General features: G+C 70.8%; 53 protein-coding genes. 31 read left to right on the plus strand and 22 right to left on the minus strand.

Annotation, left to right across the window (positions count from 1 at the left end; all coding sequences use genetic code 11):
- Nucleotides 1–9: 9 nt before the first annotated feature.
- Both CSR00_RS16025 and CSR00_RS16030 read right to left on the minus strand, forming a co-directional pair.
- Entirely contained in the window at nucleotides 10–2,328 is a 2,319-nt protein-coding gene (locus CSR00_RS16025; RefSeq protein WP_245906121.1) for a trimethylamine N-oxide demethylase, read from the minus strand.
- A 96-nt stretch (nucleotides 2,329–2,424) separates the two neighbouring features.
- Nucleotides 2,425–2,799 carry a cupin domain-containing protein gene (locus CSR00_RS16030; protein WP_099023408.1) on the minus strand — a complete coding sequence of 125 codons (375 nt, stop codon included), beginning with the start codon at nucleotides 2,797–2,799 and terminating at the stop codon, nucleotides 2,425–2,427.
- A 240-nt stretch (nucleotides 2,800–3,039) separates the two neighbouring features.
- Here CSR00_RS16030 and CSR00_RS16035 point away from each other — a divergent pair, with 240 nt between their 5' ends.
- Complete coding sequence (locus tag CSR00_RS16035) at nucleotides 3,040–3,642, plus strand: YdcF family protein (RefSeq protein ID WP_099023409.1); 603 nt, start codon at nucleotides 3,040–3,042, stop codon at nucleotides 3,640–3,642.
- A gap of 57 nt (nucleotides 3,643–3,699) precedes the next feature.
- On the plus strand, nucleotides 3,700–5,316 hold the full coding sequence (locus tag CSR00_RS16040; RefSeq protein ID WP_176562088.1) for a class I adenylate-forming enzyme family protein: 1,617 nt from the start codon (nucleotides 3,700–3,702) through the stop codon (nucleotides 5,314–5,316).
- A 21-nt stretch (nucleotides 5,317–5,337) separates the two neighbouring features.
- On the opposite strand, the gene CSR00_RS16045 is transcribed toward CSR00_RS16040, so the two are convergent.
- The 6 genes from CSR00_RS16045 to CSR00_RS16070 all read right to left on the minus strand — a co-directional run bounded on the left by CSR00_RS16045 (nucleotide 5,338) and on the right by CSR00_RS16070 (nucleotide 12,436).
- The gene (locus CSR00_RS16045; RefSeq protein ID WP_141564375.1) at nucleotides 5,338–6,999 is read right to left on the minus strand and encodes a hypothetical protein; all 1,662 of its coding nucleotides are present in this window, start codon (nucleotides 6,997–6,999) and stop codon (nucleotides 5,338–5,340) included.
- 159 nt (nucleotides 7,000–7,158) lie between these two features.
- Nucleotides 7,159–9,078, minus strand: coding sequence for a fatty acyl-AMP ligase (locus CSR00_RS16050; RefSeq protein ID WP_099023412.1), 1,920 nt, complete (start codon nucleotides 9,076–9,078; stop codon nucleotides 7,159–7,161).
- Nucleotides 9,079–9,160: 82 nt separating this feature from the next.
- The gene (gene ripD / locus CSR00_RS16055) at nucleotides 9,161–9,799 is read right to left on the minus strand and encodes an NlpC/P60 family peptidoglycan-binding protein RipD (protein WP_099023413.1); all 639 of its coding nucleotides are present in this window, start codon (nucleotides 9,797–9,799) and stop codon (nucleotides 9,161–9,163) included.
- Nucleotides 9,800–10,148: 349 nt separating this feature from the next.
- On the minus strand, nucleotides 10,149–10,904 hold the full coding sequence (locus CSR00_RS16060; RefSeq protein WP_099023451.1) for a DUF899 domain-containing protein: 756 nt from the start codon (nucleotides 10,902–10,904) through the stop codon (nucleotides 10,149–10,151).
- A 164-nt stretch (nucleotides 10,905–11,068) separates the two neighbouring features.
- Nucleotides 11,069–11,566 carry a thiol peroxidase gene (gene tpx, locus CSR00_RS16065; protein WP_099023414.1) on the minus strand — a complete coding sequence of 166 codons (498 nt, stop codon included), beginning with the start codon at nucleotides 11,564–11,566 and terminating at the stop codon, nucleotides 11,069–11,071.
- Nucleotides 11,567–11,656: 90 nt separating this feature from the next.
- The gene (locus tag CSR00_RS16070) at nucleotides 11,657–12,436 is read right to left on the minus strand and encodes a hypothetical protein (RefSeq protein WP_099023452.1); all 780 of its coding nucleotides are present in this window, start codon (nucleotides 12,434–12,436) and stop codon (nucleotides 11,657–11,659) included.
- Between the two features lie 208 nt (nucleotides 12,437–12,644).
- On the opposite strand from CSR00_RS16070, the gene aceA reads away from it, so the two are divergent.
- On the plus strand, nucleotides 12,645–14,960 hold the full coding sequence (gene aceA / locus CSR00_RS16075; protein ID WP_099023415.1) for an isocitrate lyase ICL2: 2,316 nt from the start codon (nucleotides 12,645–12,647) through the stop codon (nucleotides 14,958–14,960).
- A 56-nt stretch (nucleotides 14,961–15,016) separates the two neighbouring features.
- Here the strand turns inward: aceA and CSR00_RS16080 are convergent, their stop codons facing one another.
- The gene (locus CSR00_RS16080; protein WP_099023416.1) at nucleotides 15,017–15,943 is read right to left on the minus strand and encodes a universal stress protein; all 927 of its coding nucleotides are present in this window, start codon (nucleotides 15,941–15,943) and stop codon (nucleotides 15,017–15,019) included.
- A 245-nt stretch (nucleotides 15,944–16,188) separates the two neighbouring features.
- On the opposite strand from CSR00_RS16080, the gene CSR00_RS16085 reads away from it, so the two are divergent.
- On the plus strand, nucleotides 16,189–16,713 hold the full coding sequence (locus CSR00_RS16085; RefSeq protein ID WP_245906123.1) for a DUF4333 domain-containing protein: 525 nt from the start codon (nucleotides 16,189–16,191) through the stop codon (nucleotides 16,711–16,713).
- Between the two features lie 54 nt (nucleotides 16,714–16,767).
- Nucleotides 16,768–19,428 (plus strand): helix-turn-helix transcriptional regulator, encoded by a 2,661-nt coding sequence (locus tag CSR00_RS16090; RefSeq protein WP_099023417.1) that lies wholly within the window; start codon nucleotides 16,768–16,770, stop codon nucleotides 19,426–19,428.
- 28 nt (nucleotides 19,429–19,456) lie between these two features.
- Here the strand turns inward: CSR00_RS16090 and CSR00_RS16095 are convergent, their stop codons facing one another.
- Complete coding sequence (locus CSR00_RS16095) at nucleotides 19,457–20,440, minus strand: o-succinylbenzoate synthase (RefSeq protein WP_099023418.1); 984 nt, start codon at nucleotides 20,438–20,440, stop codon at nucleotides 19,457–19,459.
- A 315-nt stretch (nucleotides 20,441–20,755) separates the two neighbouring features.
- Here CSR00_RS16095 and CSR00_RS16100 point away from each other — a divergent pair, with 315 nt between their 5' ends.
- From CSR00_RS16100 to CSR00_RS16115, 5 genes are all read left to right on the plus strand, one after another.
- Entirely contained in the window at nucleotides 20,756–21,211 is a 456-nt protein-coding gene (locus CSR00_RS16100) for a Fur family transcriptional regulator (RefSeq protein WP_141564376.1), read from the plus strand.
- A gap of 117 nt (nucleotides 21,212–21,328) precedes the next feature.
- Nucleotides 21,329–23,476 (plus strand): catalase/peroxidase HPI, encoded by a 2,148-nt coding sequence (gene katG / locus CSR00_RS16105; protein ID WP_176562089.1) that lies wholly within the window; start codon nucleotides 21,329–21,331, stop codon nucleotides 23,474–23,476.
- A 117-nt stretch (nucleotides 23,477–23,593) separates the two neighbouring features.
- Complete coding sequence (locus tag CSR00_RS31565) at nucleotides 23,594–23,725, plus strand: hypothetical protein (RefSeq protein ID WP_281259727.1); 132 nt, start codon at nucleotides 23,594–23,596, stop codon at nucleotides 23,723–23,725.
- Between the two features lie 128 nt (nucleotides 23,726–23,853).
- Complete coding sequence (locus CSR00_RS16110) at nucleotides 23,854–24,768, plus strand: DMT family transporter (RefSeq protein WP_099023421.1); 915 nt, start codon at nucleotides 23,854–23,856, stop codon at nucleotides 24,766–24,768.
- A gap of 86 nt (nucleotides 24,769–24,854) precedes the next feature.
- A complete protein-coding gene (locus CSR00_RS16115; RefSeq protein ID WP_099023422.1) occupies nucleotides 24,855–26,219 on the plus strand; it encodes a mechanosensitive ion channel family protein in 1,365 nt (454 codons plus the stop codon).
- A gap of 12 nt (nucleotides 26,220–26,231) precedes the next feature.
- Here the strand turns inward: CSR00_RS16115 and CSR00_RS16120 are convergent, their stop codons facing one another.
- Both CSR00_RS16120 and CSR00_RS16125 read right to left on the minus strand, forming a co-directional pair.
- Nucleotides 26,232–26,894 carry an Rv0518 family GDSL lipase gene (locus CSR00_RS16120; RefSeq protein WP_099023454.1) on the minus strand — a complete coding sequence of 221 codons (663 nt, stop codon included), beginning with the start codon at nucleotides 26,892–26,894 and terminating at the stop codon, nucleotides 26,232–26,234.
- 144 nt (nucleotides 26,895–27,038) lie between these two features.
- Complete coding sequence (locus CSR00_RS16125; protein WP_099023423.1) at nucleotides 27,039–28,301, minus strand: acyltransferase family protein; 1,263 nt, start codon at nucleotides 28,299–28,301, stop codon at nucleotides 27,039–27,041.
- A 261-nt stretch (nucleotides 28,302–28,562) separates the two neighbouring features.
- On the opposite strand from CSR00_RS16125, the gene CSR00_RS16130 reads away from it, so the two are divergent.
- The 8 genes from CSR00_RS16130 to CSR00_RS16165 all read left to right on the plus strand — a co-directional run bounded on the left by CSR00_RS16130 (nucleotide 28,563) and on the right by CSR00_RS16165 (nucleotide 35,514).
- A complete protein-coding gene (locus CSR00_RS16130; RefSeq protein ID WP_099023424.1) occupies nucleotides 28,563–29,780 on the plus strand; it encodes a PP2C family protein-serine/threonine phosphatase in 1,218 nt (405 codons plus the stop codon).
- 65 nt (nucleotides 29,781–29,845) lie between these two features.
- Nucleotides 29,846–31,387 (plus strand): sensor histidine kinase, encoded by a 1,542-nt coding sequence (locus tag CSR00_RS16135; RefSeq protein WP_099023455.1) that lies wholly within the window; start codon nucleotides 29,846–29,848, stop codon nucleotides 31,385–31,387.
- On the plus strand, nucleotides 31,384–31,824 hold the full coding sequence (locus tag CSR00_RS16140) for a response regulator (protein ID WP_099023425.1): 441 nt from the start codon (nucleotides 31,384–31,386) through the stop codon (nucleotides 31,822–31,824). Before CSR00_RS16135 ends, CSR00_RS16140 begins: the two co-directional genes overlap by 4 nt.
- A gap of 135 nt (nucleotides 31,825–31,959) precedes the next feature.
- Nucleotides 31,960–32,394: an STAS domain-containing protein gene (locus CSR00_RS16145; protein ID WP_099023426.1), complete on the plus strand. Its 435-nt coding sequence runs from the start codon at nucleotides 31,960–31,962 to the stop codon at nucleotides 32,392–32,394.
- A gap of 137 nt (nucleotides 32,395–32,531) precedes the next feature.
- On the plus strand, nucleotides 32,532–33,200 hold the full coding sequence (locus CSR00_RS16150) for an MOSC domain-containing protein (RefSeq protein WP_099023456.1): 669 nt from the start codon (nucleotides 32,532–32,534) through the stop codon (nucleotides 33,198–33,200).
- Between the two features lie 109 nt (nucleotides 33,201–33,309).
- A complete protein-coding gene (locus tag CSR00_RS16155; protein ID WP_099023457.1) occupies nucleotides 33,310–34,458 on the plus strand; it encodes an alkaline phosphatase family protein in 1,149 nt (382 codons plus the stop codon).
- Between the two features lie 47 nt (nucleotides 34,459–34,505).
- Complete coding sequence (locus CSR00_RS16160; protein WP_099023427.1) at nucleotides 34,506–35,096, plus strand: class I SAM-dependent methyltransferase; 591 nt, start codon at nucleotides 34,506–34,508, stop codon at nucleotides 35,094–35,096.
- 199 nt (nucleotides 35,097–35,295) lie between these two features.
- The gene (locus tag CSR00_RS16165; RefSeq protein ID WP_176562090.1) at nucleotides 35,296–35,514 is read left to right on the plus strand and encodes a hypothetical protein; all 219 of its coding nucleotides are present in this window, start codon (nucleotides 35,296–35,298) and stop codon (nucleotides 35,512–35,514) included.
- Between the two features lie 35 nt (nucleotides 35,515–35,549).
- Here CSR00_RS16165 and CSR00_RS16170 read toward each other — a convergent pair whose 3' ends face one another.
- On the minus strand, nucleotides 35,550–36,200 hold the full coding sequence (locus CSR00_RS16170; RefSeq protein ID WP_099023429.1) for a nitroreductase family protein: 651 nt from the start codon (nucleotides 36,198–36,200) through the stop codon (nucleotides 35,550–35,552).
- A gap of 81 nt (nucleotides 36,201–36,281) precedes the next feature.
- Here CSR00_RS16170 and yaaA point away from each other — a divergent pair, with 81 nt between their 5' ends.
- A complete protein-coding gene (yaaA, locus tag CSR00_RS16175) occupies nucleotides 36,282–37,028 on the plus strand; it encodes a peroxide stress protein YaaA (protein WP_099023430.1) in 747 nt (248 codons plus the stop codon).
- A gap of 40 nt (nucleotides 37,029–37,068) precedes the next feature.
- On the opposite strand, the gene CSR00_RS16180 is transcribed toward yaaA, so the two are convergent.
- Complete coding sequence (locus CSR00_RS16180) at nucleotides 37,069–38,340, minus strand: amidohydrolase family protein (RefSeq protein WP_099023431.1); 1,272 nt, start codon at nucleotides 38,338–38,340, stop codon at nucleotides 37,069–37,071.
- 103 nt (nucleotides 38,341–38,443) lie between these two features.
- Between CSR00_RS16180 and CSR00_RS16185 the strand changes: the two genes are divergently transcribed.
- The 5 genes from CSR00_RS16185 to CSR00_RS16205 all read left to right on the plus strand — a co-directional run bounded on the left by CSR00_RS16185 (nucleotide 38,444) and on the right by CSR00_RS16205 (nucleotide 42,596).
- On the plus strand, nucleotides 38,444–39,370 hold the full coding sequence (locus CSR00_RS16185; protein ID WP_176562091.1) for an AraC family transcriptional regulator: 927 nt from the start codon (nucleotides 38,444–38,446) through the stop codon (nucleotides 39,368–39,370).
- 11 nt (nucleotides 39,371–39,381) lie between these two features.
- Nucleotides 39,382–39,597 carry a hypothetical protein gene (locus CSR00_RS16190; RefSeq protein ID WP_099023432.1) on the plus strand — a complete coding sequence of 72 codons (216 nt, stop codon included), beginning with the start codon at nucleotides 39,382–39,384 and terminating at the stop codon, nucleotides 39,595–39,597.
- A gap of 50 nt (nucleotides 39,598–39,647) precedes the next feature.
- Complete coding sequence (locus tag CSR00_RS16195) at nucleotides 39,648–41,111, plus strand: amidase (protein ID WP_099023433.1); 1,464 nt, start codon at nucleotides 39,648–39,650, stop codon at nucleotides 41,109–41,111.
- A gap of 80 nt (nucleotides 41,112–41,191) precedes the next feature.
- On the plus strand, nucleotides 41,192–42,106 hold the full coding sequence (locus CSR00_RS16200; protein WP_099023434.1) for an alpha/beta fold hydrolase: 915 nt from the start codon (nucleotides 41,192–41,194) through the stop codon (nucleotides 42,104–42,106).
- Between the two features lie 61 nt (nucleotides 42,107–42,167).
- Nucleotides 42,168–42,596 carry a nitroreductase family deazaflavin-dependent oxidoreductase gene (locus CSR00_RS16205; RefSeq protein ID WP_099023435.1) on the plus strand — a complete coding sequence of 143 codons (429 nt, stop codon included), beginning with the start codon at nucleotides 42,168–42,170 and terminating at the stop codon, nucleotides 42,594–42,596.
- 100 nt (nucleotides 42,597–42,696) lie between these two features.
- On the opposite strand, the gene CSR00_RS16210 is transcribed toward CSR00_RS16205, so the two are convergent.
- Nucleotides 42,697–43,968, minus strand: a complete 1,272-nt coding sequence (locus CSR00_RS16210; protein ID WP_099023436.1) for a competence/damage-inducible protein A — start codon at nucleotides 43,966–43,968, stop codon at nucleotides 42,697–42,699.
- The gene (locus CSR00_RS16215) at nucleotides 43,965–44,630 is read right to left on the minus strand and encodes a GNAT family N-acetyltransferase (RefSeq protein ID WP_099023437.1); all 666 of its coding nucleotides are present in this window, start codon (nucleotides 44,628–44,630) and stop codon (nucleotides 43,965–43,967) included. The genes CSR00_RS16210 and CSR00_RS16215 overlap by 4 nt, the downstream gene beginning before the upstream one ends.
- A gap of 108 nt (nucleotides 44,631–44,738) precedes the next feature.
- Here CSR00_RS16215 and CSR00_RS16220 point away from each other — a divergent pair, with 108 nt between their 5' ends.
- A complete protein-coding gene (locus tag CSR00_RS16220; protein ID WP_245906132.1) occupies nucleotides 44,739–45,875 on the plus strand; it encodes an epoxide hydrolase family protein in 1,137 nt (378 codons plus the stop codon).
- 173 nt (nucleotides 45,876–46,048) lie between these two features.
- Complete coding sequence (locus CSR00_RS16225) at nucleotides 46,049–47,179, plus strand: nitronate monooxygenase (protein WP_099023439.1); 1,131 nt, start codon at nucleotides 46,049–46,051, stop codon at nucleotides 47,177–47,179.
- A gap of 65 nt (nucleotides 47,180–47,244) precedes the next feature.
- On the opposite strand, the gene CSR00_RS16230 is transcribed toward CSR00_RS16225, so the two are convergent.
- Nucleotides 47,245–47,637, minus strand: coding sequence for a hypothetical protein (locus CSR00_RS16230; RefSeq protein ID WP_407662459.1), 393 nt, complete (start codon nucleotides 47,635–47,637; stop codon nucleotides 47,245–47,247).
- Between the two features lie 227 nt (nucleotides 47,638–47,864).
- On the opposite strand from CSR00_RS16230, the gene CSR00_RS16235 reads away from it, so the two are divergent.
- Nucleotides 47,865–48,512, plus strand: coding sequence for a hypothetical protein (locus CSR00_RS16235; protein ID WP_099023441.1), 648 nt, complete (start codon nucleotides 47,865–47,867; stop codon nucleotides 48,510–48,512).
- Between the two features lie 3 nt (nucleotides 48,513–48,515).
- Here the strand turns inward: CSR00_RS16235 and CSR00_RS16240 are convergent, their stop codons facing one another.
- Nucleotides 48,516–48,989, minus strand: coding sequence for a hypothetical protein (locus CSR00_RS16240; protein WP_407662457.1), 474 nt, complete (start codon nucleotides 48,987–48,989; stop codon nucleotides 48,516–48,518).
- 64 nt (nucleotides 48,990–49,053) lie between these two features.
- Nucleotides 49,054–49,677, minus strand: a complete 624-nt coding sequence (locus CSR00_RS16245; protein WP_099023443.1) for a Pr6Pr family membrane protein — start codon at nucleotides 49,675–49,677, stop codon at nucleotides 49,054–49,056.
- Nucleotides 49,678–49,800: 123 nt separating this feature from the next.
- Between CSR00_RS16245 and CSR00_RS16250 the strand changes: the two genes are divergently transcribed.
- Nucleotides 49,801–51,063, plus strand: coding sequence for a cytochrome P450 (locus CSR00_RS16250; RefSeq protein WP_099023444.1), 1,263 nt, complete (start codon nucleotides 49,801–49,803; stop codon nucleotides 51,061–51,063).
- Nucleotides 51,064–51,099: 36 nt separating this feature from the next.
- Here the strand turns inward: CSR00_RS16250 and CSR00_RS16255 are convergent, their stop codons facing one another.
- The 3 genes from CSR00_RS16255 to CSR00_RS16265 form a co-directional block, all read right to left on the minus strand.
- Nucleotides 51,100–52,377 (minus strand): DUF7159 family protein, encoded by a 1,278-nt coding sequence (locus CSR00_RS16255; RefSeq protein ID WP_141564377.1) that lies wholly within the window; start codon nucleotides 52,375–52,377, stop codon nucleotides 51,100–51,102.
- Between the two features lie 206 nt (nucleotides 52,378–52,583).
- Nucleotides 52,584–52,934: a ferredoxin gene (gene fdxA, locus CSR00_RS16260; RefSeq protein WP_099023446.1), complete on the minus strand. Its 351-nt coding sequence runs from the start codon at nucleotides 52,932–52,934 to the stop codon at nucleotides 52,584–52,586.
- Between the two features lie 99 nt (nucleotides 52,935–53,033).
- Nucleotides 53,034–53,573, minus strand: a complete 540-nt coding sequence (locus CSR00_RS16265; RefSeq protein ID WP_407662458.1) for a hypothetical protein — start codon at nucleotides 53,571–53,573, stop codon at nucleotides 53,034–53,036.
- Nucleotides 53,574–53,759: 186 nt separating this feature from the next.
- On the opposite strand from CSR00_RS16265, the gene CSR00_RS16270 reads away from it, so the two are divergent.
- The 3 genes from CSR00_RS16270 to CSR00_RS16275 all read left to right on the plus strand — a co-directional run bounded on the left by CSR00_RS16270 (nucleotide 53,760) and on the right by CSR00_RS16275 (nucleotide 55,165).
- Nucleotides 53,760–54,209, plus strand: a complete 450-nt coding sequence (locus CSR00_RS16270; protein WP_099023448.1) for a transglycosylase family protein — start codon at nucleotides 53,760–53,762, stop codon at nucleotides 54,207–54,209.
- 280 nt (nucleotides 54,210–54,489) lie between these two features.
- Entirely contained in the window at nucleotides 54,490–54,639 is a 150-nt protein-coding gene (locus CSR00_RS30685; protein WP_176562092.1) for a hypothetical protein, read from the plus strand.
- A gap of 97 nt (nucleotides 54,640–54,736) precedes the next feature.
- Nucleotides 54,737–55,165 carry a class I SAM-dependent methyltransferase gene (locus tag CSR00_RS16275; RefSeq protein ID WP_099023449.1) on the plus strand — a complete coding sequence of 143 codons (429 nt, stop codon included), beginning with the start codon at nucleotides 54,737–54,739 and terminating at the stop codon, nucleotides 55,163–55,165.
- Nucleotides 55,166–55,252: the final 87 nt, after the last annotated feature.

Here is a 55,252-nt window from a genome sequence, read left to right on the forward strand (position 1 = left end):
TCGGCAGGGTCAGTTGGTGATAAGGGACAGGGACTTGTCGGGGTCGTAGAACGGGATGGAGACGACGGTGGCCGGGATCCGCTTGCGGTGACCGTCGAGTTTGCCCACCTCGACCTCGGTGCCGGGCTGGGCGTATTGGACCGCGATGCGGCACAACGCGATATTGGCGCGCAGCACGGGCGAGCGGGTGGCGCTGGTGACGACGCCGACCTGGGGCCTACCCACGTGCACGCAGTCACCGTGTGCGGCGGGCTCGTGACCATCGAGGCGCAGACCGACCAGCTTGCGCTGCGGATGAGCCCGGCGTTCCAGCAGCGCGTCGCGACCGACGAAGTCGTCGGCCTTGGTGCGCAGCGGGACGGTGAACCCGATCCCGGCTTCGAACGGGTCGGTCTGGTCGTCGAATTCGTGACCGGCGGCCACCAGCCCGGCCTCCACCCGCAGCATCTCCAGCGCCTCCAGCCCCAGCGGGCTGAGCCCGTGCGGCAGTCCGGCCTCCCACACCGCATCCCACAGCGCCTCCCCGTCGGACGGGTGCGCCCACAGCTCGTAGCCCAGCTCGCCGGTGTATCCGGTGCGCGAGACCACCACGGGTGCGCCGTCGGGTCCGCCGAGGCGACCGACGAGAAACCGGAACCAACCCAGGTCCCGCAACGTGGTTCGGCCCGGAGGCGTCCACACCAGGTCGGCGAGCAGGTCGCGGCTGGCCGGGCCCTGGACGGCGAGGTTGTGCAGCTGGTCGGTCGACTCCTTGATCCAGACCTGCTCGAGTCCCTGCCGCTGAGCCTGGCTGCGCAGCCACTCACCGTCGTTCGGGTCTCCCCCGACGAACCGGAAGTTGTCGTCGCCGAGCCGGAAGACGGTGCAGTCGTCGACGACTCCCCCGGTCGAGGTGCACATCGCCGAGTAGACGACCTGGCCCCGGGACAGCCGACGGATGTCTCGGGTCAGCGTTCCCTGCAGCAGCGTTTCGGCGTCGGGTCCCAGCACCTCGAACTTGCGCAGCGCCGAAAGGTCCATCACCGCGGCGCGTTCCCGGCAGGCCCAGTACTCCTGGTGCGGGCCCGCGTTGTCGAAACTGCCGGGCAGCCAGTAACCCTGATAGTCGACGAAGTCACGGGTCAGGGCGCCGGTACGCGATGCGAAGGCCGTCGTCTTGGTGAACACCGGTTCGGCGTCGGGGGTGTGCCGCCGGCCCATCGCCACGGAGAACCTCCTCGTCGAGTCGTACACGCGCACGTGAATATCGGTCGGCTGCCAGCCGTTGGCGGGATCGATGTCGTCGGGGCAGGCCGAGGAAGCGCACACCAGATCGGTGCCGGCGCGCAGGAGCACGTAGTCACCCGCCCGTGACCACGGCTCGTCCATGGTCAGTTGGTGCTGCGCGTCGAAGCCCGTGTTGTAGAACAGGTTCAGCGCCGGCCATCCCACGCGCGGGGCGACACCGTAGCGGGCCAGCCCGGCGTTGAAGTTGTCGGTGCAGTTGACGTGTCCCGGGTACCCCATGTCGGCGTAGTACTTGGCGGTGCAGGCCAGCGCGAAGGTGTCGTGACGACCCACGGTGTCGCGGACCACCTCCACCAGCGGCCGTGCGCGGGGATCGTAGAACTTCCCCGACAGCCCGGGCCGCGGGTAGGCGACGCCCAGCAGCGTCCGGGTGGTGGTGGCGTCGAGGCCGAACTCGGCACCGTCCTGCAGGGCCCGGCCGTCGAAGGCCAGAAAGTCCGAGCATTGCCTGCCCCGGACATCGATGATCTGAATGTACTGTCCCGCACGGACTTCGTAACCCGATGCGGTGCAGGCGTCGATCCGCAGATCCAGCAGCGGCTCGGCCAGCGGTTCGGGCGGCGCCGCGTCGGGGCCGGTGCGGTCCGCGCCGGCATGGGCGCGGTGGATCTCGACGAACAGATCCGACGGCGGATTCGGGTCGGCGCTGTCGGCCGGCATCGGTGCCGACGGCGCGGCCACCAGCACGACCGCGTCGTCGACGACGTCGAACCCGGCCCGCGCGCCCGGCCTGGAGGTGGGCCCGAACAACGCGGTGGCCCTGGCCTCGTCCTGCCCGATGCGGTGGGCCGCCAGCATGGAGAGGATGCGTCGTGCGGCGAAGCCGTGTTCATCGTCGCCGCACGCCAGCTTGCGCAGTACCGTCGCCGGAGCGTCGGGGCCGGCGGCGGTCAGGGCGCTCGGCGTCGCGGACAGCACCGTCAGCTCCGCGGACTGCCGGCCGAAGTGGTCGATGACCTCCAGCCGGTCGCCACCGTGCACCCGCACCGCCGTCACGGCCCCGGGATGGACCCGGTAGCGCTCGGGTGTCGCGGCCGTCACGGGCGGGACCCGCTGAACGCCAACGCAATCCCCGGTCCTTGCCCGGGCGGGCGGCGCTTCACCGGCGGCTCCGGGCCCGGCGCGGTGCCGGCGGTGTCACGGGGCGAACGTGCGGTGGCCGACGTAGAACGCCAGGGCGCGGTCGGGAGTCGAGAACAGGATCCTGGAGCCCTTCGGGAAGAAGATGGCGTCCTTGGCCCGGGCGATCATCACCTGGCCGGTGTCGGGGTTTTCCAGGCGGAACTCCCCCTCGAGCACGATCTTCATCTCGTCGTACTCGTAGTAGTAGTCCAGTGGGGCATCGGTGTGGTGCAGTTCGAAGTAGCCGGAGCACATCGGGGTGCCCTCCGGGTTGGCGTAGACATCGTCGATGTAGCCCTGGGTGCCCGGATACTGCTCCAACGGCATCTGCGGCAGCTGCTTCCAGAAGTCCGATGTCACCCGGAACATCGGTGTCGTGGTCTCCGTCATGGCCCTCCAAACGTGGTTACCTATGGTGAAACGATGTTAATTGGTGGGAACCAGTATTTGGTTTCCGTCGGATTAACCCCGGTAGCGAGCACGTATCGGATTGTGTGAGCACGGGATTCGCCGTCCGGCTGCGTGTCCGGCCGCGCGTCGGGTCTCGCCGCGGTAACAGCCGCCTCGTGCGAAACGACACACCACAAGTAACGTGGACATCATCAGCCTCAAAACGCGTGGAGGGCCTGCATGTCGAACCGATGGAAAGCCGCGGTCGTCTCCGCCGTCCTGGCCGTCGGTGTCGCCATGGGTGCGCTCTCGCCGACCGTCGCGCACGCGGCCCCGCCGAACGCACCCGCGGCCCCGCCCGCGGTGAAGGGCAAGGACTTCTCCAAGCCGGCCATCGTGATCCTCGGATACGGGCTCAAGCCCAACGGCACCATGCGACCGATCCTGCGTCGCCGTGTGCTCACCGGCCTGGCTGCCGCGCAGTTCTTCCCGGACTCGGTCATCATCGTCACCGGCGGTAACCCCCAGAACGGCAGGACCGAGGCGGGCCAGATGCAGAAGATGTTGCGGGTCCTGGGCTTCCCCGCCGACCGCATCCTCGTCGAGGACCACGCCAACAGCACGGTCCAGAACGCCCAGTTCTCGGTGCCGATGGCCGAGGCGGCCGATACCTCGGGCATCATCCTGGTGACCTCGACCACTCACCAGGGACGCGCCACCGACAACTTCGTCGACGCCGGGGCCAATCTGCTGTCCACGGTGAGCTACCCCGACGGCGACCCGAGCGTCAACGCCGCTCAGTTCGCCCGCGACGTCATCAGCCCGCTGGTGCAACTGAGCTGACATCCGCCGGGTGCGACCGCGCTCGCCGGTGCTCGTCAGGGATGATCGTCGTCAGGGATGATCACTGCTGTGACGCAACCGGCACTGACCGTCCCCGCCCTGCTGGAGCGCTGTGTGCGCGAGTTCGGCGGGCACACCTACGTGGTCAGCCCCACCGAGCGGCTCAGCTACGCGGAGGCCGACCGGCGCTCCGCGGCGCTGGCCCGCCGGCTGCTCGCGCACGGCGTCGGCAAGGGCACCCGCGTCGGGCTCTTCTTCGCCAACGGCGCCGAATGGGTGACCTGGTGGCTGGCGGTGACCAGGATCGGGGCCCTGGCCGTGCCGTTGAGCACGTTCTACACGGCGGCCGAGATCGCCAAGGTGACGCGGTTGGCCGATCTCGCGGTGCTGGCCGGCCCCGCCCGGGTGGTGGGCATCGACGTGGCCCAGCGGCTGGAGGCCGCGTTACCCGGCCTGGCGGGGCAGCGGGCTGGGCGTCTGGCACTGCCCGCCGCGCCGTATCTGCGATCCGTCGTGTTGACCGGAACCGTCGACCGCAGCTGGGCAGATCGTCTCGACGACACGACCGGCGCCGGGATGCCGCCGGAGATCCTGGCCGCCGCCGAGGCCGAGGTCTCCCCCGCCGATCTGGCGGTCATGGTGCACACCTCGGGGTCCACCGCCGACCCGAAGGGAGTACTGCACACCCACGGCACGCTGACCCGGCAGACCGCGGGATGGCCGAGCGCGATCCGGGCGGTCACCGGCGTGACCGGGCCACCCCGCGTTCTGTGTGCGATGCCGTTCTTCTGGATCGGCGGGCTGCTGGCGGTGATGGGCGCGCTGCACGAACCGATCACCCTGCTGGTGTTGCCGCGCCTCGACGCCGGCGCCGCCCTCGACCTGGCCGAGCGGGAACGGGCCACCGGCCTGGTGGGCTGGCCGGCATTCACCCGGCGGCTACGCGAACACCCGAGCTTCGAGGGCCGTGACCTGAGCAGTGCCCCCATGATGCGTCACGGTCCGCTCGACATCGCCATGACCGACGTTCCCGACGGATACCCCGTGCACCGCACCATGTCGGAGACCGCCGGCGGCTTCGGGCACACCGAACTGGCGATCGTCGATGCCGACGGTGAGCCGGTCCCGGCCGGCACCGTCGGCGAACTGTGGGTGCGCGGCATCGGCGTGATGGCCGGGTACAACAAGCGAGAACGGTGGGAGACCTTCGACCGCGACGGGTGGTATCACACCGGCGACCGGGTGTACCGCCGCGACGGCGACCCCCGACTGTTCTACGTCGGGCGCACCACCGAACTGATCAAGGCCGCCGGTGCCAACGTGTCACCGCTGGAGGTCGAGGCGGTCATCGAGGGGCTCGACGAGGTGGCCCAGTGTGTGGTGGTCGGGATCGAGGACCCGCATCGCGGCGAAGAGGTCTGCGCGGTGGTGGTGCCCGCCGGCAGGCACGCCGGCGGCAGCCATGTGAGCGGTGGCCATGTGAGCGACTTCGATGTGGAGGCGATCGCCGCGCGTACCCGCGAGCAGTTGTCCGGGTACAAGGTCCCGACCCGGTGGGTCGTCGTCACGGCCGAGCAGCTGCCGACCCTGTCCAGCGGCAAGTTCGACCGCAAGACCCTGCGCAGCCAGGTGGCCGAGGGCCGACTGCCCTCGGTGTCTGCCACCCGGCGCTGACCACCCGGGCGGCAGACACAGCTAGGCGACGCGGTCGATGATGCGCTCCGCCTCCGGGCGGGAGCGCCGCCGGGTCACGCGGGGGCCGAGCACGACGAGGGAATCCGACCTCACCACACCCAGCGGGCCCGGGCCGGCGAATCGGGCCAGCCCCGAGGTGCGCAGCGCCAGGCCGGCCTTGGCCTGGCGGTACCCGATCCGAACCCCGGCGGCACTGATGATCAGTAGGCCGCCCAGACCGGGAAGTGCCGCCGTGGCCAGCGTCCACAGCGACACCGGCAGCAGCAGGTCGTCGACGACCCGCTTGACCACACTCATCATCGACCCGGACGCGGGGTCGGCGGCCGGGATCAACGGAGCCTGCAGCCGCGGGGTCGACTGGCTCAGCCCGTAGGTCGCCAGTCCTCCGCCGGCGGCGAAGGTGGCGGCGTCGTCGGCCGCGGCCATCCGCGGCGCCGTCCACTCGGGCCCGGCCGTGGACACGGTGTCGGTCGCCGGGCCCGGCGCCAGGGCGGGGGGCAGGTGGGCCGGGGTGGCGGCGTTGGCGGCCACCGGGGTCGGAGGCGCGTCGCCGATGATCAGCGCGCCGCCGCCCAGGACGTAGAACACGTCGGCCGGTACCTGGGTGAGCTGCACGACGGAGTCCGACACGGAGGTCAGCACGTACTCCATCCCCGTGATGAAGTCGGTGATCGGTGTCTCCGAACCCGGCAGCGACAGCAGCAGCGGCGGGATCGACGCGACGGCGTTGCCGAGTGAGACGACTGCGCCGGTGAACTTCTCCAGCGGGTCGATGAGCGTGGCGTCGGTGTCGGCGTCACTGCCCGGGATGCTCGGGCCCGTCGCGGCCGTCTGCGGATCCGCCGCGCCGGCAGCGTCGGACACCGGCGCGATGCCCCCTGACGACCCCGGGTGGCCGGCATGCCCGGCCGCGGTCTCCGGGCGCGCCCAGTCGAGCCATGCCGGTCGGTGTGTCACCGCCTCGGTGGTCTCGCCGGCCGACACGGAGCCGGATTCCTCGCTGCTCTCCCCCGCCGGGTCCGCGGCGGCACCGGTCGCGCCGTCGAGTTCATCGCCGCTCGCCTCGTCGCCGGCACCGGCCGTGCCCTCGCCGGTGCCTGCGTCGGTGCCGGTGTCCTCGCCGTCGGCGGGCCCGCCCGCTCCGGTGGCCTCGTCGGTGCCGGATGCCTGCCCGGTTTCGCTGTCCGCGGCACCGGTCGCATCGGAGGCCTCGTCGGTATCGGCGTCGGAGGCCGAGTCGGTGTCGGTATCGGCGTCGGTGGCTGGGTCTGTCCCCGTGTCCGTCCCCGTGTCGGTGCCGGTCGTCGAGTCGGCGTCCTCGTCGGTGTCCTCGTCGCTGCCCGAGCGTGCGGTATCGGCCGTCTTGTCGCCGGTCTTCTCGCTCGCCTTCTCGGCGGCCCTCTCCCCGGCCTTTTCGCCGGCCCTCTCCCCGGCCTTTTCGATGGCACTGCGCACCGACCTCCGCAGCGAGTCCGAGAGGCCCGGTGACGAGCCGACCCGGCCGGTGGTCGATTTGGTGGTCGATGATCCCTGGCTCTGGCCGCCGGAACCGCTCGATCCGGTGCTGTCGGGGTCGGCCGCCGCGACACCCGCGCTGCCGACGAGCAGGCACGTCGAGAGCATGCAGGCACCAGCCGCGATGCGTGCGCGAGTCGTAGTCATCGTCTCCTCACCCGAGCTACGTGTCCCCGACGGTAGGACTGATTCTTGCACAGTCCGGAGGCCGGCAACCTGTATCCGAACCGCAGACCTCGGATCACGGATTCGGAGCAAACCCGTGGCACCGGGCAGGGGCGGTGGTCGCCGGGTCCTCGCCGCGCCTCAGGGCGCGGCCAGGCGTCCCTCGAGATACGCGGTGCGACCGGCCAGCCGCGCCAGCTTGCCGCTGGTGGTCCGGGGAATCGAACCCGCAGGTAGCAGTCGTACGTCGGCCACGGGCAGTCCGTGACGGGCGGACACCGCCGACCGGATCGCCTCGACCGCCGGCCGCGGGTCGGCACGCGCGGTTCCGGTCGCACGCTCGGCCAGGATCACCAGCTGCTCGGCGCTATCAGGAACCCCGTCCCCGGCGGGTCCGGTCGCCGGAACGGTGAACGCCGCGAGGTAGCCACGCCGCACCAGGGACGACGCCTCGGCCGCGGTGGTCTCGATGTCGTGCGGGTAGTGCAGCTCGCCGTCGACGACGATCAGGTCGGCCAGGCGGCCGGTGACATAGAGCTGCCCGGCCAGATAGACACCCAGGTCCCCGGTTCGCAGCCAGGCGGCCCCGGCGGGCACCCCGGTCCCGTGGCCGCCCCGCTCCAGCAGCGATGCCGGCCGCGCGCCGAAGGTCCGGCGGGTCTCCTCGGGGTGTCTCCAGTAGCCGCGGCCCACGTTGTTGCCGTGCAGCCAGATCTCACCCACCTCACCGTCGGGGATCTCACTATCGGTGTCGGGGTCGACGATGATCGCCCACTGGCTGCGCGCGACGTGCCCGCACGACACCTGGGCCACGGCACCGGGATCGTCGGCGTCGACTCGCACCGCCCGGCCCGCTGCCAGCGCCCGACGGTCCAGGTGCACAACCGAGGCCTCCGCGTCGGGATCGATGGTGGCGACGAACAGCGTCGCCTCGGCGATGCCGTAGGACGGCTTGATCGCGGTGCGCGCGAGGCCATGCGGTGCGAACGCGGCGTTGAATGCCTCGATGGCGGTGATGCTCACCGGTTCGGAACCGATGATCATCACCACGTTGGTCAGGTCGATGTGGGTCGGGTCGATACCCCGGTCGGCGGACGGGCGTCCACGCTGGGCGGCCCACTCGTAGGCGAAGTTGGGCGCCGCGGTCACCACCCGACCGTGGCGGGCCTCCGCCGAGAGCGCCTCGATCCAGCGTTGCGGGCGGCGGATGAAGGCGGTGGGAGCCATCAGCGTCGAATGTCCGCCGTAGACCGCCGGGAAGCCGATCATCGACAGCCCCATGTCGTGGTAGAGCGGTAGCCAACTGACGCCGTGGGTGTTTCGGTCCAGCAGGTCGATCGACAGGATCATCTGCAGCAGATTGGTGCCCACGGCGCGGTGGGTGATCTCGACACCGGCCGGGGGTCGGGTGGCGCCGGAGGTGTACTGCAGGTGGGAGATGTCGTCGACGTCGAGGGCCACCTCACTGAACTCCCTGCCGGCTTCGTCGGGGACCCGGTCGACGACGACGATCGGTGGGTGCCCGAGGTGGGGGTTCTTGTCGAGGAAGCCCTCGACGGCCGGCACGGCCGACTCTGTGCTGAGCAGGATCGATGGTTCGGCGTCGGCCAGTGCGGTCTCCAGCCGTTCGGCGTGACCGGGTAACTCGGGGGCGAACAGCGGCACCGCGATCATGCCCGCCTTGACCGCGGCGAAGAACCCGCAGACGTAGTCGAGGCCCTGCGGCGCCACGATCGCCACCCGTTCCCCGCGGGTGGCGATCCGCTGCAGGTGCGCACCGACGGCGCGCAGCCGCACGCCGAGCTGCTTCCAGGTCAGCTCGACGGAGTGCCCGTCGCCGGGACCGGTGAAGTCGAGGTAGCGGTAGGCCACCGTGTCGCCGACGGCGACCACATTGCGCTCGATCAGCGAGATCAGTGTGACGCCCGGAGGCAACACGATGCCGCCGTCGGCGTCCAGGCAGTCCTCGATCCGCAGTAAGCCCCTGGGGGCCAACAACTCCGGCTCGAGATCCGGCCTGGGATCCGGCTCGAGATCCGGCCTGGACGCACCGCCACCCATGGTGCCAAGTGTAGGCACCGACGCGGCCGTTGCGGTGACGCCGGGCCCGCCCCTGGCCCCGGTGTCGGGATCGGCCCCCGCCTCAGGCGATGATGCGCACCAGATACGGCGCCATGTTCTTGGTGCGCACCGGCGACACGGTGACCACCGGGTCGCCGGCCTCCAGCATCTGGCCGTTGCCCAGGAACATCGCCACGCTCTGGGTGCCCTCCGGGCCGAAGAAGATCAGGTCGCCGGGAAGTGCCTGCGACGGTAAGACTTTCTGGCCGACCTTGTACTGCTCGCCCGAGGACCGTGGCAGCTTCACCCCGGCGCCGGCGTAGGCGTAGACCATCAGCCCGGAGGCGTCGAACCCGACGACATCGGCTCCGGGGTCCTGAGCCGGCGACCCGACCTGCGCGGGCACCTGCGGGGCCGCGACCGGTGCGGGCACCTGCGGGGCGGGCACCAGCCCGGGGATGGTGGCGGCCTGGTCGAGCACCGGAAGTCCGTCCGCGGCGGGCTCGGGGGTGGTGGGCGGCTGCGGGATGCCGCGGGTCGGTCCCTCGGCATTGCCGCCGCCGTAGGTGAACGGCACACCGCGTTGGGACAGCCCGCGGGCGATCACCAGGTTGATGTACTGCTGGTTGGTCACCGGGCGGGTGAACATGTCGGCGTAGGCGAGCCCGGGGCTCACCAGCAGCAGCGCAAGACTCAGCGCGATAACACCGATGCGTCTCATGTGGGCTCTCCACCTTTCTCGGGACCGGGGCACGGCGGGCCGTGGCCGTCGGTGCGTCGTGCGCACGCCCGCGCGGCGGATCCATCCGGTGCCCGCCGGTGCCTGTTGCGCGGGCGCCGTCGTGGGGTGAGCCGGGCACACGCCGCCCGATTCACACCAGTCTCTGCTGTCACTTTTACACCACCGAAAGGACGCCGGCCGCCCGCGGAGACCCCGCGGGCGGCATTCTTTGTCGTACCGTGACCCAACGGTGATCGTGCTGCCCCCAGGGGCGCGAAGTGGCACCGTCCGCCGCCTTTCCGTCAGGGCCGCTTACGGTTTCGGCGGCGCGCCACGCGGTGCGGCGCGCTCAGGGGCGCGGCGGTCCGTAGCGTGCCGCGATGTCCGGCGAGTCCAGCCACCCCGAGTAGGTCGGCCGCGACGGCCACCCCGGTGGGGAGTCCAGCCACTCCTCCTGGCGTCCCCACGGCAGGATGTCGAGAAGCGCGAAGGAATAGCCCAGTTGCTCGGTGCCGCGGCCGTTGGTGTGCCAGGTGCGAAAGACCGCGTCGCCGTCGCGCAGGAACACGTTGACCGCGAAACCCCCACCGGGCGCGGCGTCCACGTCGGTGCCGAAGGCGCTTCCCGAACAGGAGTACCAGTCCATCCTGTTGCCGACCTTGTGGCGGTAGTCCAGCGCCTCCCCGATCGGGCCGTTGGTGACGATGACGAACCGGGCATCGTAGCTGTCCAGGAATCCCAGTCGGGTGAACTGCGAGGTGAATCCCGTGCAACCCCCGCACTGCCAGTCCGCGCCGTCGCTCCACATGTGGTGGTAGGTGATCAGCTGTGATCGGCCGGCGAACAGGTCGACCAACCGGAGCGGACCGTCCGGGCCGGTCAGGGTGTACTCGGGCATCCGCACCATCGGCAGGCGCCGGCGCTGCGCGGCGATCGCGTCGAGCTCGCGGGTGGCGGCCTTCTCCCGGCGCCGCAGATCGTCCAGGGCGTCGCGCCAGGTGTGCTCATCCACCACCGGGGGCAGAGCGGCCGGCTCCGGCGATGAGTCGGCGGCTGGGCGGATAGATGAGTGAGCAGGTGTGCGTTGCGGTGCGGGATCGGTCATGGCGGTCACTCCTTCGACGGGGCCCGGCTGGGTGTCGAAGGTACTGACCGCCGGCAGTTCCGAAAATCAGCGCCGAAAATCAGCGCCGAAGACCGAGCCCCGATCCCGGCGTGCGGCCCGCCGGTGGTGCACCCGGGCACCTCCGGCGGGCCGCACGTGTGCGCTCAGGACGACAGCGCTGCCAGCGCGGCGTCGTAGTCGGGCTCCTGGCCGATCTCGGGGACCAGCTCGGTGTAGGTCACGTTGCCGTCGGGTCCGATGACCACCACGGCGCGGCCCAGCAGCCCGGCCATCGGTCCGTCGGCGATGGTGATGCCGTAGTCCTGGCCGAAGCTGTCCCGGAAGGCCGAGGCGGTGGCGACGTTCTCGATGTCCTCTGCGCCACAGAACCGCTTCTGGGCGAACGGCAGATCGTTGGAGACGCACAGCACGGTTGCGCCGCTGCCGGCGGCGCGCTCGTTGAAGGTCCGCACGCTGGTCGCGCACACCGGGGTGTCGATGGAGGGAAAGATGTTCAGCAGCAACGACTTACCCTGGAAGGTGTCGCTGCCGACGGTGCCGAGGTCGGTTCCGGTGAGAGTGAAGGCGGGCGCCGGGGAGCCCACGGCGGGCAGCTCACCGACGGTGTTGATCGCATTTCCACGCAACGTTATCTGTGCCATGGATACATAGTCTGCCAAGGCCCGGCGCCGTCCGTGCGGCAGGGTGGCCGCGGCCGGCCCCGGCGCCGGCCGGGGCCGGGCGAGCGGTGCCTAACGGTGCCGCTCGCGCACCTTGTAGGTCGAGGGCCACGACAGCCGGGAGTCGTCGCCGACCAGCGGTATCCCCGCGCCGCCGACCTTGATGTCGTAGGCTTCCTGGCCGCTGCCGACCTCGCGGCCGGCGTGTTCGCGCGCCAGGTAGTACAACTCGTCGATGGAGGCCTCGCTGTAGGCCACGAAGGTCGTCTTGCGCACGGCGTCTCCGAACCCGGCGGTCATCCGGTCCGGCAGGATCATCGTCGCGAAGGCGCCCACCGCCCACACCGCCACCGGGATCAGCCAGTAGAACACGTAGGACAGGGGGGCATCCCCGGCGCGCACACTGGCGTTGCCGGAGACCACCGGCGGGATCATCGCCGAGATCGTCATGACCCCGAGAAGGCCCACCCACAACCAGCTCAGCCGTACGCTCATCGCCTCGAACAAATCGCTCTTGACCATCTCGGGCGGCCGGCCCGCCGCGGCGAACTCACGCACGAAGGGCTTGCCGCTGGCGGCGCCGACCAGGGCCGCCAGGAAGAGCCCGGCGATGCTCAGGGGCTGACTCCAGCGCTCCAGGAACCAGTCGCTGAGAGTGAGACTGAGCAGCGTCAGCACCGCGAAGGTCCCGACGGCTCCCACCCCCAGCGGCTGGTCGGTCGCTCCCCCGCGCCCGGTCGTCATCACCCCGATGGCGACCACCAGGGCCACCACGGCGGCGAGGGCGAACGGCACATTGGCGACGAGCAGCCAGTAGACGACCCACGGCGCGAATCCCAAGAGAATGCCCACGAGCGCCAGTGTATTGGTCACGGGTGTGGCCACGATCATGCGGCCGGGGTGAGTTGACCTGGATCACGTCGACCGGTGGGTATTGCGCCGCGGGTTGTCCCTGACCAAACGCCAACGGCCACTCAGCCCGGCGCCGTATTGTCGGTGGTGGGCAGGTCGGGCCCCGAAGAGCAGGGCCGGAACACCGCGCTGAACAGGAGGCAGGCAGATGGCCGCAGTCACGGTAGTCACCGAAGTCGGGGCCGACGAGCGGACCCAGACACCGTTCGAGCGGGATGTCGCCGCCACCCAGGCGTACTTCGACAGCTCCCGCTTCGACGGCATCGTCCGGCTCTACACGGCCCGGCAGGTCGTCGAGCAGCGTGGCACCATCGCCGTCGACCACACCGTGGCGCGTGAGGCCTCGGCGGCGTTCTATGCCCGTCTGCGCGAACTGTTCTCCGAGCACAGGAGCATCACCACCTTCGGCCCCTACTCGCCGGGGCAGGCGGTGGCCATGAAGCGGATCGGAATCGAGGGCATCTACCTCGGCGGATGGGCGACCTCGGCGAAGGGATCGATCAGCGAGGACCCCGGTCCCGATCTGGCGAGCTATCCGCTCAGCCAGGTGCCCGACGAGGCCGCCGGACTGGTGCGCGCGCTGCTGACCGCCGACCGCAACCAGGAGTACCTGCGCCAGCAGATGACCGACGCGCAGCGTGCGGCCACCCCGGCCTACGACTACCGACCGTTCATCATCGCCGATGCCGACACCGGCCACGGCGGTGATCCGCACGTGCGCAACCTGATTCGCCGCTTCGTCGAGGCCGGCGTGTCCGGGTACCACATCGAGGACCAGCGGCCCGGCACCAAGAAGTGCGGGCACCAGGGCGGCAAGGTGCTCGTGCCCTCCGACGAGCAGCTCAAGCGGCTCAACGCCGCCCGGTTCCAGCTCGACATCATGCGGGTGCCCGGCATCATCGTGGCGCGCACCGACGCCGAGGCGGCCAATCTGATCGACAGCCGCGCCGACGAACGGGACCAGCCCTTCCTGCTGGGTGCCACCAACCTCAAGGTGCCGCCGTACAAGGCGTGCTTCCTGGCGCTGGTGCGGCGCTTCTTCGACGCCGGGGTCAAGGAACTCAACGGGCACCTGCTCTACGACCTGCCCGACGGCGAGTACGCCGTCGCCGACGCCTGGCTGGAGCGGCAGGGACTCGCCTCGGCCGTCACGGAGTCCGCCGCCGCCTGGCTGGACGGGCACGGCGAATCGCTGGACACCATGTTCGACCGGGTCGAGTCGCAGTTCGTCGATGCCTGGCAGTCCGACGCCGGGCTGGACACCTACGGCGAAACAGTCGCCGAGCTGCTGGAGTTCCGCGAACGCGAGGGCGAGGCCGCGGGCATGAGCGCGGCCGACTGGCGCGCGTTCGCCGCGACCGCCTCGCTGTACGCCGCCCGGGAGAAGGCCCGCGAGCTCGGCGCCGACGCCGCGTGGGACTGCGAACGGGCCAAGACTCCCGAGGGCTACTACCAGGTGCGCGGCGGCATCCCGTATGCCATCGCCAAGTCACTGGCCGCCGCGCCGTTCGCGGATCTGCTGTGGATGGAGACCAAGACCGCCGACCTGGCCGACGCCAAGCAGTTCGCCGACGCGATCCACGCCGTCTACCCGGACAAGATGCTGGCCTACAACCTGTCCCCCTCGTTCAACTGGGACACCACCGGGATGAGCGACGAGGAGATGCGCCGCTTCCCCGAGGAACTCGGCAAGATGGGCTTCGTCTTCAACTTCATGACCTACGGCGGCCATCAGATCGACGGTGTGGCCGCCGAGGAGTTCGCCACCGCGCTGCGCCAGGACGGCATGCTGGCGCTGGCCCGGCTGCAACGCAAGATGCGCCTGGTCGAGTCGCCCTACCGCACTCCGCAGACGCTGGTCGGCGGCCCGCGCAGCGACGCCGCGCTGGCCGCGTCGTCCGGGCGCACCGCCACCACCAAGGCCATGGGCAAGGGCTCCACCCAGCACCAGCATCTGGTGCAGACCGAGGTGCCCAAGAAGCTGCTGGAGGACTGGCTGGCGCTGTGGGGCGAGCACTACCAGCTCGGCGAGCAGTTCCGGGTGCAGCTGCGTCCCCGCCGTGCCGGTGGCGAGGTGCTCGAACTCGGCATCTACGACAAGCACGACGGGACCGAGGAACTGCTGGCCAACGTGCTCGTGGATCCGATCAAGGACCGCCACGGACGCAGCATCCTGACGGTGCGTGACCAGAACACGTTCGCCGAGAAGCTGCGGCAGAAGCGGTTGATGACGCTGATCCACCTGTGGCTGATCAACCGGTTCAAGGCCGACGCCGTCTACTACGTCACCCCGACCGAGGACAACATCTATCAGACCGAGAAGATGAAATCGCACGGCATCTTCAGCGATGTCCACAAGGATGTCGGGGAGATCATCGTCGCCGACGTCAACCACGACCGGATCGACGAGCTGCTCGCCGCCGACGGCGCGGCGCTGGCCAAGCTGATCCGCAAGCAGGACTGAGCGTCGCTGCGCGCCCGGGGGGTGCGGTTTGGGCCCCGGGGGCGCGGGGCCGCCCGTCAGTCCGGGCGGCGCGCGACGAGTACCGGGATCTCCACGGCGTTCACCACATCGCGGGCCACCGAGCCCAGCAACATCCCGGTGAAGCCGCCGCGGCCGTGGCTGCCCACCACCAGCAGCTGAGCATCCTTGGCGAGCTCGACCAGCCGGCGCGCCGGGTTGTCGGGCACCACCCGGGTGCGCACCGTGACGTCGGGGTAGCGCTCCCGCCATCCCGCGAGGCGCTCCGAGAGCACCTCCTGCTCGCTGACCTCGATATTGGCCCACTCCACCGGCGCCACACCCGGCCGGCCGAAGCCCAGCGGGCCCATGTCGCTGAACGCGTGGAAGGCGATCAGCTCCACACCGCGTCGCGACGCCTCGTCGAAGGCGATCTGCGTCGCCAGTTCGGAGGCCGGCGAGCCGTCGACACCGACCACCACCGGCGCCGGGGATGCCGGGTATTCGGAGAGCCGGGAGGGATGTTCGGCATGGACGACGGCGACCGGACCGTGTGCGTGGCGGATCAGCGTGGCGCTGACCGACCCCAGCAGTGCCCGGCCGAGGGCGCCGAGCCCGCGGCACCCGACCACCATCAGCTCCGCATGGTGGGACAACTCGATCAACGTCGGCAGGACCGCGGCGTGCACCGTCTCGGTGCTGATCTCCGGGAACCGGTCCTCGGGCAGGGCGGCGACAGCCGCCAGCACCTGCTTGTGCGCGTCGGCGACGATCTGCTGGGCCTGGTCTTCCTGCCACTGCGCGTAGTCGGCCGAGACCGGGTAGACCGGGCTGCCCGCGGCGACAGCGGGGGCGACCACGTGGACCAGCGTCAACGGGGCCCGGCGCAGCACGGCCTCGCGCGCCGCCCATTCCACGGCGGCCTCCGAGGGCGGTGAGCCGTCGACTCCGACCACGATGCCCGTCCGCTGTGGTTGATCCGCCATCGTCGGCCTCCTGTCCGAGTGCTGTCCCGGCGCGCCCGTCGCCGGCAGGTTCTGCGTGCCCGAACCCACACCTTCAACCTAGGACCTCGGCGTGCCGGCGGTCCCGGGGACTTGGTCCCCAAAGACGGTGCCGGAATGCCCGCGCCGCGGAGTGGGAGGCGGGTGCGGGCCGCGCCGGTCCCCACCTGCGCACGTGGGCAATTCTTCCCATTTACCGGGCCTGTCGGCCGCAATACGATTTGTCGGTGGCCTCCTTGAAAACACATCTTCCGCTGCTGCTCGCGGCCCCCGCGCTGGCGAGTTGTCAGTTCTCCTTCTCGACCGGCGGACCGGACTACGAGAAGCTCGAAAACGCGATCGGCGACGAACTCAACAAGTCCTACTCCGAGATCTCCCAAGAGGTGTCGAGTGTGGACTGCCCGCGCCAGGACCCGACGCCCAAGGCCGGTGACACCTTCGTGTGCACCGCCGACGTCGACGGTAACCCGGTGCGGGTCCAGGTCAACGTCAAGGACGACGAGAACAACGTCAACTTCAGCACCATGGACGTCGTCTACGACCTCAACGACACCGCCCAGGGGCTGGCGCGCGACATCTCCGAGAGCCGGGGCTTCGACGTCACCGTGACCTGCGGCGAAGGCCTGAAGGTCGTGGAGGTCGGGCAGTCCTTCGAGTGCACCGCCGCCGACCGGAGCGGCGACACCCGGCAGGTCAAGGTGACCGCCGGAGCCGTGGACGAACCGGACCACTGGGAGATCCTCAACGAGTGACCTGCGGGTTCTCGCCCTGACGGACGGCCCACGCCTGCGATACCCTGCCTGCCAATGGCGGGCGTGGGAGGCAGGGTGGAGCTGGAGGACCGGCTCGCCCGGGCGTGGACGCAGGCACGGGACGGCGCGGGGCGCATCGTCGTGCTGCTGGGGGACCCCGGGATCGGCAAGTCCACCGCGCTGACTCGACTCGGGCAGCACATCGGCGAGGCGGCGTGCATCGTGTCCTGCCGGGGTGGAGAGCTGGCGTCCCCGATGGCGGTGGCCACCGAGATCGCCGCGCTGCTGCCCGCTCCCCCCTCGACCGGCACCGTCACCGCCGAGGTCGATCCCCTGCGCGCCGCCGACGTACTGGGCGCCGGCCTGGCCGAGGCGCGATCCACGGCCCTGCTCGTCGACGACATCCACGACGCCGACCCCTCCAGTCGCACCGCGCTGAACCTCGCGCTGCGCCGCGGCGTGGCCGGCGGGGCGCTGATCGTGATCACCGGCCGCAGGATGCCTGCGGTGCTGTCCTTCGCCGAGGGGTTCGAGGTCGAAGAGATCACCGGCCTGGACCGCGCCGGGGCCGCAGGACTGCTCGACGCGGCCAGCAGCGTGCCGATCGCCCCGGCCGTCCGGGATCACCTGCTCGAGGTTGCCGACGGCAATCCCCTTGTGCTGAGCCACCTTCCGGGTGCGCTCTCGGCCGAGCAGCTCCGCGGCGAGCAACTGCTGCCCGAGGCGATACCGCTGGTCGGCGATCTGCGCACGGTGTTCACCCGCCAACTGCCCCCGCCCGGATCGGCCGCGCGGGAGTTGCTGGAGGTGGCCGCGGTCTCGGCCGACGGCTCGTGGGCGCTGCTGGCGGCACTGCGTCCCGGCATCGCCGAGGCCGCCCTCGAAGACCTCGAAAGCCGTGGCCTGGCAAGCCTGGGCGGCGGGCGCCTGACGCTGCGGCATCCACTGCTGCGCAGCGCGGCGATCAGCGCGATGTCCCCGGCCCGGCGGCGCCGGCTGAACCTGGAACTGGCGGGGGTCGCGAGCCTGCCCGAAGAGGTTCGCCTGGCCCACCGGGCGCGCGGCACGGTCGGTCCCGACGAGGAGGTGGTGGACTCCCTGGTCGAGGCGGCTCGGCTGATGCGGGTCCGCGGCGGCGCCGAAGCCGCGGCGCGGCTGCTGGACCGGGCCGTGGACCTCACCGGCAGCGACACCCGGCGTCAACAGCTGCGGCTGGAGGCGGCCCATCTGCTCGGCGTGGCCGGGGAGTCGGCCGCGGCGCGGCACCGGCTGGAGGCACTGCTGGCCGACCCCGCCTCGGGGGACCTTCGGGTGGCGGCGACGCTGACGCTGGGCACCCTGGAGGCACTCGACGGTGCGCCGGCCGCGGCCTGGCAGCGGCTGACGGAGTGCCTGGCGGTCGCGACCCCCGCCGAGGTGGGGGTGGTGCATGCCCGGATGGCCATTCCGCTGGGCATGCTGGGGCTGGTAGCCCAGATCACCCAACACGCCGAGACGGCCGTCGGGCTCTGCAAACCGCACTCCCCGGAGTGGGACGTGGCGCGGGTGATCCACGCCCACGCCGCCTGCGCGGAGGACGAGGCCCGCGCCAACGACCTGGTGGACGAGATGCTCGACGGGCTGGACCTGTTCGCGGCCGTCCAGCACGACCCCATGGTGGGCCTGCACATCGGTCGCGCGCTCGCCGTCGCCGAGCGGTGCGAGGTGGCGATGACGGCGCTCACCGAGCTGGTCGGTCGGCTTCGTGGGGAGGGGGCGCGCTCCTCGCTGGCGATGGCGTTCGGTGCGCTGGGCGAAACCCACATCCGCGCATCCCGTTTCGATGAGGCGCTGGTCTGCCTGGACGAGGCGATCGCGCTGAGCCTGGCCACCGGCCAGCGTGCGTTCGCGCCGTTCTGGCTCGGGCTGCGCGCGCGTGTTCGTGCGATTCGCGGCGACGACGCGTCCGCGACGGCCGACCTGGACCTGGGTTTCGCCATCTCCGACGAGCAGGCCACCTTCGGCGCGCGGTACTTCCTGCTGGCCAACGCGGGCCTGGTTGCCCTGACGGGGCAGCGCCACCGCGACGCCATCGGCTACCTCGCCGAGGTGTGGGCGTTCGAACAGACCGGGGGCCTGTTGGCGCCGCAACTGGCGCGCTGGCATGCCGACCTCGTGCAGGCCTATGTCGAAACCGGATGTCCCGACGAGGCGGCTCCGCTGCTGGCGCACCTTCGCCGGGTGGCGTCCCGACCCGGTGTCAGCCGGTGGACCCGGGCCACCGCCCTGCGTGCCGAGGCCGTCATCGCCGGCGGCAGCGATCCGGGCCGCGCCGCCCGCCTGCTGGATCGCGCGGCCGGGATCTACCACCCCGAGCTGGACGCCTTCGACCGTGCCCGCACCCATCTGCTCAAGGCGCGGGTGACCGACGGTGAGGTCGCCGAGCAGGCCCGGCGCGAGGCGCTCTACGGATTCCGTCGCACCGGCGCCGCCGCCTGGGCGGTGATGGTGGCCGCCACCGACGATCAGGCCGAATCGGGAATCGACGCGGTCACCGACGCCGAACAGCGGATCCTCGTCGAGGTCGCCAAGGGCCTGACCAACCAGCAGATCGCCAAGCGTCTCGACATCAGCGTCAAGACCGTGGCCAACCACCTCTACCGGGCCTACCGCAAGCTCGGGGTCGCCTCCCGCACCGAGGCCGCCCGCCACGTGCTGCTCGACGGGGCGCGCTGAGAATCCGCCGGCAGGGCGGCGGGCGGCCTCAGTCGGACTGCCGGGCGCGCCGCAGTCGGTCCCGCCACCATCCGACCCGCCCGGCGTCGTCGAGGCGGTACCGCGCCAGCTGACCCGGGTCCGGGGCGGGTGCCAGCGGGCCGACCGGCAGCGCCCCGTCGACGGGGATCAGCGAGCGCGACCGGGAGACCAGGTCGGTCTCGGGTGTGAGGAGCGTGCCCAGGCCGCAGGCATGGGGCAGGTCGGGAAGGGCGCCGGCCAGCGCCAGGCCGGCGGCCAGCCCGATGCTGGTGGCCGCCGTCGTGGCGACCACGCACGGTTTCCCCGACGCCTCGGCGACCCGCAGGGCCCGGCGTACGCCGCCGAGCGGGCCGCAGTGCAGGACCGCGAGATCGGCCGCGTCCCCCAGGCTCATGTCGGCCAGCCCGGCGGCTTCGCGCAGGGACTCGTCGGCGGCCACCGGTACCTCGATGCGGCGGCGCACCGCGGCCAGTTCGGCCCGCGTCCGGCAGGGTTGTTCGATGAACTCCAGTCCCCCGGCGGCCCGGTCCAGTTCGGCGATCGCCGCGACGGCGGTCTGCACATCCCAGTTGCCGCGGGCGTCGCAGCGCAGCGCGGCGCCTGGGCCCAGCGCGTCGCGCACCGCCGCCACCCGGTCGAGGTCCTGCGCCAGTGACCCGGGCCCGCGGGCCACGGCGATGTCGGCGGCCTGGCAGCCCGAGGCGGCGGCGATCGCGTGGGCCGCAGCGGGATCGGTGGCCGGGACGGCGACCGCGGCCCGGACGCGCCCGCGCACCACGTCGGGCCAGCCGACGGTGCCGGCCTCGACGGCGGCGGTCAGCCAGCGTACGGCGGTCGCGTCGTCGGCGCCGGGGGGCGGGCTGAACTCGCCCCACCCCTGCGGACCCTCGATCAGCATCCCCTCGCGCGCGACCGGCGGTCCGTCTTGGCTGGTGCGTGCGGCCGGAATGGCGAACACCGGCGCGTCGTCGAAATCGATCAGGGTCCGCACAAGACTGTGACGCTAATCCATGCCTGCCGTCCGGCGGCGCCGGATGCCCACCGCGTGTCCGCGCGCCGGGGTGGCCGCCGGCGCCGGGACGGTGCCGGGATCGGGTGGGCGCTGTCCGCGCGCGGGATCGACGGTCAATGTGACTGCCGCGGAACCGGTTCCGCCGCCACGGGGCTGCGGGGCCTCGGGTGGCGGCGGCGCGGGCCCCGCGGTCCGCGCCGCCGCCGGGCGGCCCGGGACGGCGGCGCCGAAGAATCTGGAATGAATCAAGAGAAAACTCTTGACTGAGTCCAGAAAAGTCGTACTGTGGGTCGCGTGACGTCGACGCCGGAGTACGCAGACCAGCTGCGCTCGGCCGATCTGCGGGTCACCAGGCCCCGGATCGCGGTGCTCGAGGCGGTGCACGGGAATCCGCACGCCGACACCGAGACGATCTTCGCCGCGGTACGCACCATGCTGCCCGAGGTGTCGCGCCAGGCCGTCTACGACGTCCTCAATGCCCTGACCGCGGTGGGTCTGGTCCGCCGGATCCAGCCGTCGGGTTCGCTGGCTCGCTACGAGTCGCGCGTCGCCGACAATCACCACCACATGGTCTGCCGCTCCTGTGGCGTCATCGCCGACGTGGACTGCGCGGTCGGCAGCGCTCCCTGCCTGACCCCCTCCGAGGACGGGGCCGAAATGGACGGCTTCGTCGTCGACGAGGCCGAGGTCATTTACTGGGGTGTCTGCCCGGAATGTGCGTCCACCCCGAATGTGGGATCACAACCGTGATCGCAGCCCGATTCACCACTCCCGAAAGGAAATGCTGTGCCTGACGACGGCCGCACCGTAGAAGAGACTCCGCCGATCGGCGAAGCGCAGAGTGAGTCCGCCCCGAGCGGTTGCCCGATGCAGATCAAGCCCCCGGTCGAGGGTGGCAGCAACCGCGATTGGTGGCCCAACGCGGTGAACCTGAAGATCCTGCAGAAGAACCCCGACGTCATCGACCCGATGGATCCCGACTTCGACTACCGGGCCGCCGTGCAGACCATCGACTTCGACGAGCTGGCCCGCGACGTCGACGCCGTCATGACCGATTCGCAGGACTGGTGGCCGGCCGACTTCGGCAACTACGGTCCGCTGTTCGTCCGGATGACCTGGCATGCCGCCGGCACCTACCGCGTCCAGGACGGCCGCGGCGGCGGCGGGCGGGGTATGCAGCGTTTCGCCCCGCTGAACAGCTGGCCCGACAACGTCAGCCTGGACAAGGCCCGCCGGCTGCTGTGGCCGGTGAAGAAGAAGTACGGCAAGAACCTCTCCTGGTCGGACCTGATCATCTTCGCCGGCAACCGTGCCCTGGAGAGCATGGGTTTCAAGACGGCCGGGTTCGCGTTCGGTCGCCCGGACTTCTGGGAGCCTGAAGAGGACGTGTACTGGGGTGCGGAGGCCGAATGGCTGGGCACCCAGGAGCGCTACGCCGGTCGTAACGAGGGTGACCGGACCAAGCTGGAGAACCCGCTGGCCGCCACCCACATGGGCCTGATCTACGTCAATCCCGAAGGGCCCGAGGGCAAGCCGGATCCGGTGGCCGCGGCCATCGACATCCGCGAGACGTTCGGCCGGATGGCGATGAACGACATCGAGACCGCCGCCCTGATCGTCGGTGGCCACACCTTCGGCAAGACCCACGGCAACGGCGACGCCGACCTGCTGGGCCCCGAGCCCGAGGCCGCTCCGCTGGAGAACATGGGGCTGGGCTGGAGCAACCCGCAGGGCACCGGCGTCGGCAACGACGCCATCACCAGCGGCCTGGAGGTCATCTGGACCCACACCCCGACCAAGTGGGACAACAGCTTCCTGGAGATCCTCTACGGCAACGAGTGGGAGCTGACCAAGAGCCCCGCGGGTGCCTACCAGTGGAAGCCCAAGGGTGACGGCTGGGCCAACTCGGTGCCGATGGCGCAGGGCAGCGGCAAGACCCACCCGTCGATGCTGACCACCGACCTGTCGATGCGGATGGACCCGATCTACGAGCAGATCACCCGCCGCTGGCTCGACCACCCCGAGGAGCTCGCCGAGGAGTTCGCCAAGGCGTGGTTCAAGCTGCTGCACCGCGACATGGGTCCGGTGGTGCGCTACCTCGGCCCGCTGGCGCCGAAGCAGACCTGGCTGTGGCAGGACGTCGTTCCGGCGGGCACCCCGCTGTCGGCCGACGACGTGGCCAAGCTCAAGGCCGCCATCTCCGACTCCGGCCTGACGGTGTCGCAGCTGGTGTCCACCGCGTGGAAGGCCGCCTCCTCGTATCGCAGCAGCGACATGCGCGGCGGCGCCAACGGCGGCCGGATCCGGCTGCAGCCGCAGCTGGGCTGGGAGGCCAACGAGACCGACGAGCTGGCTCAGGTGATCAGCAAGCTGGAGAGCATCCAGTCCTCGTCGGGCACCGGGGCGTCGTTCGCCGACCTGGTGGTGCTGGCCGGCAACGTCGGTGTCGAGAAGGCCGCCAAGGCGGCCGGCTTCGACATCGAGGTGCCGTTCACCTCGGGTCGTGGGGACGCCACCCAGGATCAGACCGACGTCGAGTCGTTCTCCTACCTGGAGCCCAAGGCCGACGGCTTCCGCAACTTCACCGGCAAGGGGCTGAGCCTGCCGGCGGAGTACCACCTCATCGACAAGGCCAACCTGTTGGGCCTGTCCGCGCCGGAGATGACGGTGCTGCTGGGTGGTATGCGGGTGCTCGACACCAACTACGGCGGCACGAAGCTGGGTGTGCTCACCGACTCCCCCGGTGCGCTCACCAACGACTTCTTCGTCAACCTGATGGACATGGGAACCAAGTGGGCGCCGGCACCCGGTGAGGACGGCACCTACGTGGGCAACGACCGTGCCACCAGCAAGGAGAAGTGGACAGCCAGCCGGGTCGACCTGCTGTTCGGTTCCAACTCGCAGCTGCGGGCGCTGGCCGAGTTCTACGCCGAGGACGACGCCAAGGAGAAGTTCGTGAAGGACTTCGTCGCGGCATGGACCAAGGTGATGAACGCCGACCGGTTCGACGTCTGATCGGACGGGCCTGACCGCAGAGAACGCCAAGCGACACCCCGCGAGCGCACCCGCTCGCGGGGTGTCGTGGTCTCCGGGCCGCGCGGGCGGTCGGTACGGTGGTCACCGGGAGAACACATGACCACCTTCGTCATCGTCGGGATCGTCATCCTGGTCGGTCTGGGCCTCGTGGCAAGCCAGCTGTCTCGGCTACGGGCCTGGCTGAACCGGCCGCCGCCCAGCGACCCCGAGGGACCTGACGGGCCCTGACCCGGCTCGGCTGGTGCGATTCGTCGTCGCCGGTGGATGTCCACCGGTGTCGACTCCCCCGCGGCACATGTCGTTAAGGCACGTGCCGTTGAGTCGTGGCCGGGTTACAGCGCGCTGGGAGGTGCCTCATGATGCGGGCGGTCGTGATCGTTCTCGCGCTCGCCGCGGCGTTGTGCGCGGCACTCGGAATCGTCGTGCGCCAGTTGGCGACCCGCGACGTCCCCGCCGATCAGGGCATGAGCCCCACCATCGTGACCACCCTGCTGCACCGCCCGTTGTGGTGGGCCGGCACCGCCACCGCCGTGCTTGGGTACGTGTTTCAGGCGCTGGCCCTGGCCCGCGGCTCGCTCATGCTGGTCCAGCCGCTGCTGGTGTCCTCGTTGCTCTTCGCGCTGCCGATCAGCGCAAGGGTGGCCCGCCAGCGGGTCAGCCGCGCGGACTGGAGCTGGGCCGTGCTGCTGACCGGCGGTCTGGCGGTCTTCGTACTGTTGGCCCATCCCCGGGAGGGCACTCCCCGCCCCCCGGTCCAGGCCTGGGCCGTCGTGGCGGCGGTCGTCATACCGGTGGTGCTGATCTGTGTGGTCGGGGCTGCCCGCTCGGCCGGCACGCGACGGGCGGTGCAGCTGTCGATCGTGGTGGGTGTGTTGTTCGGCATCATCGCGGTGCTGACCAAGATCTGCATGCAGCGACTCGAAGACGGTGGCCTGTGGTCGCTGCTGATGGTGCCCGCCCCATATCTGCTGCTGCTTCTGGGCGTGGTGGGGACCGTCGTGCAGCAGTCGGCCTTCCACGCGGGGGAACTGCAGGCCTCGGTGCCCACGATGCTCGTCCTTGAACCGGTGGTCGCGGTGCTGTTGGGTGTGCTGGTGCTCGGCGAAGAACTCGACGCCACCGGCTACGCACTGCTCGCGCTGCCGGTGGCCGTCGCGGCCATGGTGGCCGGGACAATCGCGCTGGGCCGCGACTCCGGTGCGCTCGACGAGCAAATCGCCACCGCCGGCCCCGGCCCGGCGGACGACGCGCTGCGAGACCGGTCACACTAGCGGTCCTGAGCCGTGCCGGGTGCCGGAGCCTTGCGTACGGTCGACGGGAGTGTCCTGACCCCCGATCCAGCGGAGCTCGCATCTCGATGCCCGAGGAATCAGACCTCAAGAACGCCACCGACCTGGCCCTGACCGCCGCGTGGATGGCGGGGGCCGTCGTACTGGCCTACGTGCTCGGGCTGGCCCTGACCTGGCTGGTGTTTCGCGTCGGGCGCCGCAGCACCCTGGTGCGCGACGCCGCGGACCTGGTCCGCCGGCCGTTGCGGGTGACGCTGATGGTGATCGCGGCGATGATCGCCCTCGGACGCACCACCGACGAGTCGACGCCCTGGCGCGGGACGGCCGATCACCTCCTGCTGATCCTGCTGATCGGGGTGCTGACCTGGCTGGGCGCCAACGTGGTGCTGGTCTTCGAGCGGCGGGTGATCGCCCGCTACGCCGGCGGCGGCGAGACGATCACCGACGCCGACCGGCACTGGCGGCGCATCCGTACCCAGGTGATCACGCTGCGCCGGCTGGCCATCGCCGTCGTCGTGGTGCTGGGGCTCGCCGCGGTGCTCAAGACCTTCCCGCGGTTCAACGACATCGGGACCGGACTGTTCGCCTCGGCCGGGGTGCTGTCGGTGGTGGCGGGCCTGGCGGCCCAGACCTCGCTGGGGGCCGTCTTCGCGGGCATGCAGATCGCGTTCTCCGACGCCGTTCGCGTCGGCGACGTCGTCGTGCTCGAAGACGAGTGGGGCCGTATCGAGGAAATCACGCTGACCTACGTCGTCGTGCAGCTGTGGGACCAGCGTCGCCTGGTGCTTCCCACGACCTACTTCACCACCAGCCCGTTCCAGAACTGGACCCGCAACGCCACCGAGCTGCTCGGCACCGTCGAACTCGACCTCGACTTCATGGTCCCCTTCGATGAGATGCGCGAGGAACTCCAGCGGCTGCTCAACGACAGCGACCTCTGGGACCATCGGACCGGCATCCTGCAGGTCACCGACGCGGTCGGCGGTCATGTGCGGGTGCGGGCCCTGGTCAGCGGGCCCAACGCCGGCGCGCTGTTCGACCTGCGGTGTGCCGTGCGTGAAGGCCTGGTCGCCTGGCTGCAGCGCACCGCACCCGGTGCCCTGCCCCAGTGGCGGGTGGGCCCGGCCAATCCCCCCGATGTCGCCCGCGGCGCGTGGAACCGCACCAATATGAGCAGCCGCGCCGACTCGGCGCTGTTCACCGGCAGCGAGGAGGCCGAGCGCCGCGCCCGCGAGTTCGAGGGGGCCGGTGTCGGCAGTGGTGCCGGACCGCACGGCGGCCACCATGATGGTCGGCACGACGGACGCGGCTCCGGGCCCCCCGATGGAACCCCAGAGGGAACCCCAGACGGACCCCCGGATGGACCCGGGGACGGGCGCAACGGTGCGGACCCGTACGCCGAGCGCATGCCGCGCGGCTACGACGAGGGCTGACAAGCCTGCCTGTCACAACCTGCGCGGTAGCTGGGCCTTGATCAGCGGAGCGATCTTGGCGGCCAGGTAGCCGTGACCGGTGTCGGTGGGGTGCACGCCGTCGGCGCCGATGAGCGTGGGTGCGTCGACGAACCAGCGCTCGGCCAGGGGGTCGACGAACACCGCGCCGGCCGCCAGGGCCTGGTGCGCCAGGACGTCGCGGATCTGCAGGATGTTGGCCGGCGGGTCGGCGGTGGGCCAGGGCGGTCCGATCACCAGCAGTGTCGCCAGCGGGGCGGTGGACTTGGCGGCCTGGAAGGCCGCGCGCGCCGCCAGCGCCAGCGCCGACAGGTCGACGCCCTGGTCGTTGCGGGAGCCGAAGAACACCACCAGCACGTCGTCGGGACGGACGGCGCGCGCCGTCAGGTCCCCGAACACGCTTCCGTGGTCGCCGCGTACCCCGTACCCGGCGCGGCCCTCCGAGGCGACGTCGGGGGCGACGCGGATCCCCTCGTCGGCCAGTCGCTTCCAGGTCAGCGACGCCCAGCCGCGGTCGCCGAGGCCGCCCTCGTCGGTGCCGGTGGTGTAGGAGTCGCCGATCACCGCGACGTGGTACAGCGGGGTGTCGACGGTCAGGGGACGGACCCGGGGGGCGGTCGGCGCGCTCAGCAGCGCGCCCAGCAGGGCGGCGGTCACCGCCGTGGCCGCGGTGGCGCGCGCCCCCGCGGCGGCGAGGGACAGCCCGACGGAACTGAGACGACTCACGGCGACCTTCCTGGCGAAGACGTGCTGATGGGGGTTCCCGACCGGGGCGGCGCGTCGGTGCGCCGCGGCAGAACTTCACACGGCGCGAGCGGGTTCGTGTGCCCTGTGCTGGTCGGTGTCGACCCGGCGCAGCCTGGCCCGGCGCGCCGGGTCGGTCGCCAGCGGTGGACCGCCCCGCCTGGAGTGCGGTGGATCCGCGCTGCGCACGTCGACCATCCGGCGCATCCAGTGCCGCGCCGGCTCCTCGACGGTGTGGTAGAGCACCATGGCGGCGAGGACGGCCAGCCCCAGCAGGCCCGCCACGATGAACTTGCCGGGTACCCCGTCGATGGTCAGCTCGAACTGTTCGGCCGCCCACAGCCAGGAGGTGTGGACCAGCTCGTGGACCATGTACAGCGCAAAGGAGATCTGCCCGCCATAGACGAGGACACGCGTCGACAACACCCGAGGCAGGGTTCCGGCGCCGATCGCCAACGCGACCACCAGCGGCACGAACAGCAGGTCCACCACCCCGCTGGAGTCGCTGACGTTGGGAATCGGGTGGGCATCGAAGTAGTAGAGGATGCCGACGATCGCCGCCGCGATCAGCACCGAGGCGTAGCCGCCCGCCAGGCGCATCCGGTCGGTCAACTGCAGCCTGCGCACCGCGGCGCAGGCCAGCGCCCCGGCGATGAACTGCATCACGATCCGCGGCAGCCAGCTCCACGGCGTGTAGAAATGCCCGCTGGCCAGCAGTAGCAGTACCGGCGGAAGGGACGCCGCGACCGCCAGCCACAGCAGGCCCCGGGCGCGGGTGGCGCGAGCCACCCGGAACACCACCAGGATCAGCACACCGAACATGAGATAGGCCAGCCATTCCGCACTGATCGACCAGGCCGGGCCGTCCCAGCTGGAGTCGTCGAAGAACGGCTGGAACCACAACTGAACCAGGAACAGCTGGCGCACATAGCTCAGCGCGGTGAACTGGTCGGTGTTCTCGGCGGGCACGTGGCCGACGTGCAGGGTGAAGATGACCCACAGCGCCGCCAGGTGCATGGTCACCAGGTAGACCGGCCAGACCCGCGCCAACCGCAGCCACAGGAACCGCGTGGTGGCCCCCAGCGACCAGGCCGGGCCCATCCGATCGAGGTAGTTCCAGGTCAGCACGAACCCGCTGAGGATGAAGAACAGATCCACGCCCTGGGCCCCGCAGTTGAGCACCGGCGCCAGAGCCTCGCTGAAGCCGGGCGCCGCCGCGTGTAGCAACGGACGGAAATGGAACAGCACCACCCACACCGCGGCCACGATGCGAAGGCCGGTGAGGGCCTTGATCTCTCCGCCGATCTCTCCGCCGCGCACAGCACTCTTTCCAGCAGGACCTGCGTTGTCGTCAGGGGTGAGGGACACCGGCCGGCCGGGCGATCAGCCCCCCGCGACCCGGCGACCGGAGGTCTCTGCAGACTAGCAGCGACGGCGGCCGGCAGGCGGCTGCGCAACGCTGTGCGGTTGCTGAAGAAAACCCTTCGCGCCCCCTTGCCGGACCGCGGGTATCGTTATGAGGTTGCCGGCGGTCTCTGGTCGTCCCGGCCGGAGACGATCGAGAGGGGGACGGGGTTGGCGATGCGCGTGCCGGATGACGGCGTGCCGGCTCCGCGACATCACGACGACTCCCGGGTGGCCTCCGCGCCGCCACTGTCGGTGCTGCTGATTGAGGACGATCGCGGTGACGCCGTCATCGTCGAGGAGTTGATCGCCGACACCGGGGCGGACATCCGGGTGGCCTGGGCCCCGTCGCTGGCGGCCGCCGCGCCGAAGCTGACCGCGGCCCGCCCGGACTGCGTGCTGCTCGACGTGCATCTGCCCGACTCCAGCGGGATGGACGCGGTCAAACGCGTTGCCGACCTGGACCCGACCATCCCCATCGTGGTGCTCACCGGGCTCGCCGACGAGGAGTTCGGGGTGTCGGCGTTGGCGTCGGGCGCGCAGGACTACCTGGTCAAGGGGCGCGTGGAGCCGGAGTCGCTGCACCGCGCGGTGCTGTATGCCATCGAGCGCAAACGCGCCGAGCTCACCGCCGTCGAACTGCACGCCAGTCAGTTGCGTACCCGGGAGAACGCGCGGCTGGAGCGCGGGCTGCTGCCCTCGCCGCTGCTGCTGGACGATCCCGGCGTGCAGATCGTCGCCAAGTACCGGCCCAGCCGGGAGAACGCACTGCTCGGGGGCGACTTCTTCGACTTCGTGCAGACCCCCGACCGCACCGTGCACGTGATGATCGGCGACGTGGCCGGCCACGGACCCGACGAGGCCGCGCTCGGGGTGGCGCTGCGGATCGCCTGGCGCACGCTGACCTTCATCGGGATGCGCGGCGCCGACCGGATGCGCGAGCTGGACCGGATTCTGCGCGCCGAGCGGGCCTCGGGCGGTATCTTCGCCACGGTGCTGAGTCTGGCGATCCCTCCGGACAGCCGGCACATCTTCGCGGTGCGGGCCGGCCATCCGGGAATGCTGCTGCACGGCCCGGATTCGGTGGACTGGGTGCTGCCGCAGGGCGGCCCGGCCCTCGGTCTGCGCTGCACGGAATGGGAACCGGTCAAGGTGGATCTCCCCGGGGACGCGGGTCTGGTGCTGCTCACCGACGGGCTGTTCGAGGGCCACTCCGGCAGCGGCAACGAACGCCTCGGCGAGGACGGGCTGCTGGAGATTGCCCGGTCACTGGCCGCTCTGCCCGGCCCGGAGTTCATCGACGGCCTGATCGACGCCGCCGAGACCCGGGCCGCGCCCTACGGAGGGATCGCCGACGACATCGCCGTCGTGCGTGTGCAGCGGACGGTCGGGTGACGCGGCCCGCCGGCCGGGGCAGCTCGCTCACCGTGCAGGGTTGGCTGCTCGCGGTGCTGTCGGTGATGGGTGTGATGGTGCTCGCCGGCGGGGTACTCGCCGGTGTGCTGCTGACCCGCTCCGACCGCGTAGCCCGTCAGCTCAGCGACGACGTTCAGCCGTCCCGGGTGGCGGCCTACCAGCTGCAGGGGGCGCTGCGCGACCAGGAGACCGCGGTGCGCGGCTATCTGCTCTCGGCCGACCCGCAGTTTCTCGAGCCCTACTCCGAGGGGCGGCGCACCGAAGAGGTCGCGGCCGCAGAGATCAGGCAACACCTGGTCGGCCGTCCCGACCTGCTGGCGGACCTGTCCACCATCGAGGAGGCCGCCGACTCCTGGCGCGCCAACTTCGCCGAACCGCTGATCGCCAGCGTCACCCCGGGCACGCCGAACCTGGTCAACCAGGACCTCGCCGAGCGTGGGAGAGCCGAATTCGACCGGATCCGTGGGCTTTTCGATCAGCAGAACATCGCTTTGAACCAGGCGCGGTTGACCTCACTGGAGCAGCTGGACAACATCCGGGACTGGCGTGACCGCGTGTTGATCGGCGTCATCGCGGTGGTGCTGCTGACCGCGGTGCTGCTGGCGGTACTGGTCCGCCGAACGGTGACCCGGCCGCTGGAGGCGCTGGCCGCGGCGTGCCGGCGGGTCACCGACGGCAACTTCGGCGAGACCATCCCGGTGCGCGGGCCCAAGGACATCAGGGCGATCGCCGGTGACGTCGAAGACATGCGCCAGCGGATGGTGGCCGAACTCGACGCCTCGACGGCGGCGCGGGTGTTGCTCGTCGAGCAGGCCGAGGCCCTCGACGAGCAGGCCGAAGAACTGCGCCGCTCCAACGCCGAGCTGGAGCAGTTCGCCTACGTGGCCTCCCACGATCTGCAGGAGCCGCTGCGCAAGGTCACCTCGTTCTGCCAGCTGCTGGAGCGGCGCTACGGCGACAAGCTCGATGAACGGGGGGTCGAGTACATCGCCTTCGCCGTCGACGGGGCCAAACGCATGCAGGTGCTCATCAACGACCTGCTGACGTTCTCGCGGGTGGGCCGGCTCAACGCCACCGACACCGAGGTGGACCTCGATGTCGCGCTGGATGCCGCGCTGGACAACCTCGCCACCGCGGTCGGCGAATCCGGCGCCGAGATCCGCCGTCCCGCAGAGGGGCTCCCCGTGGTCAGCGGCGACCCGACGCTGCTGACGATGCTGTGGCAGAACCTGATCGGCAACGCCGTGAAATTCCAGCGTCCGGGCGTCGTGCCCCGGATCGCCGTCGATGTCCGCCCCGGCGACGGCGAGCACGACGGCCAGTGGGTCTTCGAGGTCTCCGACAACGGCATCGGTATCGACGACGACTTCGTCGACAAGGTCTTCGTGATCTTCCAGCGGCTGCACGGCCGGGACGCCTATGGCGGAACCGGCATCGGGCTGGCACTGTGTAAGAAGATCGTCGAGCACCACGGCGGCGCCATCTGGATCGACACCTCCTACAGCGACGGGACCAGGTTCACGTTCACCCTGCCCCGGCACGCGGAGACTCAAACCCCGATTGCCCTGGAAGGAACACGCGCATGACTTCAGCCGTGCGAGCCATCGACGTGCTGCTCGTGGAGGACGATGCCGGCGACGAGCTGATCACCCGGGAAGCGTTCGAGCACAACAAGATCAAGAACACCCTGCACGTGGCCCGCGACGGGCAGGAGGGCCTGGACTTCCTCTACCGCCGCGGTCAGTACGCCGAGGCCCCGCGCCCGGACCTGATCCTGCTCGATCTGAATCTGCCCAAATACGACGGCCGACAGTTGCTGGAAACGATCAAGTCCGATGCCGATCTGTGCCATATCCCGGTGGTGGTGTTGACCACCTCCGCGGCAGAAGAGGACATCCTGCGCAGCTACAAGCTGCACGCCAACGCCTACGTGACCAAGCCGGTGGACCTCGATCAGTTCATGGGTGCAGTTCGCCAGATTGACGAATTCTTTGTTCAAGTGGTGCGGCTGCCCCAGTTCTGAGGCGGCCCGCGGGCTCCGCATTCTCACAGAAGTGTTAGACGATTCCCCCGGTGACCTTAGAGTAACTGGCTAACCTCGGTGACAAGGTTGAGGTCGGCTGAGGTCGAGGAATCGAGGGTACTCATGGGGTCCACAATGTTCTCCGGTACCGGGTCCGCGCACGCCAACCCGGTGTTTGACTGCGGTGGCGCGAAGATTCGGGCGCGATCGCGACACTGTGCCACAGTGGTGGCGGTGTCGGGCACGATCTCCGCAGCTAACCTCTCTCGGCTGGCCGACCACGTCACGCGGTTCGTGCTCCCCGACACCCCGTTCGTGCTCGACCTCAGCGCCGTGGCTTCGGCAAGCGCCGATGCGCTGGCGTTGCTCGAGGCGGTTGACACCCGGTGCACGGCCGAGCAGGTCCAGTGGGCCCTCATCGGGAGCCGAGCGCTGACCGCGCTGCCCGGTGTCGGCGAGGACGCGGCCTTCCCGGTCGTCGGCTCGGTGTCGGAGGCCCTGTACTACTTCGACGAGGCCACCCAGCGCCGCCGCGCACTGCTGCTGCCGCTGCTCAAGAAGACCGCGTAGGCACCGCCGGGCCCCACCGCCGGGTCCCGTGGCGCGGTGCCGAATTGCGCTGTGCCGCGCGGTGCCGAATTGCGCTGTGCCGCGCGGTGCCGAATTGCGCGGTGCCGAAACGGGTGGCGCCCCACTACGCTGTGGCCATGGCCGATGTGCTGAGCGTGAACCTGGCGCGCCCGCGCACCAATCCCGACCACCAACAGTCGGATACCGGCATCGACAAGGTCCCGACCGCCGACGTCGTCGAGGTGCGCTCCCCCGGTCCGATGCACGGCGGTCTGGGCAGTGGCCTCGTCGGCGACCTGATCGGCAACCACCAGGTCCACGGTGGCGATGATCAGGCCGTCTACGCCTACGCCCGCGAGGACCTCGACGGCTGGCAGGCCGACACGGGCCGGGATTTCCCCGGCGGCTCCTTCGGGGAGAACCTGACCACCTCGGGGATCGACGTCACGGGCGCGCTCATCGGCGAGCGCTGGCGGGTCGGCGACTCCGGGCTCGTCCTGGAGGTCTCGGCACCGCGCATCCCCTGTCGCACCTTCGCCGCGTTCCTCGACATCGCCGGCTGGATCAGGACGTTCACCGAGGCCGCCAAGCCGGGCGCCTACCTTCGGGTGATCACCCCGGGAACGGTGCGTGCCGGCGACCGGATCACGGTGACCTCCCGCCCCGACCACGCCGTCACGGTGGGGCTGGTCTTCCGGGCGCGCACCCGCGAACCGCAGTTGTTGCCCCAACTGCTCGTCGCCGACGCGTTGCCCGACGAGATCAAGGAACAGGTGCGCCGCCGGGTCGCCGACCCGAAATCCTGACCCCGGCTGCCCCTGACCCGAGTCCCCTGGCCCCAGTCCTCTGTCCCGGAGCCGCCGGGCCGGCCGCGGAACGGCGCCGTGTGGCACGCTGCTCGGTGTGCACGACCCGGTGGATCTGCCGCAACCGGATCCCGACCTGCCGCATCTGGCCGAGGTGGCCCCCTCGGTCCTGTCGGCGTTGGGTGTGCCCGGGTTCGCCAACACGCTGTCCCTGCCCGACGGGTTGAGCGGCGCCTGCGTGTTGCTGATCGACGGCCTGGGCGCCGAGCTTCTCGACGCGCACCGCGGTGACGCGCCGGTACTGGCGGGGCTGCGGGCACGCACGCTGACCGTGGGGTTCCCGTCGACGACCGCGGCCGGCATCGCGGCCCTGGGCACCGGGTGCAGTTCCGGTGGCCACGGTCTGGTCGGCTACGCGTTCCGGGTGCCCGGCGCCGGCGTCCTCAACGCCCTGAGCTGGCGGCCCCACCCGTTCGGCCCCGACCTGCGCGACAGCGTGGTGCCCGAACAGCTGCAGCCCATGACCACGACGTTCGAGCGCGCCGCGGCGGCGGGCTTCGCCGTCAGCGTCATCTCCGACGCCGAATACGGCGACTCCGGGCTGACCCGGGCCGTGCTGCGCGGTGGGCGCTATGTCGGGGTGCTGGCGCTGGGCGACCTGGCCGCGCAGGTGGGCGTGGCACTGGCCGGCGGCGGATTCTGCTACGGCTACCACCGCGACCTCGACCTGCTCGGGCATCTACACGGGCCGGGCTCGCCGGCGTGGCGGATGCAGCTGCGCCAGATCGACCGGCTGGTGGAATCGATCGTCGAGCGGCTTCCGCCCGGCGCGCTGCTGGCCGTGGTCGCCGACCACGGCATGGTCGGTGTCGAGGAGGCCCGCGTCGTCGACGCCGACGCCACCGCGGGCCTCCTCGACGGCGTCGCAGCCCTGGGCGGCGAGCCCCGGGCCCGCCACGTCTACGCCGTCGACGGGGCCGTCGACGATGTGCTGGCCACCTGGCGTGAGATCCTCGGTGACCGGGCCCGGGTGCTGGCGCGCGAGGAGGCGATCGCCGCGGGCTGGTTCGGCGGCTGCGGCCCGGCGGACGTCCGCGCCGAGGTGCGGCCCCGGATCGGCGACGTGGTGGCCGCCGCCCTCGGGACCGCGGCGGTGGTGCGCCGTCGCGTCGAGCCGATGGAGTCCGCGCTGGTGGGCCACCACGGCTCGCTGACCTCGGCCGAGCAGCGGGTGCCGCTGCTCGTCGCGCACGGCTGAGGAACCACCGTGAGATACCGGATGCGAGACCGACCGAAGGAGCACCGATGAGCACCCGCTGGCAGGGAACCGACGCCCCGCGCGGTGACGACTACGACGCCCGCTGGCGCACGCTGGCCGACAGCGGCCAGAACGTGCACGGTGAAGCCGACCTCGTCGAGTCGCTGCTGGCGGGCGCCGAGACGGCGGCCGTGCTCGACGCGGGGTGCGGCACCGGGCGGGTCGCGATCGAATTGGCCCGCCGGGGCTTCCGGGTGGTCGGCGTCGACGCCGACTCCCGGATGCTGGACACCGCGCGGACCAAGGCCCCCGAGCTGTCCTGGGTGGAAGCCGACCTCGCCGACCTGGACGACGTGCGGGACACCTTCGACCTGGTACTGCTCGCCGGCAACGTGATGATCTTCGTGCAGCCCGACACCGAGGCCCGAGTGCTTCGCGAACTGGCCGACCGGCTGCGCCCCGGAGGCCTGCTGGTGGCCGGGTTCCAGCTGCGCGCCGACCGCCTGGCGCTGCAGACCTACGACGAGCTCGCCGAGGCGGCGGGCCTGCAGCTGGTCCAGCGATGGGCCACCTGGGACAGGCAGCCGTTCGCCGGCGGTGACTACGCGGTGTCGGTGCACCGCCGGCCCGGCGGGTGACGGTGACCGGCCGGGTGTGACCGGTCGAGTGCGATGAAGGCCGTCGGTCGGCGTCACGGGCGGACCGAATCGGCGCGCGGGCCGGGCATCCCGTTAGGGTCGGGACAGGACCACCGGCACCACCCAGGACCACCACCCAGGACCACCACCCAGGACCACCACCCAGGACCACCACCCAGGACCACCACCCAGGACCACAATGACGAGCACAGCGAACGAGAAGGGGACGCACATGGCCGAAATCGACCGCGGCATCGAGGTGGTTCAGGAAGCCGTGCACACGACAACGGTGCGTGTCGGGCGCATCGCCGGGATCGTCTCGGGGGCCGTCGGACAGGTGATGCGCGAGATCGGCGATCTGGTGTGGGATTACCGCGACATCGCCGGAGACGCCCGCAAGTCGCCGCCCACCGACTGACCCACCCGACTGACCCACCCCGTGGTGGTCGTGGCTCAGGCGTCGCCGAGCATCGCCGAGGCCGACTGGTCCCAGTGATCGAGGTGGACCGATTCCTCCAGCGGGCGCCGACGCAACGGGCCGTGCCGGCCCTTGGGCCACCCCACCACGATGTGGCCGGCCAGCAGCCATCCCTCGGGGACACCGACCGCGGCGCGCAGCACCGATTCACCGCCGTAGGAGGCCCAGCCGGTCATGCAGGCACCCAGCCCCTGAGCGCGGGCGGCCAGCTGGAAGTTCTGCATGGCGGGAAAGATCGAGCCGCCCAACAGCAGTTCGGAGGCCGTCGGATAGTGCCGCTGCGCGAACAGCACCGAGGTGAATTCGCCGGCCCGGTCATGCAGCTCGTAGGTCGCGCGGTTGTTGCGGGCACGCGGGCTGTCATCGTCCGGGTCGGGTCGGCTCATCCCGTAGACCGGTTCGATGACGCCGAGCGCCAGTGCCGCGGCCTCGGCCACCGCGGCGCGCTGCTGCGGCGACCGCAGCACCACGAACCGCCAGCCCTGCGCGTTGGCGCCGGAGGGCGCCCACGTGGCCGCCCGCAGGCAGCGGGCCAGGGTCGCGTCGTCGACGGGTTCGTCGGTGAACCGCCTGATCGTCCGGGCGGTGGACATCACTTCCCAGATGTCGCTGCTCGCTGCGGTCATCGCTCTCCCCTCACATCCCACTTGGTGCGAGGCCCCGGCCGCATCCCACCGGAGCCGCCCCTACCGCTACCCTCTCAGACCGTGATCGTGCTGCTGCCGCCCTCGGAGACCAAACACGCCGGCGGGGACGGCCCGGCGCTGAGCATGGCGGCGCTCAGCTCGCCGCAACTGAACCCGCTGCGCGACACGCTGATCGACGAGCTGGTGGCGCTGGCGGCCGACGTCGACGCGAGCAGGCGGGCGCTGGGGTTGTCGAAGTCCCAGGACCGCGCGATCGCCGACAACGCCGCGTTGCGCAGCGCGCCGACACTGCCGGCTATCCGGCGCTACACCGGTGTGCTCTACGACGCCCTCGACGTCGAGTCGCTGCGCGGCGCCGCCGCGGCGCGGGCCCGGGCGCGTCTGGCGATCGGCTCGGCGCTGTTCGGCCTGTTGCGCGCCGAGGACCGGGTGCCCTCCTACCGGCTCTCGGCGACGTCCAAGCTGCCCGACCGTCCGACCCTGACCGCGCGCTGGCGCCCGCAGCTGGAACCGGTGCTGGCCGGCATCGCCGCCGAGGAGCTCGTGGTCGACCTGCGTTCGGGCTCGTACGCCGCGCTGGGCCGGCTGCCCGGCGCCGTGCAGGTGCAGGTGCTCGCCGAGCGTGCCGACGGCCACCGCAGCGTGGTCAGTCATTTCAACAAGGCGCACAAGGGCCGGTTGGCCCGGACGCTGGTCAGCAGCCGGGCCGAACCCGACGACGCGGCCGGGGTGGCCGCCGTGGCCCGCCGCGCCGGGATCACCGTCGAGCAGACCGGCGACGGCCTGACCGTCGTCGTGCCGGCCTGAGCATCCGGCCGGCCGGCCCGCCCGCGCGGACTCGCGACGGTCAGGCCTTGGCCAGCTGCTCGGCCTGCTTGGCCTCGTAGAGCCGCGCCCACTCGGCCCGCGGCCGGATCGACACGTCGACGTCGGTGGCCTTGGCGCGCAACGCGCCCGCGGTCGCCCGCTCCTTCGGTGTCAGCTTGAACGGATCCCAGCTGAAGAACCGGCTGGAGTTCTCCCAGGTGATCTTGTTGATGTCGGAGTCGGAGGCCCCCGCGGCGTTGAGCTCGGCCAGCACCTGCTCGGGCGCGTCCGGCCAGAAGCAGTCCGAGTGCGGGTAGTCGCACTCCCAGGCGATGATGTCGATGCCGATCTCGTGGCGCAGTTTCAGCGACGTCTTGTCGGTGACGTAGCAGGCCAGCGAGTGCTCGCGGAACACGTCGGAGGGCAGCTTGTCGCCGAAGTCGCGGCGCAGCCACTTCTGGTTGGTGTAGTGCCGGTCGCTGCGGTCCAGGTAGAACGGGATCCAGCCGATGCCGCCCTCGGAGAACGCGAACTTCAGGTCCGGGTAGTTGCGCATCGCCGGGCCCCACAGCAGGTCCTGGGCGCACATCGCCGAGACCTGGGTGGCCAGGATGATCAGATTGTCGATCGGTGCGTTGGGCGCCATGCTGATCGCGCCGAACCCGGTGCCGATGTGCAGGCACATCACCACGTTCTCCTCGGAGAGCGTGGTGAACACCGGGCTCCAGTACTCCTCGTCGTGGTAGCTGGGCAGGCCCTCCAGGTGCGGCAGCTCCGGCATCGTGACCGCGCGGCAGCCCTTGGCCGCCACCCGGCGGATCTCGGCGCACATGGCCTCGGGGTTCCAGGTCGGCAGGATCGCGATCGGGATGAAGCGGTCCGGGTAGGAGCCGGCCCACTCGTCGATGTGCCAGTCGTTGTAGGCCGACACCATCACCAGCGTGGCCTCCTCGCGGTGCATGTTGAGGTGGCGCGCGGAGAACCCGGTGAACGTCGGGAAGCACATCGAGGCCAGGATGCCGTTGCGGTTCATGTCGCGCACCCGCTCGTGCACGTCGTAGACGCCCGGGCGCATCTCGGCGAAGCCGGCCGGGTCGCGGCCCCACTCCTCGGCCGGCCAGGACACCACGGCGTTCAGGCCGCTGACCCCCTGCGGGCGGCCCTGGTACATCCACTGGTCGACACCCTTGTCGTCGGTGACGACGATGGGCGCCTCATCCTTGTACTTGCCCGGCACGTGACGAAGGAACATGTCCGGAGGCTCGACGACGTGGTCGTCAATGCTCACCAGGATCAGATCGTCGACGTTCATCAAGCTCCTCGGATAGCGGTGGCGGGTGGCTGTGCGCGGGTGCCCCCGGACGGGTCCGGTGTGGGCTGGCTCGCTTCTTCTTTCACTTGTACCCTCAAACACCGTGACCGTCTCTGCGCTATCGGACAGATATTTGCCGCAATCGGCCAATGTCTCCCCCGGCCGGTCGGCCGGGTCTTCGGTTGGAGCTTCGGGCGGGTCTTGGGTCGGGTCACTGCGGCCGCCGCGCATCGAACTGCGCAAGGGCGGGCACGCGCTGGCCGGTAGCTACCTCTACGAGGGCGACAAGCTGCTGACCGGCTGGCATTCCCACGAGGTGCACCAGATCGAATACGCGCTGCACGGCGTCGTCGAGGTCGAGACCGCCGCCGGACACTATCTGCTGCCGCCCCAGCAGGCCGCCTGGCTGCCCGTGGGACTCGACCACCAGGCCGTGATGAATCCCGACGTGAAGACCATCGCGGTGATGTTCGACCCGCAGCTGGTGCCCAACGCCGGGGACCGCGCCCGCATCCTGGCCGTTTCGCCGCTGATCCGGGAGATGATGATCTACGCGCTGCGCTGGCCGATCGACCGGCCCACCGGCGACGAGATCTCCGACGGCTTCTTCCGGACGCTGGCACACCTGGTGTCCGACGCCCTGGACCACGAGGCGCCGCTGAGCCTGCCGACCACCGACCACCCCATCGTCGCGGCCGCGGCCGGCTTCACCAAGGAACACCTGCAGTCGGTGACCGCCGAGGAGGTGGCCCGCGCCGTCGCGGTCTCCGAGCGCAGTCTGCGGCGACTGTTTCAGGACACCCTGGGAATGTCGTGGCGGACCTACCTGCTACACGCCCGGATGCTGCGGGCCATGGCGCTGCTGGCAGCGCCCGGGCAGTCGGTGCAGGACACCGCCAGCACCGTCGGCTTCGACAGCATCAGCGCGTTCACCCGCGCGTTCACCCAGTTCTGCGGGGAGACACCGTCGGCCTACCGGCGCCGGGTGGGCGAGCAGCAGGAGGCGGTCGGCGAACCGCCCCGGGAGTAGGTCCGCCGCCGGTGTCGACGTTTCGGCGCTACCTGCGTATCCAGGCGATGACGCTGGTGTTCGGGCTGGTCGGTCCGATCTTCCTGGTCGTCTACTTCGCCGCGCAGCCGGACCCGACGATCCGCTGGATGTACTGGTGGGGGCTGTTCATCACCGCCGCGGACGTGCTGGTCGCGCTGTGGCTGACCGGTTCATCCGAGGACGACGCCGACTCCGGCCGGCAGTGATCCCCCGCCATCGAGTTGCCGGCCGGTGCGTCACCCCGCAAGATCCGTGAATGGACGGGACGACCGCGGCCGAGCTGGCCGGACTCGATGCGCTGGGCCAGGGCGAACTGCTGTCCACGGGTGCGCTCAGCGCCGTCGAACTGCTCGAGGCGGCCATCCTGCGGACCGAGGCCACCCGCGGCCTCAACGCCGTGATCACCGACCTGTTCGACCGGGGCCGCCGGCAGGCCGCGGCCCTCGACGCCGCCGGGACGCTGCGCGGGGGTGCGGCCGGGCCGCTGGCCGGTGTCCCGTTCCTGCTCAAAGACCTCGGGGCCTCGCTGGCCGGCGCCCCGGAGGCGATGGGGTCGCGCGCACTGCGGACCCACGTCGCCACGCAGAGCAGCTGGTTCGTCGAGCGCTACCTGGCCGCGGGGCTGGTGGTCTTCGGGAAGACGAACACCCCCGAATGGGGCAACCACTGCACCACCGAACCGTCGTTGTTCGGCCCGACCGTCAACCCGTGGGGCCCCGCGATCACCCCGGGCGGGTCCAGCGGCGGCTCGGCCGCGGCGGTGGCCGCCGGTGTGGTGCCCGCCGCCTCGGGGGGCGACGGCACCGGCTCGATCCGGGTGCCGGCGTCCTGCTGCGGGCTGGTCGGTCTCAAACCGCGCCGGGGCCGCAGCTCGTTCGCGCCCGGGGCCGGGCACGGGCTGGAGGGCCTGGTCAACGAGCACGCGCTGACCCGGACGGTCCGCGACAGCGCCGCGCTGCTGGATGCGGTGACCGGCAGCGCGCCCGGCGACCCGTACACGGCTGCCCCGCCTGCGGAACCGTTCTCGGCCGCCCTGGGCCGCCCGCCCTCGGCCCGGCGCATCCTGATGGCGACGGCCGCACCGTTTCCCGGGCCGGCCCCCGCACCCGAGGTCGTCGCGGCCGTCGAGGACACCGCCGGGCTGCTCGCCGGGCTGGGGCACCACGTCGAGCCCGGTGCGCCCACCGTCGACGCCGACGCCGTGGCCGAGGCGATCTCGGTGCTGCACACGGTCAGCAACGCCCAGCTGCACGCGATGGCCACCGAGCATCTGGGCCGCGAGCCCGCCGAGGACGAATTCGAGCCCAGTACCTGGGTCATGGTGCGGGAGGGCTTCACCACCACCGGTGTGGCCTACGCGAACGCGATCGGCACCGTGCACGCGCAGACCCGGCGCTTCGCCGCCGGCATGGCGGGCCACGACGTGCTGCTGGTGCCCACCCTGCTGACCGGCCCGCCGCCCTATGCGCTGCTGGACCGCCCGCGCGGAACCACCCGGGCATTCTTCGACGTCGAGTTCGCCACCACCGGTTGGACGTCGCTGGCCAACGTCACCGGGTGGGCGGCCATCTCCCTGCCGCTGGGCACCACCGCCGCCGGACTGCCGGTCGGGGTGCAGCTGATGGCGCCCGACGAGACGGTCCTGCTGCAGCTGGCCGCGCAGCTGGAGGCCGCCGCACCCTGGCAGGGGCGGCGTCCGCCGATCTGGGCGGGGGTCTGAGGGCGCACCGAGGCGCACCGCGCAGATCCCTGCCGGACGTCTATGCCTAACGGGCAAGTGTGGCGTGCAACACTCTTGGGATGATTCCCGCCATCGATCGCCCCAAGCTGGAGGGCACCATCGCGGTCGGCGAGGACCGCCAGATCAGCTTCGCCGAGTTCGGCGATCCGCACGGCCGCGCCATCTTCTGGTTGCACGGCACCCCCGGCGCCCGGCGCCAGATTCCCACCGAGGCCCGCGCGTTCGCCGAGGAGGCCGGCATCCGGCTGGTCGGGGTCGATCGCCCGGGGATCGGTCTGTCGACGACGTTCCAGTACGACACCGTCCTGGACTTCGCCGCGGATCTGCGCACGGTGGCCGACGTGCTCGGCATCGACAAGATGGCGGTCGTGGGCCTGTCCGGCGGCGGTCCCTACACGCTGGCCGTCGGGGCGGCGCTGCCCGACCGGGTGGTCGGGCTCGGGGTGCTCGGCGGTGTGGCCCCGACGTGCGGACCCGATGCCATCGGCGGTGGCGTCATGGCGCTGGGAATGTACGCGGCGCCGATGATCCGGGTCGCCGGGACGCCGTTGCGCTTCGCGGCCACCAATCTGATCCGGCTGATCCGGCCGGTGGCCGAACCGGCGCTCTACGCCTACGGGTGGGTCTCCCCCGAAAGCGATCGCCGGATGCTGACCCGCCCCGAGTTCAAGGCGATGTTCCTCGACGATCTGCTCAACGGCGCCAAACACCAGCTGGCGGCGCCGTTCGCCGACGTCGTCGTGTTCGCCCGCGACTGGGGTTTCCGGCTCGAGGAGGTCAAGGTCCCGGTCCGCTGGTGGCACGGGGACGAGGACCACATCGTGCCCTTCGCCCACGGCCAGCACGTGGTCTCGCGTCTGCCCGACGCCGAACTGTCCATCGTGCACGGGGAGAGTCACCTGGGGGCGCTGGGCCACGCCACCACAATCCTGCGGTCCATGCTGCAGCTGTGGGATGAACACGAGGCGTTGTGAGGGGCCGGCGGCGAGCCACGACGTACCGTGGGGCCACCGGACCGTCGAGTAAGGGAGTCGCATGCGCGCGCGGGAGCACCCCAACCACACCGCCGAAGTGCCCATGGTTTTCCCGCCGTGGCTGGAGCGGCTGCAGATCAGGTACTTCAACCCGCTGATCGGTCCGGCGGCCCGCCACCTGCCGGGGTTCGCGGTGATCAAGCACCACGGCCGCAAGTCCGGCACCCCCTACGAGACCGTCGTGTCGGCCTACCGCAAGGGCGACGTCGTCGCGGTGATGCTGGCGCACGGCAAGACCAACTGGGTCAAGAACGTGCTCGCCGCCGGCGAGGCCGACATGAACCTGGCCCGCCGGGATGTGCACCTGGTCAACCCGCGCATCGTTCCCGCGGGTGGCGACGCCGCCGGGCTGCCCCGCGTCGCACGGATGGGGGCGCGCCGGGTCGGCGTATTCGTCGCCGACATCGACCCGGGGCCCTCGGCTCGCTGACTGCCCGATCGCGCTGACTGCCCGATCGCGCTGACTGCCCGATCGATTCGGTAATCAGATCGCGGTCAGGGCCGAAACGGCGATCTGGTTACCGACTCGATCACCGGGCGGCGGCCTGTAGGGCGGTGCGAAGCAGGTGCATCGCCACCGTGGTGGAACGCTCCCGCACGTCGTTGCGGTTGCCCGGCAGGCGCAACGTGCGGACGACGGCGGGCTGCCCGGCCAGTGTGACGCAGAAACACACCGTGCCCACCGGCTTGGTGTCGGTCCCGCCGCCCGGGCCGGCGATACCGGTGATGGCCACCGCGGTGTCCGCACCGAACCGCAGCAGCGCACCGTCGGCCATCGCCTCGGCCACCGGTTCGGACACCGCGCCGTGTCGGCTCAGCAGCGCCGGCTCCACCCCCAGCACCGCGGCCTTGGCCTCGTCGGCGTAGGCGACCACCGCACCGGCGGTGTAGGCCGAGGAGCCGGGCCGGTCGGTCAGCCGGGCCGCCAGCAGCCCACCGGTGCAGGACTCCGCGGTGGCCACGGTGCGCCCGGCCAGCAGCGCGGCCACCTGGTCGTCGACGGTGGAGCCGTCGACGGAGAACACGTCGCGACCGTGGCGGCTCTGCAGCACCTCGAGCAGCTGCCCGTAGACGGCCTGATCCGCGGGCTCGTAGCGGGTGACGATCTCGAGTTCGCCGCGCCGCAGGCAGGTGGTGATCTCCAGGCGGTCGAAGCCGCCGACCGTCCCCTCGGCGTCGCGCAGCGTCTCGGCCAGCGCCGATTCCGGCAGCCCGAACATCCGCACGGTGTCCTGCCGATAGACGGTGCGGCCGGCGATGGCCTGCCCCACGGCCGCGGTGTCGACGGCCTTGCGCCACATCGGCTGCAGCTCACGCGGCGGACCCGGCAGCACCACCACCGTCGGCGTGCCCGGCACCACGACGCCGGGTGCGGTGCCCACCGGGTCGAGGATCTCCGCGCCGACGGGCACGAGGGCCTGTTTGCGGTTGGCCGCGCGCACCGCCTCGAAGTTGGGGGTGTCGAAGCGGGCCATCAGCCGGCGCAGAATGTCGGCGATCCGCTCCTCCAGCGCCTCGTCGAGCACCAGCTCGCGCCCGCAGAACCGGGCCACCGTGGCCACGGTCATGTCGTCGGCGGTGGGCCCCAGACCGCCGCTGGTGACGATCAGGTCGACGCCCTCGGCGGCCAGGAAGCGCAGCTGGGCCTCGATGTCCTCGGGCCGGTCCCCGCAGAGGGTGATGTGGGCCAGCTCGACCCCGAGCTCGAGCAGCCGGTCGGCCAGCCACGGCCCGTTGCGGTCGCTGACCCGGCCGGTCAGGACCTCGGTTCCGGTGACGACGATGCCGGCGCGGACACTCACGCCGGCGCGACGCCGGGTGCGCGCACCACCATCGGCACGGCCGGGAAGTAGGCGGCCATCTCCGAGCGCGACCGGCGCAGTGCGGCGGTGCCGTATCCCTTCTTGCGGTGCTCGGGATGAATCCAGATCCGCACGTTGACCTCGCCGCCGATGAGCTCGCCGAACACCATGCCGACCTTCACCGGACCGTCGAGCGCGACGAACCAGGCGGCGTCCTCGGCGCTGACCCGCTGCACGGCGGCGTTGATTTCGTCGTCCAGCCCGGCGGCGGGCGCGCCGGAGCCGTCACCGGCGGTGTGCATGTCCTCGGTGCGTGCGGCGAAGATGTCGCGATCCTCGGTCCCGGCGAAGGGCCGCAGGGTCACGTCGTCACCGGTGCTGGCGGGGCGCTCCTTCGCGGTGAAGCTGAGCTGGCTGTTCAGATCCTCCAGCTCCGCGGCGATCCGGCGCCGGGAATCCTTGGTCAGCTGGTCGAACGACAGGCCCAGCACGGCTTCGGCGCAGCGTGGCGAGGAACCCAGCAGCTTCGCAACGGAGTCGAGGGCATCCACGCGGTCGTCGGCCTCCACGATCGCGTCGAGCACCTCATGGCGTCGGTCGAGGGCGGTCAGCAGCGCATCGGTGATTTCGCGGCGGGCGGCGGCGATGTCGAGATCGGGCATGCCGTAAGCCTAGACCGTGACGGGCCGACCGGAGTGCGCCATTTCGGCCGAGCCGTGGCCCTGTCAGACTGACGGGATGCGGCGGCGAACGGGTGGCTCATGACGGCGATAAGGCCCTTCCGGATCGACGTCCCCGACGCCGTGCTCGACGACCTGCGCGCCCGGCTGGACCACACCCGCTGGCCCGAGGCCGAATGCGTCGAGGACTGGAGCCAGGGCATCCCGCTGGCCTATACGCGCGAGCTGGCGCGGTACTGGCGCGACGGATACGACTGGCGCACCCGCGAGGCCGGGCTCAACCGCTTCGACCAATTCGTCACCGAGATCGACGGCCTGGACATCCACTTCATCCATCAGCGTTCCCGGCATCCGGAGGCGCTGCCGCTGGTGATCACCCACGGCTGGCCGGGATCGGTGGTCGAATTCGCCAAGGTGATCGAGCCGCTGGTGGACCCGACCGCCCACGGTGGCAGTGCCGCCGACGCCTTCCACGTGGTGTGCCCCTCGCTGCCCGGTTTCGGCTTCTCCGGTAAGCCCACCCACACCGGGTGGGGGGTGGAGCGGATCGCGGCGGCCTGGGACACCCTGATGGGCCGCCTCGGCTACACCGGCTACGGCGCACAGGGCGGCGACTGGGGCGCGGCGGTGACCACTCAGATCGGCCGCAACGGCGGGGGGTGCCTGGGTATCCACCTGAACATGCCGATCGCGCAGCGCCCACCGGAGGCGGATGCGGAGCTGAGCCAGGAGGAGCAGGAGGTGGTCGCGGCGGTGTCGCGGCACCGCCGTTGGGGCACCGGCTACTCCAAACAGCAGTCCACCCGGCCGCAGACGCTGGGCTATGCCCTGGTGGACTCCCCGGTTGGGCAACTGGCCTGGATCGTCGAGAAGTTCTGGGCGTGGACCGATTGTGACGGGCACCCGGAGAACGCCGTCGGGCGCGACGAGATGCTCGACAACGTGATGCTGTACTGGGTCAACGCCGCGGCCGCGTCCTCGGCACGGTTGTACTGGGAGAGCTTCCGACGGTTCGGCGGTTCGGGACGGGTCGCGGTGCCCACCGGCGTTGCCTGCTTCCCCAAGGAGATCACCCGCACACCCCGCAGTTGGTGCGAGCCGGTCTACAACATCGTGCACTGGACCGACATGCCCCGCGGCGGGCATTTCGCGGCGCTGGAGCAGCCCGAGCTCTTCGTCGACGACGTACGCCGCTTCTTCGCCGGCCTGCGGGCCGGCTCCGACTGAAAAACGCTGCGGGGCAGACGATGTCGTCGCCTGCCGTCGGTGTCACCCCTGGTGTCACCCCTGGCGGACCGACGCGTGGTCGCCGCGACGGCGCGCCACCGGGCGTTTCGGCGCCGCCGCCGTGGGGTTAAACTAGAACACGTTGCAGTTTTCCGGCGCGGCAAGGAGCACGCATGCACACCCCCATCTGCGATCAGCTCGGTATCGAGTTCCCGATCTTCGCCTTCACCCACTGCCGCGACGTGGTCGTCGCGGTGAGCAAGGCCGGCGGATTCGGTGTGCTCGGTGCCGTCGGCTACACCCCGGAGCAGCTCGAGGTCGAGCTGAAGTGGATCGACGAACACATCGGCGACCATCCCTACGGCGTCGACATCGTCATCCCGAACAAGTACGAGGGCATGGATTCGGACATGTCCGCCGAGGAGCTGAAGAAGACGCTCAACGCGCTGGTGCCCCAGGAGCACCTGGAGTTCGCGCGCAAGATCCTCGCCGACCACGGCGTGCCGGTCGACCACAGCGACGACGACGCCCTGCAGCTGCTGGGCTGGACCGAAGCCACCGCGACCCCGCAGGTGGAGGTTGCGCTGCAGCATCCCAAGGTGACGCTGATCGCCAACGCGCTGGGCACGCCGCCGCCGGACATGATCAAGCACATCCACGACGAGGGCCGCAAGGTCGCCGCGCTGTGCGGCTCGCCTTCGCAGGCCCGCAAGCACGCCGACGCCGGGGTCGACATCATCATCGCCCAGGGCGGTGAGGCCGGCGGCCACTGCGGGGAGATCGGCTCGATCGTGCTGTGGCCGCAGGTGGTCAAGGAGGTTGCGCCCGTGCCGGTGCTGGCCGCCGGCGGGATCGGCAGTGGGCAGCAGATCGCCGCGGCGCTGGCGCTGGGCTGCCAGGGTGCCTGGACCGGATCCCAGTGGGTCATGGTCGAGGAGTCCGAGAACAGCCCGGTTCAGCACGCCGCCTACGTCAAGGCCTCCAGCAAGGACACCGTGCGCAGCCGGTCGTTCACCGGCAAGCCGGCCCGGATGCTGCGCAACGACTGGACCGAGGCGTGGGAGAACCCCGAGAACCCGCAGCCCCTCGGGATGCCGCTGCAGTACATGGTCTCGGGCATGGCGGTGGCCGCGACCCACAAGTACCCCAACGAGTCCGTCGACGTCGCGTTCAACCCGATCGGGCAGGTCGTCGGACAGTTCAGCAAGGTGGAGAAGACCGCTGCGGTGATCGAGCGCTGGGTCCAGGAGTATCTGGAGGCCACGGCCACCCTCGACGCGCTCAACGAGGCGGCCACCGTCTGATCGTGGGCCTGATGGTCGGGATTGCCGGCCTGATCATCGGGGCGGCACGTCACCGGGTTTCGCCTTTAGGCGTAGAACTCCTGCTGCCAGCCCTTGTCCCCCGCGCACTCCAGCGGTAGGCCGTCGGGCGTCTGGGCGGCCGCACCGCGGTTCGTCGGGCACGGCGCGCCGATCTCCTGGACGCCGTACAGCGGGGGCGACCAGACCCAGAATCCCGCGTCGACCGGTGGCCACTGGTTGGGGATGTAGTGGCAGGCGTAGGTCTGTCCGGTGTCGCCGCGGCCGAAGATGAACCGCTCCCAGCTGTGGCACTGGGTGCTCAGTTGTACGCCGTAGGCCATCCCGGGCACGTCCGCCATCCCCTGGGTCGTGTCCTGCGGCCCCGGCTCGGCGCCGGCGCCGGGCGCGACGGAGAGGGCCCCCAGGGAGAGGCTCGTGCACAACAGCCCGGCGAACAGGGCCCCGGTGGCCCCGATGGTGGGTACGCGAATCATGGCCCGCCCTCGGTGTGGTGTCGGTTTTCGGCAGTCCCCGGGCTGCCCACCCGGGTGAGCCTAGTGGGCGGGCCGGGCCGCTGCGGGCGACTGCGCGATCTTCTCGGCGAAACGCGGCGTGGGGAACACGGAATCGGCTGCTCAGGATGGTTTCCTAGGGAACGGCACATCCGACCGGAGAAAGCAGGTCCATGCTGTCGAACCGAAAGCTGACATCCCTGGTGGGGCTCGGAGCCCTGGCGGTGAGCGTCGTCGTCGTGGTCGGGGTCTCGGGGCCCGGGCCGGGAGGCCCCCTGCCGGTGGCCTCGGCGGCCCCCTCGACCAGCGCCACCGAGAGCGAAGCTGCGGTCACCGGCCCGTTCACCGCCGATGCCCGCGGCTACGTGGGTACCGAGGCCTACTGCGACGAGTCCCAGACCGCCGCGGCCTACGGCCGCACGGCGCGCTCGCTGGTGGTGATCTGCGCCGACGGCGACGGTGGCTACGAATACCGCGGGGTGCGGACCAGCGACGGTGCCTCGCTGGTTGCCGCGGCCGAGGCCGGTGACGGCGATTTCGTGGCCGAGGGCGATGACGCGACCTACACGGTGTCGACGACCGCGCTGACGGTGACCTCCGGGGGCAAGGTGATCTACCGCGACACCTGGATCGAGTTCCAGAAGCCGACGTACTCGGCCGAGGACACCGCCGCTCCCACGACATCCTCCAGCGAATCACCCTCCAGCGAATCGTCGTCGGGTGAGTCCGCCGATTCGTCCTCGACGTCGGCGACCGTCACCGCGACGGTGACCGAGACCAAGACCGTCACCGCGACACCGCGCCCCTCCGAGTGGGGCTGAGGCTCAGGGGGTCGGCAGCACCGGCTCGTCAGTCGGCGCGGCCGGCGCCACCGGCGCCTGCGGCCCGGCGGGCATCCCGCTGGGCGGCATGGAGTCGGCGTTCATCGGCCGCTGGGTCAGCAGCAGCAGTGCTCCGCTGCGACTGACCTCCTGCGTCTTGTAGGCGTGCCACAGTTCACGCAGGTAGGACAGACCGGTGCTCTGCGAGGTGGTGGGCGCCTCGGTGGTGCCCGGCGGCAGATTGTCCGGGCTGCTCAAGTGGGGTACCCCGGCGGCCGCGGACTGTTCCTGGGCGGTGACCGCGAGCGGTGCCGCGGCCGGGTTGCCCGGTGCCGCGGGAGCCGCCACCACCGGCGCGGGAGGCGGTACCGGGTCGACGGGATCGGCCTGGGCCAGCGGCGCCGCGATCACCGCGACCGCGCCGGCCGCCCCCAGCAGTGCCGCGCGCACCATCATGACTGCTTTCGTTCGCACCATGTCTATTGCTTCAGCTCAGCAGCCCCACTCGTTACACCGGTGCGGTGTGGATCCGCGCGGTTGGTCACACGCGCAGTCGCACCGCCATCCGGCCCGCGCCGAAGAGCAGGTATCCCAGCGCCAGAAAGCCCGCGGCCAGGATCGTGGCATTGGCGGCCACCGCGACCGGCCCGGCCGCCTGGACGTCCAGGAAGTAGTACGGCGCGCGCCGGCCCGCATGGTTGAGCACCAGCACCGCCAGGGCCAGATAGCCCGCGGGATAGGCCAGCCAGAGCACCGGAAACCACCACTGGAGTTCGCCCTGCCCGTCGCTGACGAGAAACCAGTCGGCGAGCGCCAGCGCGGGCACCACCATGTGCAACAACACGTTGGCCGGGGTGTACCCCATGCTCAGGTCGGTCAGGAACAGATTCCAGATCACACCGGCGACCAGGACGTACAACACCACGGCTCCGCGCAGCCCGGCCCGGGACTCCGCCGCCGGCCGGGCCAGCGTCCGGGCCAAAGTCCAGGCGTAGTAGCCGGCGGCGAGCACGTTGACCTGGTAGGTGAAGGTCACCAGCCGCCACCACACACCGGAACGGGTCTGGGTCGCCACCAGGAGCACGGCCAGAAGCACCGCGGCGATGATCGCCAGGCGCAGGGCCGGACGCCAGGCGCGGCGATCGGGAACAAGTTTCAGGAGCAAATTTCGCCGGTGGTGTTCGTGGAACCGGCCACGGCTCGCCGGTCGCCGGTGTACCAATCTTCGTAGGGCTGATTCCCCGGCTACCAGGCTAATGAAAAGCCACACCGTTCAGGAGTGCACCGCATGCCGAACCCGACCCTTCCGCCCGGTTTCGATTTCACCGATCCGGACCTGAACTGTTCACGACTTCCGGTGGAGGAACTGGCGGAGCTGCGCAGAACCGCCCCGATCTGGTGGAACGAGCAACCCATCGGTGACGGCGGCTTCGACGACGGCGGCTACTGGCTGGTGACCAAACACAGGGACGTCAAGGAGATCTCGCTACGCAGCGACGTGTTCTCCAGCCTGGAGAAGACCGCGCTCCCCCGCTATCCCGCGGGGTCGACCCAGGAGCAGATCGAGACCGGCAAGTTCGTCCTGCTCAACATGGACGCCCCCCATCACACCCATCTGCGCAAGATCATCTCCCGCGGGTTCACCCCGCGCGCTATCGAGAGGCTGCGCGCCGACCTCGACGAACGCGCCCAGAACATCGCCGCGGCCGCCGCAGCCCAGGGGTCGGGGGACTTCGTCGAACAGGTGGCCTGCGAACTGCCGCTGCAGGCGATCGCGGGGTTGATCGGTGTGCCGCTGGAGGACCGCAAGAAGCTCTTCGACTGGTCGAACGAGATGGTCAGCGACGACGACCCCGAATTCGCCCACCACGACAACCGCAACTCGGCGACCGAACTGATCATGTACGCGATGCAACTCGCGGCGATCCGGGCCGAACAACCCGGCGAGGACATCGTGACCAAGCTGATCCAGGCCGATGTGGAGGGCCACAAGCTCTCCGACGACGAGTTCGGCTTCTTCATGGTGCTGCTGGCCGTGGCCGGCAACGAGACGACCCGGAACTCCATCACCCACGGGATGATCGCCTTCGCCGAGCATCCCGAGCAGTGGGAACTGTTCAAGCGGGAACGCCCCGCCACCGCTGTCGACGAGATCGTGCGGTGGGCCACCCCGGTCACGTCGTTCCAGCGCACCGCGCTGCAGGACTACGAGCTGTCCGGGGTTCCCATCAGGAAGGGCCAGCGTGTGGTGATGTCCTACCGCTCGGCGAACTTCGACGAGGATGTATTCGACGAGCCGTTCACCTTCGACATCCTGCGCGACCCCAATCCGCACGTCGGCTTCGGGGGTACGGGGGCGCACTACTGCGTCGGCGCCAACCTGGCCCGGATGACCGTCGAGCTGATGTTCAACGCCATCGCCGACCACATGCCGGATCTGACGTCGGTGGGCAGGCCGCAGCGCCTGCGCTCTGGCTGGCTCAACGGCATCAAGCACTGGCAGGTCGACTACCAGAAGGCGCCGCGGGGTTCCGGCGTCCAGCTGGTCTGAGGTCCGCCCGCCGAGGCCGCGAGGCGGCGTGTCCGGTCAGTTGGCCAGGCGGTTGAGGCCCGGGATCTTGTCCAGGATGCGGTCGCGCAGCCGCGGCTTCTCATACGAGGGCACCTGCGGCACCGCCGGGGCGACCACCGCGGGCGGCGGGACGATCGCGGGCGGCGGGACCACCGCGGGGGGCGCCGGCGGCACGTATACCGGGTCGGGCACGACCACCACCGGTTCCGGCGGCAGCGCCGCGGGCGCCTCGTCGACGGGTGCCTCCGGCGCGATGTCGGCCGGTGCCTCCGGCAGGATGTCGGCGGGTGCCTCCGGCGCGATGCCGACGGGTGCCTCCGGCGGGGCGTCGACCGGCGCCTCGGGCGCGGGGATCTCGTTGATCACCGGCGCGGCGGGCACGGGTGCGGCCGGCGCGGGCCCGGCAGGCCTGGGCTCGGCGGCAGCGGGGGTGCCCGCGGTGTTGGTGACCCGATGTTCCCGGACCGGTGCGGCCTCCCGTTCGGGCACCAGATGCATGCCCAGGGCCAGCGACACCGAGACCACGAAGGTGACCGCCCCGGCGGCCAACATGGTCAGGGGTGCGACCAGGGCGCGTCCGCGCAGGGCCGAGGTCCTCGCGGCCCCCGCTGCCGGTGTGCCCGCCGCGGAGGCCAGCGCCGCGCCGTGGGCCAGCGCCAACTCGGCCTCGGGCGGATCGATCACGGGAATGGCGAGCCGGTCCGCGAGCAGCCGGGCGGTGCCCTCGAAGCCGCCGACCGACCCCACCACGAACAGTCCCTCGGGCCGCCAGCCGTGGCGATCGAACACCGCGGCGACCCAGTCGACGAGCTGCTCGTCGCAGTCGATGGCGTGACTGGTGACCGTCTGCACGTCACCGTGCTCGGAGTCGACCCACGACAGCATGGCCAGACCGGGTTCCACCACGCACACCGCGGTGCGACGGTAGCCGAGCACCCGCCCGATGCTGTGGGTCAGCGCCTCGGCGGCCCGGGGCTGGTGGACGGCCACGACATTGGGCAGACCCGCCGCGCCGAGCGCCTCCATGAGCAGGGAGGCCTCCAGGTCGGCGCCGTCGCTCCAGGTGACCCCGATCGCGTGCAGGGTCTCGTCGCGGGCCTCGGCGAGCCCGAGGACCGCCTCGGCGACCTGCTCGGAGGCCCGGGACGGGACCGGGTCGGCGATCGGATCGGTGTAGGTGTCGAAGTCGTCGTGCTCGAGGGTGGCGCCGTCGGCGTCCCGGCCCTCGACGAGCACGGTCTGGACGTTCGTCGGGGTCACCGACAGCCCGAGCACCGCGTACAAACCTGACACTCCCTTCACGCAAGGACCGCGTGCGCGCACCCGCCGGTGATGACCACGAGTGGGTCGGCGGGCGCGCCGTCTGCGGTGTCTGCGGCGCCCTAGCGGACAGGTCTCACGCGTTGAGGTGGCGTCTCGCCGCAGCCGGACCGTCTCCCCGCGGGGCACACGGTCCGGTGCTTTCTCTACCGCATCGGACGGGGAAACGCCAGCCGAACTCAGCCCGCGGCGGACTTGTGCGGCATCGCCGCCACCAGCGGGGTGTCCACCCCCAGTTTGCCGATCTCGCCGGCCCCGCCGGGGTTGCCCAGCGGTGCGTCGCGCCCGGGCAGCACCTCGGTGAAGAAGGCCGCGTTGTCGGCGAGGTGGGCCTGCTGGTCCTCGGGGAGGTCGGTCTCGTAGTAGATCGCGTCGACCTTGCAGATGAAGGCACACGCCGCGCAGTCGACACATTCCTCGGGGTTGATGTACAGCGAGCGTTCGCCCTCATAAATGCAGTCGGCCGGGCAGTCCTGCACGCAGGACTTGTCGACGACATCCACACACGCTGAGCCGATCACGTACGTCATGGTCAGAAACGCTAGGCAATCGGGGGCGCCGCGTCGCGCGGCGAAAGTCCCTTTGTGCGGGACCTCGGTCGTCAGTCCGCGGTCGGCGGTGGCCGGTCCTCAGCCGCTCAGCGGGGTGCAGCTGTAGGGGCCCTGGTACTGGAAGTGCACGGCCGGCATCCCGTCGACGTCGATGTAGTCGACACCGTCGGTCCAGGAGGTGCCCGGCACCACCCAAGGCGGCGCCGTCGCGGGGTAGGCCACGGTCATGTCGCGGTAGAACTGCAGCCCCGGCGGGCATCCCGGCTTGTCGGGCGGGGCCGGGTTCCAGGCGTGCACGACGATCGGGTTGGACAGTCGGCGTCCCTGGGCGCAGTTGGGTTGGCACTCGACCGCGTTGTCCACGCCGGTGCCCGTCGCGCCGTCGGCGCCCCAGGAGGACCACGTCATGTCCTCCATGACACTCGAGTGGTCGCAGCCGTAGACCACCGTGGCCGGCCGCTCCTCGGCGGGCTGGCTGGGGTCCCAGCAGGCGCCGATCAGATACGTCGACGCGTCGGACGGCCCGTCGGGTGTCGGGGGCTCGGCTCCGGCGACCGGCGCGGCCGGCCAGAGTGCGGCGGCCAGGAGCGCGGCCGGAACAGCGGTGGCTCGGATCACGCGCGTCATGCTATCGGCCCACCCCGCCCGCCGCCGGACGTTGTTTCCGGTTCGCGCGCAGATCACCGGCAGATCACCGTCCGCATTTGCCCGGATAAATTCGGTGTGCGGAAAATGCCAACGAACTCTTAGAGAAAATGTTGTGACGCGAGTAACGCGCGCGTCAGTTGTGGCGAAACACAGGGCATGACGAACATCCGCAAGTTCTTCTCGACGGTCATCCTCGCCGGCGCCTTCCTGGTCGCCTTCATGGCGATGTCGGCGGGTACGGCCAATGCGGACAGCGTCAACTGGGACGCCATCGCCCAGTGCGAATCGGGTGGCAACTGGGCCATCAACACGGGCAACGGACACTACGGCGGACTGCAGTTCAGCGCCGCTACCTGGGCCTCCAACGGCGGTCACGGCAACCCGGCCTACGCCTCGCGCGAGGAGCAGATCCGGGTCGCCGAGAACGTGCTGGCCAACCAGGGCCTGGGCGCGTGGCCCACCTGCGGCGCCCACGCCGGTGCCCCCGGTTACACCACGGTCGCCAACCCGGTCGCTCCGTCGACTCCCAAGTGGCGCCCCGGCATGTACCTGCGCAACACCATCAAGGAGATCGTTGCGCTCATTCCGAAGCCGGCCGTGCGCTGAGAATCGATCATCTTCGCCGCTTCGACGGGCGACGACTTATCGGCCGGACTTTGCCGAAATCGAATTCCTGTCGACGTCGATTGTGGCCAGCGTCGAATTCACCGAAGGTCTAGCTGGCGGTGTGAGTTGGTGGACCGTCCCGCCGAGTCCCACGCTGTACAGGGAGCGGGGGTCCCCCGGGGCCACGCCGAAGCGCACCGAGGTGCTACCCACCATTCCGGAAGCGATAGTGCACGCGGTGTTGCGGTCGAGGTCGATTCGGACGATGTTGCCGGCCGTCGTGGCTAGGAAGACCACCCCGTTGGTGTTGGTCAGCGACGGTCCACGCGAGCTTGCCGCGCAGACCGCCGAGGACGGCGCCGACCTGGCGCGGATCGTGGAACCGGCCACCGTGATCGCGATCTCGATCCTGCAGGCCGAGTCCGGCTGAGCGCGGCGCGGGCCCGCGGCGCATCCCGGTCGATCCTCGAGTGGACGTGAGCTGCGATAGTGCCCGGTGTCATATCCGCGAGCGAGGGAGAAGATTCATGGTCGAACAGGCCCACCCCGAACACGCGCACCCCGAACACGCGCACCCCGAACATGCCAATGCCGCCCAGGCGCAGGCGTGGAACGGGGAGGGAGGCCGAACGTGGGTCGACCTGCAGGCCACGCTCGACCAGGTGCTCGAACCGTTCGAAGAGCTCGTCGTCGATGCGGTCGCCGCGGCGGCCGGAACAGCCGGGACCCCTCTCGAGACCTCACTCGAAACCCCGCTGCGGGTCCTCGATGTCGGCTGTGGAGCCGGGGCGACGACGCTCGCCGTCGCCGAGCGTTTCGGATCCCGGGTCCGGTGCACCGGCATCGACATCTCGGTGCCGATGATCGACCGGGCCCGAACGCGGGCGGACGCGCGGTCGCTGCCCGTGCGGTTTCTGGTCGGCGACGCCCAGACCCCGTCGCTGATACACATCTGACGCTGCCGACGATTCCCCCTGTGTAGATCTCGGAGCTCCCCGCTTCCCTAACATCACATCGCCGTCGCTCCACACGGTCAGGCGCAA

It is taken from the genome of Mycolicibacterium palauense, assembly GCF_002592005.1.
GTDB classification, from domain to species: Bacteria; Actinomycetota; Actinomycetes; order Mycobacteriales; family Mycobacteriaceae; genus Mycobacterium; species Mycobacterium palauense.

Excerpts from the sequence above, each read along its gene's own strand:
- CSR00_RS16030 (WP_099023408.1), bottom strand. The coding sequence starts at position 2,799 with ATGACGGAGACCACGACACCGATGTTCCGGGTGACATCGGACTTCTGG.
- CSR00_RS16035 (WP_099023409.1), top strand. The coding sequence starts at position 3,040 with ATGTCGAACCGATGGAAAGCCGCGGTCGTCTCCGCCGTCCTGGCCGTC.
- CSR00_RS16040 (WP_176562088.1), top strand. The coding sequence starts at position 3,700 with ATGATCACTGCTGTGACGCAACCGGCACTGACCGTCCCCGCCCTGCTG.
- CSR00_RS16045 (WP_141564375.1), bottom strand. The coding sequence starts at position 6,999 with ATGACTACGACTCGCGCACGCATCGCGGCTGGTGCCTGCATGCTCTCG.
- CSR00_RS16050 (WP_099023412.1), bottom strand. The coding sequence starts at position 9,078 with ATGGGTGGCGGTGCGTCCAGGCCGGATCTCGAGCCGGATCCCAGGCCG.
- ripD (WP_099023413.1), bottom strand. The coding sequence starts at position 9,799 with ATGAGACGCATCGGTGTTATCGCGCTGAGTCTTGCGCTGCTGCTGGTG.
- CSR00_RS16060 (WP_099023451.1), bottom strand. The coding sequence starts at position 10,904 with ATGACCGATCCCGCACCGCAACGCACACCTGCTCACTCATCTATCCGC.
- tpx (WP_099023414.1), bottom strand. The coding sequence starts at position 11,566 with ATGGCACAGATAACGTTGCGTGGAAATGCGATCAACACCGTCGGTGAG.
- aceA (WP_099023415.1), top strand. The coding sequence starts at position 12,645 with ATGGCCGCAGTCACGGTAGTCACCGAAGTCGGGGCCGACGAGCGGACC.
- CSR00_RS16080 (WP_099023416.1), bottom strand. The coding sequence starts at position 15,943 with ATGGCGGATCAACCACAGCGGACGGGCATCGTGGTCGGAGTCGACGGC.
- CSR00_RS16090 (WP_099023417.1), top strand. The coding sequence starts at position 16,768 with ATGGCGGGCGTGGGAGGCAGGGTGGAGCTGGAGGACCGGCTCGCCCGG.
- katG (WP_176562089.1), top strand. The coding sequence starts at position 21,329 with ATGCAGATCAAGCCCCCGGTCGAGGGTGGCAGCAACCGCGATTGGTGG.
- CSR00_RS31565 (WP_281259727.1), top strand. The coding sequence starts at position 23,594 with ATGACCACCTTCGTCATCGTCGGGATCGTCATCCTGGTCGGTCTGGGC.
- CSR00_RS16110 (WP_099023421.1), top strand. The coding sequence starts at position 23,854 with ATGATGCGGGCGGTCGTGATCGTTCTCGCGCTCGCCGCGGCGTTGTGC.
- CSR00_RS16115 (WP_099023422.1), top strand. The coding sequence starts at position 24,855 with ATGCCCGAGGAATCAGACCTCAAGAACGCCACCGACCTGGCCCTGACC.
- CSR00_RS16130 (WP_099023424.1), top strand. The coding sequence starts at position 28,563 with ATGCGCGTGCCGGATGACGGCGTGCCGGCTCCGCGACATCACGACGAC.
- CSR00_RS16135 (WP_099023455.1), top strand. The coding sequence starts at position 29,846 with ATGGGTGTGATGGTGCTCGCCGGCGGGGTACTCGCCGGTGTGCTGCTG.
- CSR00_RS16140 (WP_099023425.1), top strand. The coding sequence starts at position 31,384 with ATGACTTCAGCCGTGCGAGCCATCGACGTGCTGCTCGTGGAGGACGAT.
- CSR00_RS16145 (WP_099023426.1), top strand. The coding sequence starts at position 31,960 with ATGTTCTCCGGTACCGGGTCCGCGCACGCCAACCCGGTGTTTGACTGC.
- CSR00_RS16150 (WP_099023456.1), top strand. The coding sequence starts at position 32,532 with ATGGCCGATGTGCTGAGCGTGAACCTGGCGCGCCCGCGCACCAATCCC.
- CSR00_RS16160 (WP_099023427.1), top strand. The coding sequence starts at position 34,506 with ATGAGCACCCGCTGGCAGGGAACCGACGCCCCGCGCGGTGACGACTAC.
- CSR00_RS16165 (WP_176562090.1), top strand. The coding sequence starts at position 35,296 with ATGACGAGCACAGCGAACGAGAAGGGGACGCACATGGCCGAAATCGAC.
- CSR00_RS16170 (WP_099023429.1), bottom strand. The coding sequence starts at position 36,200 with ATGACCGCAGCGAGCAGCGACATCTGGGAAGTGATGTCCACCGCCCGG.
- CSR00_RS16180 (WP_099023431.1), bottom strand. The coding sequence starts at position 38,340 with ATGAACGTCGACGATCTGATCCTGGTGAGCATTGACGACCACGTCGTC.
- CSR00_RS16195 (WP_099023433.1), top strand. The coding sequence starts at position 39,648 with ATGGACGGGACGACCGCGGCCGAGCTGGCCGGACTCGATGCGCTGGGC.
- CSR00_RS16200 (WP_099023434.1), top strand. The coding sequence starts at position 41,192 with ATGATTCCCGCCATCGATCGCCCCAAGCTGGAGGGCACCATCGCGGTC.
- CSR00_RS16205 (WP_099023435.1), top strand. The coding sequence starts at position 42,168 with ATGCGCGCGCGGGAGCACCCCAACCACACCGCCGAAGTGCCCATGGTT.
- CSR00_RS16215 (WP_099023437.1), bottom strand. The coding sequence starts at position 44,630 with ATGCCCGATCTCGACATCGCCGCCGCCCGCCGCGAAATCACCGATGCG.
- CSR00_RS16225 (WP_099023439.1), top strand. The coding sequence starts at position 46,049 with ATGCACACCCCCATCTGCGATCAGCTCGGTATCGAGTTCCCGATCTTC.
- CSR00_RS16235 (WP_099023441.1), top strand. The coding sequence starts at position 47,865 with ATGCTGTCGAACCGAAAGCTGACATCCCTGGTGGGGCTCGGAGCCCTG.
- CSR00_RS16240 (WP_407662457.1), bottom strand. The coding sequence starts at position 48,989 with ATGGTGCGAACGAAAGCAGTCATGATGGTGCGCGCGGCACTGCTGGGG.
- CSR00_RS16250 (WP_099023444.1), top strand. The coding sequence starts at position 49,801 with ATGCCGAACCCGACCCTTCCGCCCGGTTTCGATTTCACCGATCCGGAC.
- fdxA (WP_099023446.1), bottom strand. The coding sequence starts at position 52,934 with ATGACGTACGTGATCGGCTCAGCGTGTGTGGATGTCGTCGACAAGTCC.
- CSR00_RS16270 (WP_099023448.1), top strand. The coding sequence starts at position 53,760 with ATGACGAACATCCGCAAGTTCTTCTCGACGGTCATCCTCGCCGGCGCC.
- CSR00_RS16275 (WP_099023449.1), top strand. The coding sequence starts at position 54,737 with ATGGTCGAACAGGCCCACCCCGAACACGCGCACCCCGAACACGCGCAC.